The 57,671-nt window shown below is 38.2% G+C and carries 52 protein-coding genes and 1 tRNA gene (1 of these 53 running past the window's edge); 3 read left to right on the top strand and 50 right to left on the bottom strand.

Translation table 11 applies throughout. The features are described 5' to 3' along the window. From ACYQ35_RS03805 to ACYQ35_RS03795, 3 genes are all read right to left on the bottom strand, one after another. On the bottom strand, positions 1 to 544 hold the 5' portion of the coding sequence (locus tag ACYQ35_RS03805) for a TIGR03936 family radical SAM-associated protein (RefSeq protein WP_459830432.1). The gene continues 164 nt to the left of window position 1, outside the view; 544 of the gene's 708 nt are visible here — the first part of the coding sequence; its start codon is at positions 542 to 544; its stop codon lies off the left edge, out of view. Continuing rightward, positions 528 to 2,393 carry a TIGR03960 family B12-binding radical SAM protein gene (locus tag ACYQ35_RS03800; protein ID WP_009756998.1) on the bottom strand — a complete coding sequence of 622 codons (1,866 nt, stop codon included), beginning with the start codon at positions 2,391 to 2,393 and terminating at the stop codon, positions 528 to 530. Before ACYQ35_RS03800 ends, ACYQ35_RS03805 begins: the two co-directional genes overlap by 17 nt. Before the next feature lie 207 nt (positions 2,394 to 2,600). Continuing rightward, entirely contained in the window at positions 2,601 to 3,476 is an 876-nt protein-coding gene (locus ACYQ35_RS03795) for a LysR family transcriptional regulator (protein WP_009756997.1), read from the bottom strand. Between the two features lie 116 nt (positions 3,477 to 3,592). Between ACYQ35_RS03795 and ACYQ35_RS03790 the strand changes: the two genes are divergently transcribed. After that, positions 3,593 to 5,026, top strand: coding sequence for a pyridoxal phosphate-dependent decarboxylase family protein (locus tag ACYQ35_RS03790; protein ID WP_009756996.1), 1,434 nt, complete (start codon positions 3,593 to 3,595; stop codon positions 5,024 to 5,026). 56 nt (positions 5,027 to 5,082) lie between these two features. Here the strand turns inward: ACYQ35_RS03790 and ACYQ35_RS03785 are convergent, their stop codons facing one another. The 28 genes from ACYQ35_RS03785 to ACYQ35_RS03650 form a co-directional block, all read right to left on the bottom strand. Further along, positions 5,083 to 7,698 carry an NYN domain-containing protein gene (locus ACYQ35_RS03785; protein ID WP_459830428.1) on the bottom strand — a complete coding sequence of 872 codons (2,616 nt, stop codon included), beginning with the start codon at positions 7,696 to 7,698 and terminating at the stop codon, positions 5,083 to 5,085. Further along, positions 7,698 to 8,378 (bottom strand): SatD family protein, encoded by a 681-nt coding sequence (locus ACYQ35_RS03780; RefSeq protein WP_009756994.1) that lies wholly within the window; start codon positions 8,376 to 8,378, stop codon positions 7,698 to 7,700. The genes ACYQ35_RS03785 and ACYQ35_RS03780 overlap by 1 nt, the downstream gene beginning before the upstream one ends. Before the next feature lie 171 nt (positions 8,379 to 8,549). Further along, positions 8,550 to 9,260 (bottom strand): 3'-5' exonuclease, encoded by a 711-nt coding sequence (locus tag ACYQ35_RS03775; RefSeq protein WP_009756993.1) that lies wholly within the window; start codon positions 9,258 to 9,260, stop codon positions 8,550 to 8,552. A gap of 5 nt (positions 9,261 to 9,265) precedes the next feature. Further along, positions 9,266 to 10,210 carry a tRNA dihydrouridine synthase gene (locus ACYQ35_RS03770; protein ID WP_459830425.1) on the bottom strand — a complete coding sequence of 315 codons (945 nt, stop codon included), beginning with the start codon at positions 10,208 to 10,210 and terminating at the stop codon, positions 9,266 to 9,268. A gap of 3 nt (positions 10,211 to 10,213) precedes the next feature. Further along, positions 10,214 to 10,894: a YkgJ family cysteine cluster protein gene (locus ACYQ35_RS03765; RefSeq protein WP_009756991.1), complete on the bottom strand. Its 681-nt coding sequence runs from the start codon at positions 10,892 to 10,894 to the stop codon at positions 10,214 to 10,216. Positions 10,895 to 10,906: 12 nt separating this feature from the next. Further along, complete coding sequence (locus tag ACYQ35_RS03760) at positions 10,907 to 11,689, bottom strand: class I SAM-dependent methyltransferase (protein WP_459830422.1); 783 nt, start codon at positions 11,687 to 11,689, stop codon at positions 10,907 to 10,909. A 17-nt stretch (positions 11,690 to 11,706) separates the two neighbouring features. Continuing rightward, positions 11,707 to 12,552 (bottom strand): MerR family transcriptional regulator, encoded by an 846-nt coding sequence (locus ACYQ35_RS03755; protein ID WP_459830419.1) that lies wholly within the window; start codon positions 12,550 to 12,552, stop codon positions 11,707 to 11,709. Between the two features lie 76 nt (positions 12,553 to 12,628). After that, entirely contained in the window at positions 12,629 to 13,273 is a 645-nt protein-coding gene (locus ACYQ35_RS03750) for a GTP pyrophosphokinase (RefSeq protein WP_459830648.1), read from the bottom strand. A 41-nt stretch (positions 13,274 to 13,314) separates the two neighbouring features. Next, a complete protein-coding gene (gene rlmH / locus ACYQ35_RS03745) occupies positions 13,315 to 13,794 on the bottom strand; it encodes a 23S rRNA (pseudouridine(1915)-N(3))-methyltransferase RlmH (protein ID WP_459830417.1) in 480 nt (159 codons plus the stop codon). Positions 13,795 to 13,913: 119 nt separating this feature from the next. Beyond that, positions 13,914 to 14,834 (bottom strand): TDT family transporter, encoded by a 921-nt coding sequence (locus tag ACYQ35_RS03740; RefSeq protein WP_459830415.1) that lies wholly within the window; start codon positions 14,832 to 14,834, stop codon positions 13,914 to 13,916. Between the two features lie 19 nt (positions 14,835 to 14,853). Further along, positions 14,854 to 15,378 carry a C-GCAxxG-C-C family protein gene (locus ACYQ35_RS03735; RefSeq protein ID WP_009756985.1) on the bottom strand — a complete coding sequence of 175 codons (525 nt, stop codon included), beginning with the start codon at positions 15,376 to 15,378 and terminating at the stop codon, positions 14,854 to 14,856. A 110-nt stretch (positions 15,379 to 15,488) separates the two neighbouring features. After that, positions 15,489 to 16,388 (bottom strand): DMT family transporter, encoded by a 900-nt coding sequence (locus ACYQ35_RS03730; protein WP_459830412.1) that lies wholly within the window; start codon positions 16,386 to 16,388, stop codon positions 15,489 to 15,491. Between the two features lie 127 nt (positions 16,389 to 16,515). Next, positions 16,516 to 17,904, bottom strand: a complete 1,389-nt coding sequence (gene gltA, locus ACYQ35_RS03725; RefSeq protein WP_459830410.1) for an NADPH-dependent glutamate synthase — start codon at positions 17,902 to 17,904, stop codon at positions 16,516 to 16,518. Continuing rightward, entirely contained in the window at positions 17,904 to 18,794 is an 891-nt protein-coding gene (locus tag ACYQ35_RS03720) for a sulfide/dihydroorotate dehydrogenase-like FAD/NAD-binding protein (RefSeq protein WP_009756982.1), read from the bottom strand. Before ACYQ35_RS03720 ends, gltA begins: the two co-directional genes overlap by 1 nt. A gap of 138 nt (positions 18,795 to 18,932) precedes the next feature. Continuing rightward, positions 18,933 to 20,114: an iron-containing alcohol dehydrogenase gene (locus ACYQ35_RS03715; protein ID WP_009756981.1), complete on the bottom strand. Its 1,182-nt coding sequence runs from the start codon at positions 20,112 to 20,114 to the stop codon at positions 18,933 to 18,935. Between the two features lie 114 nt (positions 20,115 to 20,228). Next, complete coding sequence (locus ACYQ35_RS03710) at positions 20,229 to 21,359, bottom strand: chitobiase/beta-hexosaminidase C-terminal domain-containing protein (RefSeq protein WP_459830407.1); 1,131 nt, start codon at positions 21,357 to 21,359, stop codon at positions 20,229 to 20,231. Further along, positions 21,359 to 22,207: a bifunctional methylenetetrahydrofolate dehydrogenase/methenyltetrahydrofolate cyclohydrolase FolD gene (folD, locus tag ACYQ35_RS03705; RefSeq protein WP_009756979.1), complete on the bottom strand. Its 849-nt coding sequence runs from the start codon at positions 22,205 to 22,207 to the stop codon at positions 21,359 to 21,361. Before folD ends, ACYQ35_RS03710 begins: the two co-directional genes overlap by 1 nt. A gap of 17 nt (positions 22,208 to 22,224) precedes the next feature. Beyond that, positions 22,225 to 23,895: a formate--tetrahydrofolate ligase gene (locus tag ACYQ35_RS03700; protein WP_459830404.1), complete on the bottom strand. Its 1,671-nt coding sequence runs from the start codon at positions 23,893 to 23,895 to the stop codon at positions 22,225 to 22,227. A gap of 18 nt (positions 23,896 to 23,913) precedes the next feature. Continuing rightward, entirely contained in the window at positions 23,914 to 26,379 is a 2,466-nt protein-coding gene (locus tag ACYQ35_RS03695; RefSeq protein WP_459830402.1) for an FtsK/SpoIIIE family DNA translocase, read from the bottom strand. 64 nt (positions 26,380 to 26,443) lie between these two features. Then, positions 26,444 to 27,124 carry a ClpP family protease gene (locus ACYQ35_RS03690; protein ID WP_009756976.1) on the bottom strand — a complete coding sequence of 227 codons (681 nt, stop codon included), beginning with the start codon at positions 27,122 to 27,124 and terminating at the stop codon, positions 26,444 to 26,446. A 112-nt stretch (positions 27,125 to 27,236) separates the two neighbouring features. Then, complete coding sequence (locus ACYQ35_RS03685) at positions 27,237 to 28,520, bottom strand: O-acetylhomoserine aminocarboxypropyltransferase/cysteine synthase family protein (protein WP_459830396.1); 1,284 nt, start codon at positions 28,518 to 28,520, stop codon at positions 27,237 to 27,239. 12 nt (positions 28,521 to 28,532) lie between these two features. After that, positions 28,533 to 29,294 (bottom strand): CFI-box-CTERM domain-containing protein, encoded by a 762-nt coding sequence (locus ACYQ35_RS03680; protein WP_009756974.1) that lies wholly within the window; start codon positions 29,292 to 29,294, stop codon positions 28,533 to 28,535. A gap of 34 nt (positions 29,295 to 29,328) precedes the next feature. Then, positions 29,329 to 30,057: a YebC/PmpR family DNA-binding transcriptional regulator gene (locus ACYQ35_RS03675; protein WP_009756973.1), complete on the bottom strand. Its 729-nt coding sequence runs from the start codon at positions 30,055 to 30,057 to the stop codon at positions 29,329 to 29,331. A 70-nt stretch (positions 30,058 to 30,127) separates the two neighbouring features. Then, positions 30,128 to 30,967 carry a hemolysin family protein gene (locus ACYQ35_RS03670; RefSeq protein WP_459830391.1) on the bottom strand — a complete coding sequence of 280 codons (840 nt, stop codon included), beginning with the start codon at positions 30,965 to 30,967 and terminating at the stop codon, positions 30,128 to 30,130. 17 nt (positions 30,968 to 30,984) lie between these two features. Then, on the bottom strand, positions 30,985 to 31,332 hold the full coding sequence (locus ACYQ35_RS03665; protein ID WP_009756971.1) for a type II toxin-antitoxin system PemK/MazF family toxin: 348 nt from the start codon (positions 31,330 to 31,332) through the stop codon (positions 30,985 to 30,987). A gap of 84 nt (positions 31,333 to 31,416) precedes the next feature. Next, entirely contained in the window at positions 31,417 to 32,583 is a 1,167-nt protein-coding gene (alr, locus tag ACYQ35_RS03660) for an alanine racemase (RefSeq protein ID WP_009756970.1), read from the bottom strand. Further along, positions 32,580 to 34,079: an NAD(P)H-hydrate dehydratase gene (locus ACYQ35_RS03655; protein ID WP_459830388.1), complete on the bottom strand. Its 1,500-nt coding sequence runs from the start codon at positions 34,077 to 34,079 to the stop codon at positions 32,580 to 32,582. The genes alr and ACYQ35_RS03655 overlap by 4 nt, the downstream gene beginning before the upstream one ends. A gap of 96 nt (positions 34,080 to 34,175) precedes the next feature. Beyond that, positions 34,176 to 34,820: a redox-sensing transcriptional repressor Rex gene (locus ACYQ35_RS03650; protein ID WP_459830386.1), complete on the bottom strand. Its 645-nt coding sequence runs from the start codon at positions 34,818 to 34,820 to the stop codon at positions 34,176 to 34,178. Between the two features lie 129 nt (positions 34,821 to 34,949). Between ACYQ35_RS03650 and ACYQ35_RS03645 the strand changes: the two genes are divergently transcribed. Then, positions 34,950 to 36,866 carry an ABC-F family ATP-binding cassette domain-containing protein gene (locus tag ACYQ35_RS03645; protein ID WP_009756967.1) on the top strand — a complete coding sequence of 639 codons (1,917 nt, stop codon included), beginning with the start codon at positions 34,950 to 34,952 and terminating at the stop codon, positions 36,864 to 36,866. A gap of 39 nt (positions 36,867 to 36,905) precedes the next feature. Here the strand turns inward: ACYQ35_RS03645 and ACYQ35_RS03640 are convergent, their stop codons facing one another. The 13 genes from ACYQ35_RS03640 to mgtE form a co-directional block, all read right to left on the bottom strand. Continuing rightward, complete coding sequence (locus ACYQ35_RS03640) at positions 36,906 to 38,102, bottom strand: NADP-dependent isocitrate dehydrogenase (RefSeq protein ID WP_459830383.1); 1,197 nt, start codon at positions 38,100 to 38,102, stop codon at positions 36,906 to 36,908. Between the two features lie 19 nt (positions 38,103 to 38,121). Beyond that, a complete protein-coding gene (locus ACYQ35_RS03635) occupies positions 38,122 to 38,769 on the bottom strand; it encodes a GntR family transcriptional regulator (RefSeq protein WP_009756965.1) in 648 nt (215 codons plus the stop codon). 113 nt (positions 38,770 to 38,882) lie between these two features. Next, on the bottom strand, positions 38,883 to 39,296 hold the full coding sequence (locus ACYQ35_RS03630) for a DUF1653 domain-containing protein (protein ID WP_009756964.1): 414 nt from the start codon (positions 39,294 to 39,296) through the stop codon (positions 38,883 to 38,885). Positions 39,297 to 39,311: 15 nt separating this feature from the next. Then, on the bottom strand, positions 39,312 to 40,256 hold the full coding sequence (gene ftsY, locus ACYQ35_RS03625; protein ID WP_009756963.1) for a signal recognition particle-docking protein FtsY: 945 nt from the start codon (positions 40,254 to 40,256) through the stop codon (positions 39,312 to 39,314). Between the two features lie 10 nt (positions 40,257 to 40,266). Beyond that, positions 40,267 to 43,827 carry a chromosome segregation protein SMC gene (smc, locus tag ACYQ35_RS03620; RefSeq protein WP_459830377.1) on the bottom strand — a complete coding sequence of 1,187 codons (3,561 nt, stop codon included), beginning with the start codon at positions 43,825 to 43,827 and terminating at the stop codon, positions 40,267 to 40,269. Between the two features lie 7 nt (positions 43,828 to 43,834). Further along, positions 43,835 to 44,530, bottom strand: a complete 696-nt coding sequence (gene rnc, locus ACYQ35_RS03615; protein WP_009756961.1) for a ribonuclease III — start codon at positions 44,528 to 44,530, stop codon at positions 43,835 to 43,837. Between the two features lie 51 nt (positions 44,531 to 44,581). After that, entirely contained in the window at positions 44,582 to 44,812 is a 231-nt protein-coding gene (acpP, locus tag ACYQ35_RS03610) for an acyl carrier protein (protein ID WP_009756960.1), read from the bottom strand. Between the two features lie 25 nt (positions 44,813 to 44,837). Beyond that, positions 44,838 to 45,851: a phosphate acyltransferase PlsX gene (gene plsX, locus ACYQ35_RS03605; RefSeq protein ID WP_459830373.1), complete on the bottom strand. Its 1,014-nt coding sequence runs from the start codon at positions 45,849 to 45,851 to the stop codon at positions 44,838 to 44,840. A gap of 126 nt (positions 45,852 to 45,977) precedes the next feature. Beyond that, positions 45,978 to 46,157, bottom strand: coding sequence for a 50S ribosomal protein L32 (gene rpmF / locus ACYQ35_RS03600; RefSeq protein ID WP_004068723.1), 180 nt, complete (start codon positions 46,155 to 46,157; stop codon positions 45,978 to 45,980). A gap of 3 nt (positions 46,158 to 46,160) precedes the next feature. Beyond that, entirely contained in the window at positions 46,161 to 46,688 is a 528-nt protein-coding gene (locus ACYQ35_RS03595; RefSeq protein ID WP_009756958.1) for a YceD family protein, read from the bottom strand. 76 nt (positions 46,689 to 46,764) lie between these two features. Next, positions 46,765 to 47,955 (bottom strand): acetate kinase, encoded by a 1,191-nt coding sequence (locus ACYQ35_RS03590; RefSeq protein ID WP_009756957.1) that lies wholly within the window; start codon positions 47,953 to 47,955, stop codon positions 46,765 to 46,767. A gap of 54 nt (positions 47,956 to 48,009) precedes the next feature. Further along, entirely contained in the window at positions 48,010 to 49,005 is a 996-nt protein-coding gene (pta, locus tag ACYQ35_RS03585) for a phosphate acetyltransferase (protein ID WP_009756956.1), read from the bottom strand. Between the two features lie 101 nt (positions 49,006 to 49,106). Beyond that, positions 49,107 to 50,438 carry a magnesium transporter gene (gene mgtE, locus ACYQ35_RS03580; RefSeq protein WP_009756955.1) on the bottom strand — a complete coding sequence of 444 codons (1,332 nt, stop codon included), beginning with the start codon at positions 50,436 to 50,438 and terminating at the stop codon, positions 49,107 to 49,109. A 167-nt stretch (positions 50,439 to 50,605) separates the two neighbouring features. Here mgtE and ACYQ35_RS03575 point away from each other — a divergent pair, with 167 nt between their 5' ends. Then, positions 50,606 to 51,829, top strand: coding sequence for a nucleotidyltransferase (locus ACYQ35_RS03575; protein ID WP_459830368.1), 1,224 nt, complete (start codon positions 50,606 to 50,608; stop codon positions 51,827 to 51,829). 26 nt (positions 51,830 to 51,855) lie between these two features. Here ACYQ35_RS03575 and ACYQ35_RS03570 read toward each other — a convergent pair whose 3' ends face one another. The 6 genes from ACYQ35_RS03570 to ACYQ35_RS03545 all read right to left on the bottom strand — a co-directional run bounded on the left by ACYQ35_RS03570 (position 51,856) and on the right by ACYQ35_RS03545 (position 57,634). Next, a complete protein-coding gene (locus ACYQ35_RS03570; protein WP_459830366.1) occupies positions 51,856 to 52,710 on the bottom strand; it encodes a DegV family protein in 855 nt (284 codons plus the stop codon). A 19-nt stretch (positions 52,711 to 52,729) separates the two neighbouring features. Beyond that, a complete protein-coding gene (locus ACYQ35_RS03565) occupies positions 52,730 to 53,530 on the bottom strand; it encodes an MBL fold metallo-hydrolase (RefSeq protein ID WP_009756952.1) in 801 nt (266 codons plus the stop codon). Positions 53,531 to 53,534: 4 nt separating this feature from the next. Then, positions 53,535 to 54,125 carry a dephospho-CoA kinase gene (gene coaE / locus ACYQ35_RS03560; RefSeq protein ID WP_459830363.1) on the bottom strand — a complete coding sequence of 197 codons (591 nt, stop codon included), beginning with the start codon at positions 54,123 to 54,125 and terminating at the stop codon, positions 53,535 to 53,537. Then, on the bottom strand, positions 54,126 to 56,741 hold the full coding sequence (gene polA, locus ACYQ35_RS03555; protein ID WP_009756950.1) for a DNA polymerase I: 2,616 nt from the start codon (positions 56,739 to 56,741) through the stop codon (positions 54,126 to 54,128). A gap of 91 nt (positions 56,742 to 56,832) precedes the next feature. Then, positions 56,833 to 56,916 (bottom strand) — tRNA-Leu (locus ACYQ35_RS03550). Between the two features lie 76 nt (positions 56,917 to 56,992). Next, complete coding sequence (locus ACYQ35_RS03545) at positions 56,993 to 57,634, bottom strand: hypothetical protein (protein WP_009756949.1); 642 nt, start codon at positions 57,632 to 57,634, stop codon at positions 56,993 to 56,995. Positions 57,635 to 57,671 lie beyond the last annotated feature (37 nt).

Genomic DNA, 57,671 nt, shown 5'->3' with positions numbered 1-57,671 from the left:
AATTCTCTACGCTTCCGGTTGCCACGAAAGAGTACAGAGAATTTTCTCTCACCTCAAACTGATATATCATCGGCTTAATATTTACTTCTTTTTCGCTTTTCTTTGTCTTCTTTGTAATAATAATTTCGTCCTGAGCAAAAAAGTCTTTTGCCTTTTCTTTCCAATCTGCCGGCAATTCCCCATTTTTTACGGTGGAAACATAGTCGGCAGCGGCAACAATTGCCATTCCTGTTTTCTTCTTATCCTCAGAAATCTCCACGAAACTTACAATTTCCATTCCTTCAACCATAACGTCATTTAAACGTTTTACGGCAACATCGGAAGCAATCGGTTCTGTCAGTTCGATATCAAAATATTCTCCGTCGCTTGTCACACCCACTCCAAGAGGGTTAGCAAAGGACATAATCATATGTGGACTGTATCCGCCGGAAAAAGCGATTGGAATATCTGCTCTTCTCATTGCTTTTTGGAAATATCTCATAATGTCGAGATGTCCGATGAATTTCATCACTCCATATTTCTTAAATTTAATTCTTGCCTTCAATGCAGACACCTCCTCCGTAAATTGCAGCACCGCAGCCTGAACAGCCCATGCGACAGTTAGGCGTTACTTTTCCTTCCATTGCGCGAGTCCATTCACGTATAAGGAATTTCTTTGTCACACCGATGTCGATGAAATCCCACGGGAAAATTTCATCTAATTCACGTTCACGCAAATTATAAAATCCAATGTCAATTCCCGTATTTTCAAAAGCCTGCAGCCATAAATCATTTTTAAAATATTCGGACCATGAGTCATATAGACAGCCTAACTTATATGCTTCTAAAAGCGCCTTGCCGACTTTTCTGTCGCCTCTTGCAAATACACCTTCAAGTACTGTTACATCTGCTTCATGCCAGTTATATTTTAAACTTTTCTTATTTAATTGAGCCTTCATTTCATTATTAACGATATGTGCTTTCCCGATATATTCCTCGCTTGTACACATAGATGCCCACTGGAATGGAGTAAATGGTTTTGGAACGAAGAAAGAAGTACTTGCAACAATCTGACATTTACCGTTTCGATTTTCTTTCGGCACTTCATAATAGCGTTTGGCAACCTTTTCTGCCAAGTGTGCAATTTCTTTCATATCATCTTCGGTTTCTGTAGGAAGCCCCAGCATAAAGTATAATTTTACTCTCGACCAGCCACCCTCAAAAGCCTGTCCTGCTCCCTCTAAAATAATTTCTTCCGTAAGCCCTTTGTTAATGACATCACGAAGTCTTTGTGAGCCTGCTTCAGGGGCAAAAGTAAGACTGCTCTTTCTAATATCCTGCACTTTTCCCATGACATCTAATGAAAACGCATCAATTCGCAGTGACGGAAGAGAAATATTAATTCCTTTTCCTTTAAATTCTTCAATTAAAAATGTTACAAGTCCTTCCAGTTGCGTATAGTCACTTGAACTGAGGGAACTGAGGGAAATCTCCTCATGTCCTGTATTTTTAAGCATCTGATAAGCGTAGTCTTTCAACTTCTCCAAATTTTTCTCTCTTGTCGGACGGTAAATCATACCTGCCTGACAAAATCTGCAGCCACGGATACAGCCTCGCATAATTTCCAGTACCACTCTGTCCTGTGTTACTTTAATGAAAGGAACGACAGGTTTTACCGGATATGAACTTTCGCTTAAATCAGAGACCATTTGTTTGCGAATCTTTTCCTTTGCGTGAGTGTTATTCGGAGTAAAGGATAAAATAGTACCGTCCTCTTTATATTCCACGTCATAAAATGCCGGCACATACAGTCCTTCAATCTCTGCTGCCATCTCTAAAAACGTCTGTCTTGTACCGCCGTTTTTCTTATTTTCCTTATAGGCGTCAAGCAGTTCGTTGTAGACAGTTTCTCCTTCGCCGATATAGAAAATGTCGAAAAAATCTGCCAAAGGCTCAGGGTTATATGTACATGGGCCTCCGCCGATAACAATCGGATCCTCCTCTCCTCTGTCTTTTGCAAAAAGAGGAATCCGGCTTAGGTCAAGCACCTGTAAAATATTTGTATAACACATTTCATATTGGATTGTAATTCCTAAGAAATCAAAGTCTTTAACAGCGTCCTGCGACTCCAGTGCAAAGAGAGGAATATGTTCTTCTCTCATAATTTTATCCAAGTCTACCCATGGAGAATATACACGTTCACACCATACGTCGTCTCGTCGGTTAAACATATCATAAAGAATCTGAATACCTAAATGTGACATACCGATTTCATATACGTCCGGAAAACACATGGCGAAACGTATATCCACCTCATTTTTGTCTTTCATCACTGAGTTGACCTCATTCCCGATGTAGCGGGCGGGTTTTTCTATTTTTAATAATATTTCATCATCTAAAGCTAATTTTCTCATATATTTCCTTTCTGATTTTTTGTGTTTTTGCTCAAAAATTCGATTTGAGCAACTGGAGTATATGTCCATCACTAAAAACACTGCGCATAATTATACAACACGATTCAACATTGCATAATCATCTGATATGTGATTGAAATATTCCAATCTATATTATTATATACATTTTAGAGAGGAACTTCAAGCAAATCTCTTTTTCAAGATAAGTTATTCCTTCACCAACTCAATAAAATTCCTCATCTGTTTCGTAACCCATTTGTTTTTATGATAAAACAACTGGCTATACATTTTCACACCCGGTAAATTTGTCCGTACTTGTGAAAGTACATTTTTTTCCAGTTCCCTTTGCACCGTAAATTTAGGGAGAAACGAAACCCCCATTCCTCTTTTCAGCAGATTTATAATTGTCTCCGTATTTCCGATTTCCAAAATAGGATTGATTTCCAAATCCTTTTCAGAAAGCAGTCTTTCCAATTCATATTGATACGCGGCTCCCATTTCAGTCAAAATGAATGGTTTTTCAATCAACTTCTGAACAGGTACTTTATCTGAAAAGTTTTCTGTTCTATCCGCCAATGTGACAAAAACAATCTCCTCCTCCATGATAGTTGCACGGGTCCACTCTCTCCCTAATATTTTTTTATCTAACGTATAGATAAGGTCGAGTTCATTACTTTTTGCCATTTCCATCAGTTCATTGGTTGTCCCTGATTTAATTGTTACCTGTACGTTGGGACAGATCTGGTAAAATTTTAAGAGCAAATCAGGAAGGAGCGCCGTACAAATGGATTCCACACCGCCGATGCGCAGTGTCCCTTCCAAAATATCACTTTGTTTAGCGAAATCTCTTGCGTTATCAGTAACCCGCATAATGTCATTGGCATAAGAGACAAACTCCTGTCCCTTTTCTGTTAAATAAACCCGTTTCCCAATACGTTCAAACAGTTGGGTCTGCAATTCGTTTTCCAGTTGCTGTATCTGAACGGTCACGGCAGACTGCGAATATCCCAACTGTTCTGCTGCCTTAGAAAAATTTTGTGTTCCCGCCACCTTTAAAAAAGTATTAATATTTCGTAATTCCATAACTACCTCTCTATATTAAAAAAAATCATATATATTATAAAATATATAAATTTTACATATATGCAAGTTTAGTGTACACTACTGTACAGTGACAGTAAAGAGAGGAGTTTTGCAAAATGATAAATAGTGAAAATATTTTAAACAGCGCACAGTTGGAGGAAGCCATCGAAAATTTTGTACATGAGTTCTGTGCGGAAAAACATGATATACATTCCCAAAAAGTAACATGGTATACATCAGAAGGACAGATTGAAAAAATAAAACAGATTGGTATTTCTAAAGACGGACGTCCTGTAGATGAAGTGATTGCAGAAATGTCAAAAGAAGTTTACCGCTATCGCGGTGATGCAAATCACCCAAGATTTTTTGGATTTGTTCCGGGTCCCGCTTCTTCTGTTTCGTGGCTTGGAGATATTATGACATCTGCTTATAATATTCATGCAGGAGGAAGTAAACTTGCTCCTATGGTAAACTGTATTGAGCAGGAAGTTCTACGCTGGCTCTGTGAACAGGTGGGATTTACGAAAAATCCGGGTGGAGTTTTTGTCAGTGGCGGTTCTATGGCAAATATTACTGCACTTACGGCGGCACGCGACTGTAAATTAAATGATGAGAATCTGCATCTTGGTGTTGCCTATGTTTCAGACCAGACACACAGTTCCGTGGCAAAAGGGCTTCGCATTATCGGTATTCCAAACAGTCGTATTCGCAGTGTTGCAACGAACTCTGCATTTCAAATGGACACAGATATGTTGAAAGAAATGATTGCAAAAGATAAAGAAAACGGGTTGATTCCATTTGTGGTAATCGGAACAGCGGGAACAACAAATACGGGAAGTATCGATCCCCTCGAAGAAATTGCAGACATCTGTGCCAACAACAATATGTGGTTCCATATTGATGGTGCATATGGTGCTTCTGTTCTGCTCAGCCCAAAATACAAACATTTATTAAAAGGCACAGAACTGGCGGACAGTATCAGTTGGGACGCACATAAATGGCTTTTCCAGACATATGGCTGCGCAATGGTTTTAGTAAAAGATATTAAACATTTATTCCACAGTTTCCATGTAAACCCGGAATATTTAAAAGATGTAGAGGGAGACATGGAGCATATAAATACATGGGATATCGGAATGGAACTGACAAGACCTGCACGCGGATTAAAATTGTGGCTGACTTTACAGGTGCTTGGTACACGTTTAATCGGAAGTGCCATCGAACACGGTTTTCAACTTGCAGAATGGGCAGAGGAAGCATTAAATGAATTGGACAATTGGGAAGTTATCTCAAAGGCACAACTGGCAATGCTCAACTTCCGTTACGCAGCAGATGATTTGACAGATGAGCAAATGGATTTATTGAACGAAAAAGTTTCTGAAAAAATCGTAGAAAGCGGTTACGCTGCCGTATTTACAACGATTTTAAACGGAAAGAAAGTTCTCCGCATCTGTGCACTGCACCCTGAAACAACCAGAGATGATATGCGGACAACAATTCATCTGCTTGACACATATGCAAGAGAACTGCATGAAAAAATGAAAAAATAAAAAATAGTGATAGAAAAAGTTCTTCTATGGTAAAACAAAAACCATAGAAGAACTTTTTATTCCCCTTTTCGCACCTGCTCAATATATTCCGCCATATCCTCCGAAACATTATCAAACAAATATTGCTTATTCTTTACCGGCTGATTCAGATGTTCCTTTCTGATTTCCTCATTTGCAATAAGAATCTCTTCCAAAAGTCCTTTGGCAGACAAACGGTTTGCGCCCTGTCCCATAATAATCATCTGTTCCAATCCGTCAGAAGTTGCAACCGTCACTTTATAATGTTTTCCGAGTTCGTGAACAGTTTTTTCGATATACTGGTCGGCGGTTTCAGCCTCTTTTGTATAGACAACATGGATATTGTGATATTTTTGTACTTCACCTACATTTCCCGGAACTTTATATGCATCAAAAACAAGAATTAATGTACATTGACGATATCCCTGATAGTTACTTAAGATATCCATCAATTTATTTCTTGCCCCCTCTATGTTTACTTCGGACAGTTCTTTTAAATCTTCCCACGCAAAAATAATATTGTAGCCGTCAACAAGAAGATATTCTTTGTCATATTCTTTTTTCTTCTGAGTTCTTCCGGCGATGACAGGGGAAGAAATTTGCTTTTTGAAATTATTTTTCTTACGTTTAACCGGACCGTAAGTACGCTCGAAAATTTCCAGCAGTTCTTCCTCATCAATCACAGGAGGGAGATATGCACTTTGGTGAGAAATTTCCTTTTCAGTTTTCTTTTCCTGCGGGGAAGTGTGCATATATTCTTCTACGTTATCCCAACTTACATTAAATCCGGCGCCGTGTGAACAGAAAACAGAACCTGTTGGGTTTTCCAAATCAGACTCAGAGTCGTACTGTATTTTCTCAATTACTTCCTCGGCATTATGGCAAGGCTCATATCCCCTTAAAGAACAGAATAGGCGGCCATGTCCTTTTGTATAGGCAAGAACTTCTTTCTGATATTCCTGCATATGTACTACAGGGGCAGTTCCTGTTAAAACACTAATTTCTCCCTCTGATTCCGGGAGGGAAAAATCCGCCTGCATTCTCTGTAAATCAGACATTGCCCGACCGACCATTTCACTTGGAATTTCCAATCTGTACTCATATACAGGTTCAAGCAGAATGGATTCAGCACGCTTCAATCCCTGACGTACGGCGCGATAAGTTGCCTGACGGAAATCTCCGCCTTCCGTATGTTTTATATGCGCTTTACCGGTTGTAAGAATAATATTCATATCTGTAACCTCAGAACCGGTAAGAACTCCTCTATGCTGCTTCTCTTCCAGGTGTGTCAGAATAAGGCGCTGCCAGTTACGGTTTAAAATATCTTCACTGCACTCTGTAGAAAAGTGAAGACCGCTTCCTAGCTTGGCAGGTTCTAAGCGAAGTCTGACTTCCGCGTAATGTCTGAGAGGTTCAAAATGTCCTGCCCCCTCCACTGTTTCTTTAATCGTTTCTTTATAGATTATCTGTCCCTGCCCAAAGGAAACGTCTGTATGGAAACGCTCGGAAATTAAACTTTTTAAAATCTCCAACTGGATTTCTCCCATAACCTGCGCATGAATTTCGCCCGATTCTTTATTCCGGACAATATGTAACTCCGGTTCTTCCTCTTCCAACTGCTTTAAATTCAAAAACATTCCATGTATATCAGAACCTTCCGGAAATTGAATACGGTATGTTAAAACAGGTTCAAGCATCGGTTTTTCGGATTGAAGTTCTTTCCCAAGTCCCTCCCCTGCTTTTGAGGAAGTTAAACCCATGACGGCACAAATGGTACCTGCGGCTACTTCATTTACCGCCTGATAGGAGGTACCGGAATAAATACGAATTTGTTCTACTTTTTCGTCCTCTTTTATTTTTTCTTTTACTTTTAACGTTCCACCTGTGATTTTCAAATGACTCAAACGGTTTCCCTGTTGGTTACGGGAGATTTTATATACTTTTGCGCCAAATTCTTCGCCATAGTCTTTCTTGTCTGTATATTGATAAATACCTTCTAAGAAAGTCTCGATTCCCTCTAATTTCAGTGCTGAGCCAAAATAACATGGAAACAGTTTACGGTTTTCAATAAGTTTCTGTATATCGAACCGGGAAATGGACTCGGTTTCTAAATACTTTTCCAAAAGCAGTTCATCGCACATTGCCACGTTTTCCATAAAGCTTTCTTTTGCCTCTTCACCATCAAAGGCGATACAATGTTCATTCAACCGGTTTTGAAGTTCTTTTATTAAACGTTTTTTGTCTGTTCCCTGTTGATCCATTTTATTCACGAAGAGAAAAACAGGAATATTGTATTTTTTCAGTAATTTCCACAATGTCTGCACATGACTCTGCACACCGTCCGCACCGCTGATAACGAGAATGGCATAATCCAGCACCTGTAAAGTACGCTCCATTTCAGCGGAAAAGTCAATATGTCCGGGTGTATCCAAAAGAGTTATTTCTTTCTCTTTTAAAACAAAATTTGCCTGTTTTGAAAAAATGGTAATGCCTCGTGAGCGTTCAAGAGCATCTGTATCCAAAAAAGCATTTTTGTGGTCTACGCGTCCAAGTTTGCGAATGTGACCTGTCGTATACAGAATACTCTCGGCGAGAGTTGTTTTCCCGGCGTCCACATGGGCTAAAATACCAATAGTTAATTTGTTACTTTTCATTATTTATCTCCTATTTCGGAAAATATTGTCTCGAGTGTAGAGGACGCCTCCGCATAAGCATAATAATTTCCGGCTGTTAAACTTTTTTGTATAGTTGACTGTGTTACCCCGAGACGTCCGGCTGCAGACGTCTGGGTATCATCATATTTTATCATATTATAAATGATTTCCCGCTGCCTGTCACTCCATGATAATTCTAAAGTGGACAATAGAGAAAAAATTGTATTGATAAGATGGATTCTATCGTTTCGTTCTTCCGCCGTCAACAGATAAGTATCGGAAAAAGCCATCTGTTTCTTTTTTTCCCTGCTTTGCAAAAAGCGTAAAGCTTCTCTCGCTTTTTCATATCCGGGACCGGAAACGGTGATGGCATTGTCCGATTGAAAATCTGTTTCAATTTCACCTATTCCGATTCCAAAGCGTATTTTATCCGGGTGCATTGCATTTTTTATTTCTAACAACAGTTTTGTCAAATTACAACCTTTGCATATAAGCCCCTGAAATTCATTTTCAATAGTAGGCATAAATTTTGCGGAAATATCTTCATCGTGTTCCGTATTAATTTTTTCCAGAACAGTGATAAGTTTCCGATGCTGCTCTTTATTTTCTTCTGAATGTTTTGCCGGGAGAACTTCTCCGACAATCGAAATATATGGTTTAGAAAAAAAGAAGAAAAACATAAAAACACCTCCCTTTTATACGTGTATTATATTCCTAATTTTATCAATAATCAATAATCATTCATTAAAATAGGAATATTATTAAATATAGATAATATTAGGAATAATACCTCATTGTGTCTTATGTCAACTATATATTTGTAAAAAAATAAGGAAGTGTTCTGCACTCCCCTATCTCATATATCCATGTGTTAAAATAATTTTATCAATTAACTTAGATGCCTCACTCCGTGTTAATGTCTCTAAATCTGTTTCTTCGCTAAGAGAATGATATTCTAACAATGACGTTAAATAGATCAATTGTTTTTTGGTAATCTTCTGCACCTTTTTGGGTTTATAGCATAGTGTTTCCGGAGTAAAGAGTGACGGTTCGGAAACTTCAAAATCATGTGCAAGCATGTGATACAATTTTGCCGTTGCCAGAGCATCATGATAAGCACGATGGGCAGATGCGTTAACAATATTGTAGTATGTACACAGACTTTCCAAACTTTTCGATTCTAAATTTTTATGTACCTTCCGCGCAATTTTCAGCGTATCAATTCCTTCTTTTTCAAAATGAAGTCCAAACCGGGCTGCGTATGTTTTCATGAATTTATAGTCGAACATTATGTTATGTCCAAGCAAAAAGTAACCGTCACAAAACTTTATAAAGTCTTTAATAGTTTCTTGCGTATCTCCTGCATTTTTAACCATATCATCTGTAATTCCGGTCAGATTTGTAATTGTATTTGAAATGGATATAGGCGGTTTTAGAAACCGTGCAAATCGATCCACAACTTTCCCGTTATTTACCTTTACAGCGCCTATCTCTATAATGTAATCCTTTTCTTCACTTAATCCGGTTGTTTCCAAATCAAAGGAGATGTATGTTTTTCTCATGTAAATTAAATTCCTTTCTTAAGCGGACAGTTTGCAAATAAATCTGAAACTGCTTTTTCGTAAGCCAACAGTTTTTCAGATTTTTTTATTTTCTTCATATATTTTTCAGCGTGATCAAAAGACTGTATCAGATAAGACCAGAGTTCTTTCATTTTGAAAAGAACATTTCTTTCTCCTGAACTGATTTCCTGATAATCCATGTAAATGTCATCGTGAAATTTTTTTAAAGTATTTATGTCTAATTTCTTTCCATTTGCAATGGCATCAAACAGTGACGGATTGGCAACTGCCCCTCTTCCGCACATAATCTTTTCCACGGTAGGAAAGTGTTCGCTAAACTTCTGAAAATCTTCTACCGTATAAATATCTCCGTTATAACAGAGGGAATGTCTGCTCATTTCCACAGCCTCTTTGAAAATCTGCAGATTTGGCTTGTTCTTGTAAAAATCCGTCTGTAATCTTGGGTGGACGATCAACTCTTCCAAAGGATATTTATTATAAATCTCAATAAGGCGATGGAACTCGTCCGGAGAGGTTTTTCCGATACGTGTTTTTACGGAGATTTTCATGTCCAGTTTAGAGTAAATATTATCCAAAAACCGATCCAATTCTTCAGGATAGGCTAAAAAACCAGAACCTTTCCCTTTTGCGACAACCGTTCCTGACGGACACCCCAAATTCAGATTGATTTCCTTATAACCCATATTCTCTATTTCTTTTGCTGTCGTAATAAAATCTTCTGCCTTATTTGTTAAAAGTTGAGGGACAACGTATAGACCGTGATTATGTTCTGTAGAAAGTTCTTTTTTCTCCCTTGTATTAAATTTCTTGTTTGGGTGTGGAACAATAAACGGAGTAAAATACTTATCCAGCGGAAGAAAGTATCTGTGATAAGCGTTTCGGAAAATATAAGTGGTCACCGATTCAAGCGGTGCTAAATAGTAGTTCATAATCTATTCTCTCCTTGTCAGCAGTTGAAGTGAAGTTTTCAGTTTCTCTAACCGATCATAAAACTGTACGTAAAAATCTTCTTCCTGATGATATGGTTCTAAAAAGAAAGTCTGTAAAATAAGCATATTTATTTTTTTCACTTTCTCATCGTTTTGAAGTGTTGCCAGTGTTTTTTGCATATCCGTTAGAAAATAATGCCAGTCAGAAATATATTTTTCATTTTTCTTTAAATCAGGAGTATCAATCCATTTCTTCACTTTGACTTTCGTCCGATTTTCTTTTTTACATTCGTGAATCTGCAGAAAATATTGAAAAGATTTTCCGTCATAATATCTTCCCAACGGGAACAGACGGCAGATTCCCGGTCGGATTGCATGAACGCTGCATCTCCCTTCCGCATTTAGAAAGGCACATTTTTCCTCAGTTCCACTCATTTGTAAATTAGGCAAAATGATGCCTTCCACAACATTTAATTCCAGTTTATCCGCCAAAAGTTCCTCAAATTTTTGACGTAAACCGAAAGTCAGACGATATATATCTAAAGGATCAAGAACGATTGATTGTCCCATTTTCTGACAGCAGGCTGAACAGCCCCGACAATCATTGCAATCCGCTTTTACTAAGTCATTGGCAGTATATAATTTTCCGTCGGAAATTTCTTCCATACTTACTTCTCTTCTCACGTAAATTCTCCTTTATACTTCTGTTTTCTTTAAAATATCTAAAGTATGTGCGCCTGCTCCTAATAATTCAGGTCTTTCACATGTAGATAAATGATACTGTATAAATGTTTCAAATGTCTCCGGTGTCATGGCGTTTAAAACAGGCCGCATATAATTGGCAGGACCATCTGCGGAAATCAGTTTAATTCTTTCTAATCCCGCACCTTTCCGCACCTCATCTATATCCTCAATACGGACATAATCGTATAAATCTTCCGGTTGGGAAACAACATGAAATTCTTCGTTTACCTTGCCGGTTTTTATACTTTCTTCTATGTGGTTTTCTTTAAATCCGTAAGTTAGAATGCTGTATTCATTCATGCAATAAGCAACGAGAATGATTCCGTCTTTCTTCGCAACCCTTTTTGCTTCTTTGAGAGCTTGTATTTTATCTTCCATTGTATAGAGGTGGTACATGGGACCGAAGACAAGAACCATATCAAAAGTATTATCCTGAAAACGTGACAGATTTAACGCAGTCCCCTGATATGCCTTTACACTACTTCCTTTTGATTTTAAAATGCCGAGATTGTATTTTACAAGTTCAACTGCAGTTACATCATACCCTTCTTCAGCAAGGGATACGGAATATCGTCCCGTTCCGGCACCTACGTCAAGAATGCTCGCCTGTCCTTTTCCTTTTAAATATTCATGTATATATGTCATGGAAGTAATAAATTCCACCTGTCCATGTCTTCTTGTCAGTCTCTTTTCCTCACAAAATTTATTATAATATTTTTCTAATTCAACTGTCATCTATAACGTACCTTTCATTATTTTTTTAAGCGATTATATAAGACAAAGCCTCCTGCCAAAACAATTATATATATAAGTAGAAAAATCTCTGTTATCCCTGTTTTTGGCATAAACGCAAGATATATAGGCAGGGCTATAACCATAATCGGAAACAGTGTTTTGAAAATAGAATAGAGTATTTTTCTCTTTCCCGATACATCTTTCGGTTTTATTTTATCTGCCTCTTTTGTTTTGCAGACAATATTTGCTCCAAAGTGCCCAAACTCTCTGTATGCCGTGTATGCGATGCCATCCAGTTCAAATTCGGGATACATGCTCTCTTTTGTAATAAAAATAGACAAATGATTGTCCTCTGCATATTTAAGTAATTCTTCTGTAAATTCAGCCGGATTCATACACATTGTATCAGGGCGAAACGAAAACGTACATACTGCCTCCGCCTGTGCCATTTTTTTAAAGTCTTCAATAATATCAGCAAAAACAGAACCGTTTTTCTCTTCTCTCTCCATAGCAGCCAGATATTTATCTATATCCAAAGAACTTAATGTATTTGGTTCTACTTTATCACAAAAAGAAATGGCGTCCTGTAATTTTTCTCTTTCCTTTTCCAAATATTCTTTCTGTGTGTTGATTGCTTTTGAAAGAGAAATTTCTTCTGCAAGAACTTTTCGTATCTCTTCGATAGGCATATCCAACTTTCTTAATAATTTAATAATCTTTAATGTGCGTATGTCTTCATCGTCATATTCCCTGTAACAATTTTCTTCATTTCGCTTTACAGAGAGAAGTCCTTTCTTTTCATAATAACGAATATTTTGTTTTGTAATTCCTGTCTGTTCCTCAACGGATTTAATATTTAGCATTTTTATTGCCCCTTTTCTTATTTTCTGCCTAGAATATAAGGGATATAGCAGGTATAAGGTCAATATCTTTTTGATTTTATTGTTCGCTTTCTATCCATTGGCGCAATTCCTGCATTCTGATATCCGTGGAAGCGATGGTATCCGCACATTTTTTTAATTCTTCACATATTTCCTGCTGATTGGAAATATTTTTCTTATATCGTATCTGATGCTCCAAACTTGCCCAAAAGTTCATGGCTACTGTACGAATCTGAACTTCCACACGCATAGGTTGCTTACAATCCGAAAAGAATACAGGTATCTCCAAAATTAAATGATAACTGCGGTAACCGTTAGTTTTAGGATTTTTAATATAATCCTTTACTTTAACAACCGATATATCATCTTGTTTTGTAAGCATTTCCGAGACACGGTAAATATCTTCAATAAATGGACAGATAACACGTATTCCGGCAATATCATTTAGATTTTCCTGTATATCTTCAATATTAAATTTTTTACCTAAACGCTGTAATTTTCCTGCAATACTGATAGGTTTCTTTATCCGGCTTTGAATGCTTTCGATAGGATTTCTATCCCCCTCCAATGACAATTCATCGTTTAAAACCTCAAGTTTTGTTGTCACCTCGCGAATTGCCGAGCGATACTTCATCATTAATTTATTGAATTCCATTAAATTTTCTACAACATTCTCGCTGTTTTCTTTTAGAAAAAGAGTCATTAATTCTTCTTCTTCGTGTTTTAACATATTTTTCTTCCTTCCTATTTGTGATATGGTTCACCGTTTATGATGCGGTAACTGCGGTAAATCTGTTCCAACAGGATAACCCGCATTAACTGGTGCGGAAAAGTCATTTTAGAAAAACTGAGCGCATAATCAGAACGTTTCAACACTTCCTTTCCAAGTCCGATAGACCCTCCAATAATAAACGTAATATGGCTCGTACCCTGTACTCCTAATTTTTCAATCTTATCGGCAAATTCTTCCGAAGTAAGTTGTTTTCCCGCTATCTCCAAAGTTATCACATGCGTATCTTCTTTTACATATTTCATAATACGTTCTGCTTCTTTAGAACGTATCTGGTCTTCCACTATCCCGCTGGCCGTATCGGGAGTTTTTTCATCGGCCACTTCTATAATCTCTAATTTGCAATATTTACTTAAACGTTTTGCATATTCTGCAATGGCGTCCTTCAGATATTTTTCTTTTAATTTTCCAACGGTAATGACTGTAATTTTCATTTTTTTCATTCCTTCAACTAAAAATGTCTTTGTGCGAAACATCACACAAAGACATTTTATAATATTTCTCTATAGACGTAAAGAGACTCTCGGTTATTTATTTGATAAATAACCTGGATTTAATTATTACCTTTAAAAATAAACTGCATAAAACGAACGAATGTATATATTACAAACAAGGTGGCAATCACTGTTTCTATCAAAACAAGATACTGAAGAATTGGTAACGGCTGTTTCATATTCGCAAGACAAGCCATTGTCTGTTTCGTTGCGATTGCACTAATTACAAACGGGAATGTAAATGCCGCATAACTTGGATAGAATTTTAATTTTAAATAACCAATCGCTTTCACAAGTGCCAAAATATAAAGCACCGTTGCCACGAGCAGCAGCGCTAATAAAAATTCTTTTGATTTTGGTGTTACGGACTGTACATATCCGGCAATGCAAAGACTCGTAGGAGCCGCATAAATACAGAAAAGTGGTTTTGCAGGTTCAGGAACATCTGTATACTTCACATAACGTATTGTCACAAGAACTAATAACAAAAGCAATGTAATGAGTCCAAACCAAAATGCATATGTACCAATTTTAATTTCTTCAAAAACCGGTGCCGTAACCGCAGCAACGGCAATTCCGACATATACAATAAAATAACTGGCAAAAACTTTCGCCATTTGAATCTTCAACATGAATTTTAGTGTAAAATAAATAATCAATACAATATGTAAACCAATTGCAAAAAACCAAATAAGTTTTGCGCCTGTGCCAATAAATGGTTTGACGTAAGTGCTCAGCAGCATCAACGCCATCGGAAAAGTGCCGGACACACTCGCCATAATTGGATTCTGCATATCCTCTTTTATCATTCCCGGAAACATAACCAGTTTCAAAAGGATAAGTATAAGTAAAAATGCTGCTGCTATTCCACAGGCATATCGAACGCCCTCTCCATAACTTTGTAACAGATTCCCAAGAGCAGCAAATCCAAGCATAACTCCGCAAAGAGGAATCGGAACTTTTTGTATTAGTTTTTTCATCTTAATCTCTTCCTTTATCTTAAATTTCATCAAGCGTACGTCTTGGCGCCGGCTCATCAATCTCATCTAGATTCTTAATTCCTAATTCGCGGCAAATAATCTGAGCAACTTTCCATGTGCAAAGTCCTGTAAAAAAGATACATTGTTCTTTATGTTCTCCACGGCCTTTATCAAACTCTTTGGTAAGAACACGACAACAAATTGCATTTTTACCATTTGCCTCTTTAAACCAATCATGAAGTTCTTTTGTAAGTTCCATACACTTTATACTTTTAGGATTCGTTGGTCCGTCCTGTTCGGTTCGTCCAAAAAATAGTCCAAGTGCAAGAATCCCTCCGTTAAATGCTCCACAGACACAACCGGATTTTCCGGCACCTACCGCCATACCTGAAGCCATCGCGATAACTTCTTCAGGAATATCCAGTTTAAACTCATCTCTGATAGCGCTTACTAAAGCCTCACAACAGTAATATCCTTCCTTAAATTTCTTCTCAGCCACTTGTTGAACACTTCTTGGGCTGATTTCAGTCACTCCAATTTTCATTGTTATGTCCTCCTATGTATAAATTCTCTACCACCATAGTTTAACATATAATAAGGAGTTATTCTTATTGTTTATTTTAATACATCTATTGATATATTGTATAAATCATGTTACTTTTTCTTTTCCGGCAACTGAACGAGAACAACCGCCATAAAAACGATTACACAGCCGACAATCTCTTTAGCACTTAATGCTTCACCTAAAATAATCCAGCCCGCCAGTACAGAAATAACCGATTCAAGACTTAAAATCATTGAAGCGACAGTGGGACTTATATTTTTCTGCCCGATAACCTGCAGTGTATAAGCAACGCCACAGGACATGACTCCTGCATATAAAATCGGCACGATTGCATCTAACATTGCAGCAGGATTTGGATTTTCCACCAATATTGCACCGATAACGCTGATAAAACCGCTGACAAAGAACTGAATGGCAGACAAGACGACACCGTCTGCTTTCGGAGAAAAATGATCAATGATTAAAATATGTATTGCAAACAAAATGGCACAGACAAGTATAAGAAAATCTCCTTTTCCAATAGAAAAATTTTCATTTATGCAAAGCAGATATAATCCGATAACTGCCATAACGGCGCCCAGCCATATTTTCTTTGCAATCTTTTTGCCAAAAAATAATTCTATCAGCGGTACGATAATAATATATAAGGTTGTAATAAATCCCGCTTTTCCTACAGTGGTATGCTGAATTCCCATTTGCTGAAGCAGACTCGCACCGCAAAGAGCGATACCACAGCAAACGCCTCCTATCCATGCTGTTTTTTGATTCTTTCTCTTTTCTTCCAATGTTTGATTTTTTAAAAGGGGATTTTTCTTTGAGCGGTATACGATTAGCGGAATTAACACCGTTCCGCCGATCAAAAATCTGGCAGCATTAAAAGTAAACGGACCTATATAGTCCATTCCTACACTTTGTGCCACAAAAGCAGTCCCCCAAATGACTGCCGTCAATAAAAGTAATATACTGTTTCTTATTTTTTCTTTTTGCATAATTTCTGCCCCCTGCTAAAATTTCCTATAGATACTGTTACAATATGTATTGCAACATAAAAATATCTTTGGACAAAACGCCCAAAGATATTTTACAGTAGTTCTTCTAAATAATCTATATCACTCTCTATTTGTTTGAAAGATATTCGTGAATTCCTTTTGCACCTGCTTTTCCTGCACCCATCGCTAAAATAACAGTTGCTGCACCTGTTACGGCATCACCACCGGCATAAACACCTTCTTTTGTTGTTTTTCCTGTTTCTTCTTCCGCAACGATACATTTCCATTTATTAATTTCCAGTCCTTCTGTTGTTGAAGAAATTAATGGGTTTGGAGATGTACCGAGTGACATGATAACTGTATCCAAATCGATTGTAAATTCAGAGTCAGGTACTTCGATAGGACGTCTTCTTCCTGACGCATCAGGTTCTCCCAATTCCATTTTTACACAAACCATACCTTTTACATATCCGGCATCATCTACTAAAATTTCTTTTGGATTTGTCAATAAATCAAAGATGATTCCTTCCTCTTTTGCGTGGTGAATTTCTTCCACTCTGGCAGGAAGTTCTTCTTCACTTCGGCGATATACGATATGAACTTCTGCTCCAAGACGAAGTGCTGTTCTCGCAGCGTCCATGGCAACGTTACCACCACCGATAACGGCTACTTTGTGACCGGCAGCGATAGGAGTATCGTAAGATTCATCAAAAGCTTTCATCAGGTTGCTTCTTGTCAAGTATTCGTTTGCTGAGAATACTCCGTTTGCATTTTCTCCCGGAATACCCATGAATTTTGGAAGACCTGCACCAGAACCGATAAATACTGCCTCAAATCCTTCTTCTTCAATTAACTGGTCAATTGTTGTTGACTTACCGATAACAACGTTTGTTTCAAATTTAACGCCCAATTCTTTTACTTTTTCAATTTCTTTGGCTACTACAGCATGTTTTGGAAGACGGAACTCAGGGATACCGTATACCAATACACCACCCAATTCATGAAGCGCCTCAAATACAGTTACTTCATATCCTAATTTTGCTAAGTCTCCCGCACATGTAAGGCCGGCAGGACCCGAACCGATAACGGCTACTTTGTGACCGTTTGTTTTCTCTGCTCCGACCGGTTTGATATTATTTTCAAGAGCGTAATCTGCTACGAATCGCTCCAATTTACCTATAGATACAGGTTCACCTTTGATACCGCGAATACATTTTCCTTCACACTGTGACTCCTGTGGACATACACGACCGCAGACAGCAGGAAGTGCTGAAGATTGTCCGATTACTTTGTATGCTTCCTCAATGTTTCCTTCTTTAACTTCTTTGATAAATGCCGGAATATTGATAGAAACAGGACAGCCTTCGATACATTTTGCATTCTTACAGTTAATACATCTTGTAGCCTCTTCCATCGCTTCTTCTTTATTGTATCCTAAACATACTTCTTCAAAATTTTTAGCACGAACTTCCGGTTCCTGTTCTCTTACCGGAACTTTTTTTAATACATCAGCCATTAGTTGTCACCTCCACAATGACCACACCCACCGTGATGTGTATCACCTTCCTGTAATTTTAGCATTGCACGTCCTTCTTCAGTTTTGTACATCTGCTGTCTTTTCATTGCCTGATCAAAGTCAACTAAATGTCCGTCAAATTCAGGACCGTCTACACAGGCAAATTTGATTTCATCGCCAACCTGAAGACGACAGGCACCACACATACCCGTTCCGTCTACCATAATCGGATTCATACTTACGATTGTTGGAAGGTCTAACTGTTTTGTGAGCAGACAAACGAATTTCATCATAATCATTGGCCCGATTGCCACACATACATCGTATTTCTTACCTTCTTCTTTAACTAATTTTTCAATCATGCTTGTAACCATTCCTGCATGACCGTAAGAGCCGTCATCTGTACAGACATAGAGATTACCTGCAACCGCTTCCATCTCTTTCTCTAAAATAAGCATATTTTTCGTTTTGCAGCCGACGATAACATCTGCATCAATGCCCTTTTCACGAAGCCATTTTACCTGTGGATATACAGGTGCTGCTCCAACTCCACCTGCTACAAACAACATCTTCTTATTCTTCAATGCTTCTAAATCTTCTGAAACAAATTCAGACGCACAGCCTAAAGGTCCTGTAAAATCTCTGAAACTGTCTCCAACTTTCAATTCCGCCATCTTCTGAGTAGATGCGCCTACAATCTGGAATACAATTGTGATTGTTCCTTTTTCCCTGTCATAATCACAAATTGTCAGAGGTATTCTTTCTCCTTTATCATCGATTTTTACAATTACGAACTGACCTGGCTCACAATGTTTTGCAACTCTTGGTGCTTCCACGTCCATGAGATAAATTTTATCTGCAAGTTCTTCTGCTTTTAATATTTTATACATCACGTGCCTCCTTAAATTTTCTCTATCTATAATGATAAAACAACATTCATAAAATATCAAGTTTAATATTGGAAAGTATCTATCATTTTAGACGATAAAAAGGCGACTGAATCGCAGCCGCCTTTTAAAAATATTTTTTTAGAAATCAACTTCTGTTCCGTAGTAAATGCAAGTAAATAATCTTTCCATTGTTGCAGGATCGATTGCTCTAGGATTAGAACCTGTACAGGCATCTCCTACTGCATTTTCTGCGACTGCAGAAACTTTTTCTTTGAATTCATCTTCTTTGATTCCGAACTCTTTTAATGTAGCCGGAATTCCAAGAATAACATTAAATTCATTAATCTTTTCACATAAACTGTTGATCAAAGATTGTTCTGAACTTCCTTCAAGTCCTACTCTGCGTGCGATTTCAGCGTAACGTTTTGCTGCAACAGGGTCTTTTGCATTGTATTTAATAACATATGGAAGATACATTGCATTTGCAAGACCGTGTGTAATATGTCCTGTTGAGAAAGCAGCACCTGTTTTGTGTGCCATTGAATGTACAATTCCGAGCAAAGCATTGGAGAATGCCATACCTGCAAGACACTGTGCGTCATGCATTTTTGCTCTTGCTGTCATGTTTCCTCTAAATGATGCCGGTAAGTAATCAAATACCATTTCAATTGCCTGAATGGCAAGTGGATCTGTATATGCACAATTCAAAGTAGATACATATGCTTCGATGGCGTGTGTTAATGCGTCCATTCCCGTATATGCAACCTGGTGTGCCGGAAGTCCTTCTACAAGTTCTGAATCTACGATGGCAACATCTGGTGTAATGTTAAAGTCTGCCAAAGGATATTTGATTCCTTTTGCATAGTCTGTGATAACAGAGAATGCTGTTACTTCTGTTGCTGTTCCTGATGTAGATGGAATTGCAGCAAATTTTGCTTTCTGTCTTAATTCAGGGAAGTTAAATGGAATACATAAATCTTCAAATGTTACGTCCGGATACTCATAAAATGCCCACATTGCTTTAGCCGCATCAATCGGTGATCCGCCACCCATGGCAACAATCCAGTCCGGTTCAAAAGCACGCATTGCCTCAGCGCCTTTCATAACTGTTTCTACAGATGGGTCCGGTTCAACACCTTCGAATAACTGAACTTCCATACCTGCTTCTTTTAAGTAGTTAACTGCTTTGTCTAAGAAGCCCTGACGTTTCATGGAGCCACCGCCAACTACAAGAATTGCTCTTTTACCTTTTAAGTTTTTCAGTTCTTCCAAACAACCTTTTCCGTGATAAATATCTCTTGGTAATGTAAATCTGCTCATTATTCTGCATCTCCTTTGAATATATTCTTTGTCAAATTTTCAACAATAATATTATACATCTGTTAAATATTTAACGCAATACTTTTTGATAAATTTATATCAATAATTTAAGTTTTATTGCTGAATATTTTCTTCTGTTTGTGTATCTAATTCTAAGTCATAATTTCGCACGGTAATTGCACTTGCTTTTCCCGTGGAATTTTCCACAAGTACGGCACTGAAAATCAGGTTTCCCTGTGGCATCGGAATAGGTCCTATATATTTTTTCCAGTTTTCTTCAGTAGGCTCTGTTGTCCCAAAAGCATAGTATGCAGTAAATCCTTCTTTAACTTGAATCGTAATCTTTTCCTGCTGTTCATATAAGCCGCTTGAAGGAGAAACAATTGGCGCTTCCGTTATCGGAGTCTGAATTTTATACGTATGTTTTGTCAAAAGACTTGGAATTCCTTTCTTATTTACGGCAACCGCTCTTACAACCCACTCTCTTTCACCAAGAAGAATCGGAGTGTCTTTACGATATTTTGCACCGGAAGATTCAGTCGGTGTTGAACCGTCTAAAGTATAGTAAATATCATTTCCATTAGAATAGAGTTTCAACTCCTGTTCATTATCATAGGAATCTTTTGTCAGAGAAAAGGAAGGAGTTTCCACAATGTAGCCGGAAAGAGCTGATAAAACCGAATCGGATTTACATTCTTCTAATAGTTTTGGAATCTCTTCCTTTTTATCAGACTTCATATAAACACGAATCAACCCTTTATAAAGACCAACATTGCTTTCCTGTCTTTCTATTTCATCTAGGAAAATCTTTTCAGCCGAATAGAAATCTTTCTTAGCCAAATATACATCTGCCATTCCGCTATATCCGTCCGCTCTTTTTTCATCTTTTTCTATGGCTGATTCAAAACGTCTGATCGCCGTATCGTATTTCTTTTTATCAAGGGCATTATAGCCTCTCTTGATATAACCCGCATAAGATGTCTGGTAAAGTAATAAGCCGATTAGTATGATAAACAGTAAGGAAGATAAAATAAGTATCATTTTTTTATGATGTTTTCTGCTTTTTTTCTTCGGTCTGCCGGTTGTTTTTTTTGTTCGATTTCCGCTTTGTAATTCGTTTCTTACATGTTCAGCAAGAATTTCATCAAGTGAACTGTAATCGGGAACAATTCGTACTTCTTCTCCGCACATATCGCAATATAGTGAGCCTTCTCTTATTTCGGCACCGCATTTTCTACATCTCACTATAATGCCTCCCTGTAAACCGCACTGACACAATTATACATAAGCATGGCTCTTGTCATGACTCCTACGCCTCCCGGTACGGGAGTGATTGCACTTACTGTTTCCGCCACATCGTCAAAATCCACATCTCCGCATAAAGTATTATCTGCATTTCTATGGATACCAACATCAATTACAACAGCGCCCTGTTTTAAATATTCTTTTGTGATGAACTTAGGTTTTCCTATAGCCGCAACAACGATATCGGCACGTTTTGTTATTTCTTTTAGATTTTCCGTGTGGGAATGAGCGATGGTAACCGTTCCATTTTCACGCAGCAGCAAAAGTGCAGTCGGTTTTCCCACATTATTGCTTCGACCGATAACGACACATTCTTTTCCTGCTATCTCAATTCCCGAACGTTTTAAAAGTTGGATAATTCCTGCAGGTGTACAGCATTCAAAGCCATTTTCGCCTATGCACAATTTTCCTATGTTCATCTCATGGAAACCGTCCACATCTTTTTCCGGTGAAATCGCCTGTGTAATCATTTCTTCATTCATATGGGACGGAAGCGGCAACTGAACAAGAATACCGTGTACATTGATATCCCCGTTTAGTTTTCCTATTAAATCCAACAGTTCATTTTCGGTAGTTTCTTCCGGCAACTCATAAGATAACGATTTAATACCTATATATTCACAATCTTTTTTCTTACCATTTACATATACTGTCGATGCCGCATCGTTTCCAACCTGAATAACTGCAAGACATACATCTTTTTCCTGTTGTTTGAGTTCTTCTACTTTTACTTTTAATTCGTTTTTTATTTCTAATGCGATTTTTTTTCCATCAATTAATCTCGGCATCGTATCACCCCTTACATTTAAAATAATCCGGTAATTTTTCCTTCTTCATTTACGTCAATTCCGTTTGCAGCAGGAACTTTCGGAAGTCCCGGCATTGTCATGACAGCACCTGTTAAAGCCACAACAAAACCTGCTCCCGCATTTACATATACTTCTCTGATATGAATTGTAAAGTTTTCAGGACGTCCTAGCAATGTGGCATCATCAGACAGAGAATATTGATTTTTCGCCATACAAATTGGCAGATTTCCAAATCCCATACTTTCAATTTTGGCCAGTTGCTTTTCTGCTGCCGGAGCATATTCCACGGAACTTGCACCGTATATTTCTTTTGAAATCGTTTCAATTTTTTCTTTTAATGACAATTCATCGCTGTATAGTGTATGGAAATTACTTTCTTTCTTTTCAAGTGTTTCTAAAACTTTTTCTGCTAAAGCGATACCGCCTTCGCCACCCTTTTCCCATACTTCTGACAGAGCAAACTCACAGCCTCGCTCTTCGCAGAAGTTTTTGATGTATTCATTTTCTGCATCTGTATCTGTTACGAATGAATTCAATGTAACAACAACAGGCACTCCGAATTTCTGTACGTTTTCAATATGTTTTTCTAAGTTTACAATTCCTTTTTTCAGTGCGTCTAAATTTTCTTCCGCCAAATCTTTTTTTGCAACACCGCCATTATATTTCAATGCTCTTACCGTGGCAACCAAAACAACAGCGTCCGGTTTTAAGTTTGCGCTTCTGCATTTAATATCCATGAATTTTTCTGCACCCAAGTCAGCGCCGAATCCCGCCTCTGTGATGGCGATATCACATAATTTTAATGCTGTTTTTGTTGCACGGACACTGTTACAGCCGTGTGCAATGTTCGCAAAAGGTCCACCATGTACCAATGCAGGTGTATGTTCTAATGTCTGAATTAAATTTGGCTTAATTGCATCTTTAAGAAGAGCAGTCATTGCTCCTGTCGCTTCCAACTGATCTGCAGTCACCGGTTCTCCCGCAAAATTATAGGCAACAATAATCTTTCCTAATCTTTCTTTCAAATCCTGTAAATCATTTGCAAGGCATAAGATTGCCATAATTTCAGATGCTACCGTAATGACAAAATGGTCTTCGCGGACCATTCCGTCCATTTTATTTCCAAGTCCGACAACGATATTTCTCAGTACACGGTCATTCATGTCCAAGCATCGTTTCCACACAACCTGTCTTGGGTCAATCTGTAAAGCGTTTCCCTGTTGGATATGGTTATCAAGCATAGCCGCCAACAGGTTATTTGCTGATGTAATTGCATGGAAGTCGCCTGTGAAATGTAAGTTTAAATCTTCCATAGGAACAACCTGTGCGTATCCTCCGCCTGCCGCACCGCCTTTTATACCAAAACAAGGTCCGAGAGAAGGTTCGCGAAGGGCAATAATTGCCTTTTTATTTAATTTTGCAAATGCCTGTCCAAGACCTACGCTTGTGGTTGTCTTGCCCTCTCCTGCCGGCGTCGGATTGATGGCAGTTACCAATACTAATTTACCGTCTTTATTGTCTTTTGCTTTTTCCCATAATTCATCGGAAATTTTTGCTTTGTACTTTCCATAAAATTCTAAGTCGTCTTCCTGAATTCCTATGGAAGACGCCACCTCTTTAATGTGCTTCATCGTTGCTTCCTGTGCAATCTGAATATCTGTTTTCATCTTTTTTCCTCCTTTGTTTTATACATTTTCTTCTATATATTGTTCAAATTGTTCTGTAGACATTAATACTTTTCTCGGTTTCGTTCCTTCTTCCTCACCGACAACTCCTGCTTCAAAAAGTTGATCCATAATGCGCGCGGCACGATTGAAACCGATTTTAAATACTCTCTGTAACATTCCGATAGACGCCTTATCCTTCTCGATGATAAAACGTCCCGCATCAGCAAAATAAACGTCTCTTTCATTGCCGTTACCCGCTGCGGCAGATGAATTTGCTCCATTTATGGAAGCGCTGTTCACCTGTTTTGTGATTTCTTCATCATAGGAAACATTTCCGTTTTGGCTGACAAGAAAATCCACCACTGCCTGCACCTCTTTATCGGATACGAATGAACCCTGTACACGGGCCGGTTTTTGATAACCGGAAGGGTAAAATAACATATCTCCCTTTCCAAGCAGTTTCTCAGCGCCGTTCATATCAATGATAGTACGTGAGTCCACGCCTGAAGAAACAGAAAACGCAATTCGTGAGGGCATGTTTGCTTTAATTAATCCTGTGATAACGTTTACAGACGGACGCTGCGTCGCCAAGACTAAATGAATGCCTGCCGCTCTTGCCAACTGCGCCAGACGGCAGATTGCAGTTTCCACTTCGCCCGGGGCAACCATCATCAAATCAGCTAATTCGTCCACAATAATAACGATTTGCGGTAATTTTTCCGGTTTTGTTTCATCTTCTATATCCTTTATCTGCTCAACTTTGTCGTTGTATCCATTCAGATCCCGCACATTATATTCAGCAAATAACTGATAACGTTTTTCCATTTCCACAACAGCCCAGTTTAATGCGCCTGATGCTTTTTTCGGGTCTGTGACAACCGGGATCATCAGATGAGGAATTCCGTTATAAACACTTAATTCTACGACTTTAGGGTCGATCATAATCAGCTTTACTTCATCAGGTTTTGCTTTATAAAGAATACTCATAATCAGTGTGTTAATACATACGGATTTTCCTGAACCTGTTGCACCGGCAATCAGAACATGGGGCATCTTTTTAATGTCAGCGACAACAACTTTCCCTGCAATATCTTTCCCTGCAGCAAATGCAATATTAGACGGGTGAGACTTAAACTCTTTTGTCTCCAATAAATCTCTCAACATCACTGCCGTATTTTCACGGTTAGGAACTTCAATTCCCACTGCTGCCTTCCCGGGAATAGGGGCTTCTATACGGATATCTGCCGCTGCCAGATTTAATTTTATATCATCACTTAGCCCTACAATTTTACTTACTTTGACACCCTGTTCAGGCTGTAATTCAAATCGTGTCACGGAAGGACCGCAACTTACATTTGTTACAGTAACATTTACACCAAAATTTTTCAATGTCTGTTGCAATTTTAATGCGGTTTCTCTTAAATAATTGTCCGAATCTCCATTTCCCTGTTTCCCTTTATTCAGCAAATCAATTGGTGGGAAAGTATATGTAGAACTTGATTGCCGACTCTCTTTTGCAATGACTTCTTCAACTTCCTCTATCTGAGCGGAGACGTCGTTTTTTTCTTTTTTCTTTTTCGAAACGGATTCCTTCGGCGGTTCTTCCTCCGTCGCGCGATGGATTACCATGGTTTCCGGAACAACTTCCGGAACAATTTCTTCCGCTTCCGTATGAAACGGTGATTCCAAAGGTTCTTCGGCATATATTGGGGGCATCTCCTCCGGAAAGACTTCTTTTATATCTGTTTCTTTTGGAGTCAGGGTTGTATCAAAAGACACACCTTTTACCTGTTTATCTTTTCTCTTTAATTCTTTGTTCTGCCGTTTTTCTTCTTTTCGGATAACAGACTGCTCTTTGCGTTTCCGCACGTCCTCTTTTGCCGTCTGATATGCTTTCTCACTTCCCTTTTTAACGCCTCTTAAAAAAGATTTTTCCGTTATAATTACAAGACATATAATGCTTAATATAATGACAATGACATATGCGCCAATCACACCGACCAAATGACAGAGCATTTTTGAAAAGAGACCTCCGATAATTCCGCCGCCTTGTTTGTGCAATGCCGAAGTATCATAATAAGATAACAGTCCTGCCGTGCTGTCATATTCAAAAGTAATCAGTTGTGTAAGAGTACATACCATTATTGTCAGCACAATTCCCGCTCCAAGTTTTATGTAAGCAATGGAATTGCCCTTATTTGAAATAGTAAAAGCAATTCCGATAAAAAGAAGAATCGGTATAATATATGCCGGTAATCCGAAAGTTCCAAATAAAAAGGAGGATACAATGTTGCCCAGAAACCCCCCTATACCAAAATTACTGATGAGTAATAAAATACATATCGCAAGAGAAAGCAGAATGAAAATCTCATTTTTCAAAAATGTATTTTGCTGTGCTGTTTTTTTTCTCGTCTGTTTTTTGGCTGCTTTTTTTGCCGGTGTTCGTTTGGCTGCCTTTTTGCTTTTGTTTGATTTTGCTGCCATGAACTCTCCTCCTCTAACTTTAAACATACATATATTATTATAGCATTTTAAGAAACTTGTGTCATTACTTATTTTTCGCCTGTATTTCTATTAATTCGTGTAATTTTTGCAAAGCCTCTTTCATTCCTCCAACTTCGTCAATCAAGCCTTCTTTTACCGCTTCTTCCCCTTCAAGCATCGTACCCACGTCCTTTACTAATTGTGTCGGATCAAGCATCAACTCTTCAATTCTTTCTTGAGAGATATTCGCATGTTCAGAAATAAACTTCGTTATTCTGTTCTGCGTTCTCTCCATATTTCTGTAACTTTGCATAACACCGATAAACGTACCGCTTGACCGTACAGGGTGAATTACCATCGTTCCGCTTGGAACAATAAAAGAATAATCTGCTGATACAGCTAATGGTCCTCCGATAGAGTGACTTCCGCCAAGTACAAGAGACACGCTCGGTTTACTTAAAGATGCAATCATTTCTGCGATGGCAAGACCTGCCTCCACATCGCCACCGAGGGTATTTAGCAAAATCAATAGCCCTTCAATCTCTTCACTGTCCTCCACCTCTGCAAGTTTTGGAAGTAAATGTTCATACTTTGTCGCCTTTGTATTTCCTGAAACTGCCTCATGACCTTCAATTTCTCCGATAATTGTTAGAAGTTGAATATTATGTCTTTTTTTATTATGTGACAAAGACAACGTTCCCATTTCTTTTATTTCCTCATGTTGTTTTTCCGTGTTTTCACTCATATATCTTTCCTGCCTTTTTTCTTTTAGTATTTGCAGGTTATTATGATTTATGTAACAAAAAATAAAAGAAGAAAGAAAACTCCTCCTGAAATTCTCTTCCTTCTTTGTATTTTTATACTAACTCTAAAGCCTGTGCTAAATCGGCAATGATATCATCTGCGTTTTCAATGCCTACACTGAAACGGATCAAATCCGGCTGTACGCCCGCCTCGATTAATTCCTGTTCATTCATCTGACGATGTGTATGACTTGCAGGGTGTAGTACAGAAGTTCTTGAATCCGCTACATGTGTTACAATTGCAGCCAGTTTTAAATTATCCATTAATGTGACAGACGCGTCCCGTCCACCTTTGATTCCGAAAGTCAATACGCCGCAACTTCCGTTTGGAAGGTATTTCTGCGCAAGTGCATGATATTTATCGCCCTCCAAATCCGGATAACTAACCCATGCCACTTTTTCGTGATCTTTCAAAAATTCCGCCACTTTTTTTGCATTTTCACAGTGACGTGGAACTCTTAAATGCAATGTCTCCAATCCTACATTCAATAAAAAGGCGTTCTGTGGAGACTGGATAGAACCTAAATCACGCATAAGTTGAGCAGTTGCTTTTGTGATATATGCGCCTTTTCCGAATTTTTTCGTATACACGATACCATGGTAAGTTTCATCGGGTGCTGTCAGACAACTGAATTTGTCGCCATATGCTTCCCAGTCAAAATTACCGCTGTCCACGATACAACCGCCTACACTCATCGCATGTCCGTCCATATATTTTGTTGTGGAATGTGTGACAATATCAGCTCCCCATTCAAACGTACGACAGTTAATCGGTGTTGCAAATGTATTGTCAACAATAAACGGAACACCGTGTTCATGTGCTACTTTTGCAAATTTCTCCAAATCTAATACAACTAATGCAGGATTTGAAATCGTTTCTCCAAATAATGCTTTTGTATTGTCTCTGAATGCGCTGCTAATTTCCTCTTCGCTTGCATCTGGATCAACAAAAGTTGCCTCTACACCCATTTTTCTGATTGTATGTGCATATAGATTATATGTACCGCCATAAAGCGCTGAAGCACAGACAATATGATCGCCTGCCTCACAAATATTCATGATGGCATAGAAATTTGCTGCCTGACCTGATGAAGTAAGCATTGCTGCCACACCGCCCTCCAGATCGCAGATTTTATTTGCAACAACATCATTGGTAGGATTCTGTAATCTCGTGTAGAAATATCCCGAATCTTCCAAATCGAACAAACGTCCCATCTGTTCACTTGTGTCATACTTAAATGTTGTGCTTTGATAAATCGGAACAACTCTAGGTTCTCCCTGTTTTGGTTCCCAACCTGATTGGATACACTTCGTTTCTATTTTGTAGTTGTTGCTCATCTCTTTGCCCTCCTATGAATATATATATTTCTTTTGTAAATCGTATACCATATCGCTGTATACTTTTTTACAGGCTTCTTTCTCGTTCTCTTCAATAAGATGAATACATGGCGTTAAGTAATCTGTCCAGATTCTTTTATAAATTCCTTTTGCGTCATCTCTTTTATCGATTCGTTTTACGATAGTAGGTGCAATATTATAATATTGCTGGACAATATCCCTTCCGGCATTTTCTTCAATCAAATATTTGTCACGATAATTTCTCAACAATTCCAGTTCATAACAATCGTCCGGTTTTCCAAGACTTTCACACACGGCCGTTGTGATGTAGCACAATCGCTTTTTAAATCCCTCTGTAATCGTTTCATAAGTCGCATTCTTTATTGTAACTGATGAAATATTATTGTTCCACAATTCTACAATTTTTTCTGAAATAGCGTTTCCGTATTCTCCGACCCCATAATTGATTACCGGAAGAACGTAAGTAACTAAAGCCATGTTATAATCGAGGATAAGATTTTCGCGTTTTCTTTTCTGCCCAATTTTTTTCAATTTTCCGTCAATATAATTAGGAATAATTCCGGCAAGTTCTGAGATTACCGCTTCTTTTCCTTCCTCTTCTCTCAAAGATTCGTTTACATTCACAAAAAAGTCTTTATACTTATTGTAATGTGTTTCAAAATCACTCTTATAAACATCACGATTAAAACTTTTTACTAAAATTAAAGCATCTTCAAATAGATTGATTAAAGTTTCCTGTGCATCGGAATACATCTGATATTCCTCCTCTACTTATTTTCTCTCATTTCTATTCGTCCCAGTTGTGATACACTACCTGGACATCATCATCTTCATCTAACAAATCTAAAGTTTTCTGAAGATTTTTTAAATCTGTCTCATCAGTAAGTTCCACCCATGTCTGAGGAATCATCGTCACTTCAGCTGATGCCATCGGAACGCCTGCTTCTTCAAGCGCAAGACGCACGTCACTGAAATCTTCCGGTGCAGTTAAAATTTCATAACTGTCCTCTTCCTCTGCGAAATCTTCTGCCCCTGCATCTAATGCAATCATCATTAATTCGTCTGCATCTGTTTCATATTCTTCTTTTGCAACTATAATCTGTCCTTTTTTATCGAACATATAAGATACACAACCCTGTGTTCCTACACTTCCGCTTCCTTTTGTAAAAGCATTGCGGACATTAGATGCCGTTCTGTTTTTATTATCTGTAAGAGCGTCAACAATGATTGCCACTCCGCTTGGGCCGTACCCCTCATATGTAACAGATTCGTAGTTGACGGAATTGGCATCTCCCGCTGCTTTCTTAATTCCACGTTCGATTGTATCATTTGGCATGTTGTTTGATTTTGCTTTTGCAATGACGTCACGAAGTCTGCTGTTATTTGCCGGATCAGGTCCGCCTTCCTTTACTGCAACAGCGATTTCTCTTCCGATAATTGTAAAGATTTTCCCTTTTGCCGCATCATTTTTTTCTTTTTTATGTTTAATATTTGCGAACTTTGAATGTCCTGACATTTTCGTACCTCTTTTCTTTTTTATAAAATTGCTTTTCCTATTTTATCATTCTTTTTTGCCGTTTACAAGGTTAGATTTTTTCAATCCGTACTTTTTCAATCAGATTATTGCTGACGGAAATGATATAAAAACGATAACCTCCATACTCAACAGAGCATTCTTCCTCCTCTGTCGGTATATGCTCTAAGCAGTGAACAAGGTATCCGTTCAGTGTTCCAAAATCTTCGTTTTCAAATGAAATTCGGAGTATTTTTTCCAAATCTTCTAATTCTGTCATTCCGTCTGCAATATAAACGCCATTAGAAATTTTCTGTATGGATTCCTCATCGTCATCATACTCGTCCTGAATGTTTCCCACAATCTCCTCGATAATATCTTCCATTGCGATAATTCCTGCGGTCTGCCCATATTCGTCCAGTACGACAACCATATGGTTTTTCTTTAGTTTCATTTCTTTGAACAGTTTATCTATACTTTTCGCCTCCGGCACAAAACTTGCCGGGTGCATGTACTCTTTTAAATGTTTAATTGGAACATTTCTCAGATTTTCCTTGAAATAGCATTTCACCGCATCACGCAGATGGAAAATACCTATAATGGAATCAATATCTTCTTCGTAAACCGGAAATCTGGAATTTTTCTGTTCCAACATAAATTCCAGTGCTTCTTCAACTGTTTTCTCACTGTCCAGGGCGATAATATGTTTTCGGTGTACCATTATATCTTCCGCCTTTTTCTCATTATAAGAAAAAATATTACTGATCATTTCGCCTTCGCCCCCTGCGAAGAAGCCTCTTTCTCTCCCTTCCTGAATCAAAGATAAAATTTCGTGTTCTACATCTTCCTGCTCTTTATCTTCGCCAGAAAAATTGTACATCAGTCTGTCCCACAGACTACTGCCTTCCTCCATTGTTCTTTACTCCTTTTCTATGTATGAAGTTCAAAACTGATTTTGATTGCTTCATCAATTTTTAACATTAACTTTTTATCTACATGGCAAACAAGTTCACGTAATCTCTGCTTGTCAATTGTCCTGATCTGTTCCAACAGTACAACTGAATTTTTGACAATGTGATACTTGCCCGCATCAATTTCCACATGCGTTGGCAATTTTGCTTTATTCATTTTTGAAGTGATGGCGGCGCATATAACAGTAGGACTGTGTCTGTTTCCCACATCGTTTTGTATAATCAAAACCGGGCGTATCCCTCCCTGTTCTGAACCCACCACCGGACTTAAATCTGCATAATATATATCTCCGCGTCTAACCTGCACTCTATCTCACACTCCGATTTCTTTAAGATAACATTAGTGTTTCCATCTTTTTCGGAAGTATTCTATTAATAGAGTTTTCTTAATCTATGCGAAATAATCTACCTGCTCCGCAATCTTTCCGTTTTTCACATAAACTCTCGGGATTCTTTTCCCTAATGCGCAGATAAACTCATAATTAAATCTGCCTGACAATTCGCTTAATTTTTCAACGGAAATAGCCTCATTACCATCTCGCCCGATCAAAGTTACCTTGTCGCCAAAACTTACCCCTTCGATATCTGTTACGTCCACCATAAACTGATCCATACAAATGCGCCCTAAAATGTTCGCTTTTTTTCCGCGAATCAACACATATCCCTTTCCGGACAGACTTCTCGGATAACCGTCACCGTATCCTACGGGAATAGTGGCGATTTTCATTTTTTTCTCAGCGACAAACGTGCCACCATAACTTACGGGAGTTCCTTCCTCGATTTCTTTTACGAAAGCGACATGACTTTTTAATGCCAGTGCCGGTTTCAAGTGTACGGCGTTTTGATTTACTTCTTCAGACGGGTATAGTCCATAAGTAGAAATTCCTGCACGCACAATATCAAAGCGGGCATCTTCCACATCAATGATTGCCGCGCTGTTTGCGCAGTGCTCATACGGAAAGGTGACTCCCCGTTCTCTCAACTTTTCTGTCATAGACACAAATTGACTTATCTGATTTTTCGTAAATGTTTTGTCGGTTTCGTCCGCTTTTGCAAAGTGTGTAAATACCCCTTCCATATTTACGTTCGGCAATTTGCTTATTCGTGTAATGGCATCAACGCTTTCATTGTTAACTGCAAACCCAAGTCTTGCCATTCCCGTATCCAGTTTAATATGTAAATAAGCGGTTTTCCCTTCTCTTCTTGCCATATATGAAATTTCTTTTGCCATTTCTTCCGTATATACATTCATGCGGATATCGTTATCCAGCATTTCTAAATACTGATCAGGGAAAATGCACCCAAGCACAAGTATCGGTTTTTGAATTCCTTCTGTGCGGAGAACAACAGCCTCATCTAGTGTTGCCACCGCAAACCCCCAAATATAATCATATTTTTCAAGAACTTCCGCAACCTGAATTGCGCCGTGTCCATAGCCGTCACTTTTGATAACCGCCATGATTTTTGTGTCTCCGTCTATTCTCTGTTTCATTTGTTCCATATTATATGTCACTGCATCTAGATCAATTTTGGCATATACTCTGCTGTAAGTTTTCATCTTGTCTGCTCCTTCTCAAGTTTTCTCATTACATGGCTGATTGCATCAAGCAAATCATTTGCCAGTACACTGTAGCTTCCTTTTTCTTTCTGAGCGTAATCGCCACATAATCCATGTACATAAACGCCAATTTCACATGCATCTTTGCATTTCATTTTCTGTGCCAGAAATCCTACAATTATTCCGGCAAGCACATCTCCCGCTCCCGCTTTTGCCATTGCATGGTTCCCGGTTGTATTTATATAAATATCTTCTCCGTCAGCCGCCACAAATGTCCTTGCATCTTTCATTGCACAGACAATCGGATATTCTCTCACAAAATTCTTTAATACGGTGATTTTATTTTTCTGCACCTCTTCCACACTACACTGAAGCAGTCTTGACATCTCTTTTAAGTGTGGCGTAAGTATAACCTGCTTTTTATGTTCCAAAAGAGATAAATCTTCCGCCAAAAGAGTAAGTCCGTCCCCGTCAATCACAGATGGAATTTTCGCATACTGTATCGCATATGTAAATATTTTTTCAGACAGGTCACTTTTCCCGAGCCCCGAGCCGATTAAAAGGACATCACTCCGGTCAAACAATTGTTTCAACTGATTTTCATTAAATGTTTCGTAAGTGGAAATAATGGCTTCAGGAAGTGCCTGCTGCAAAATTACACGGTTATCCTCATGCGTATAAATCTGTACAAGTCCTGCACCTGCCGAGTAAGCCGCCTTTGCGTTCAAATAGGCTGCACCTGCCATTCCTTTGCTGCCCGCTATAATGAGTACTTTGCCAAATGTTCCTTTATTACCATTAGGGTTTCTCTTTGGCAGGGAAACGTCTTTATCTTCTCTGTCGTAAGTATAAAGTTTTTGTCCCGCAGGAAGTGCTTCCGATGAAATGCCGATGTCCGCGACGTAAATTTTTCCTGCATATTGCCGCCCTTTTTCAAACAACATTCCTATTTTTTCAAAAGCAAAACACACTGTAAAATCTGCACGGAAAGCACAGCCTTTTATTTCTCCGGTCGTATCGCATATTCCGGTTGGAATATCCACTGCGACTTTCGTTCCGTTCATCTCGTTTAACTGCTCGATTACCTCCTTATATTTTCCTGAGACATCTCTTTTCAATCCGATTCCCAAAAGGGCATCTATAATAACACTATATTCTTTTTTCTCCAATGTGTTTCCAATAGATATGCCGTAATTTTCTGCTATAGTGTATTGTCTTTTATTCTCCTCACTTGCGGTTTCTTTATTTCCCATATAACAAACATTCACATGTATGCCCTTTAAATAAAGAAGACGTGCAATGGCAAGACCATCGCCACCATTGTTTCCCGATCCGCAAACGATCAATGTCTTTGAACAGTCTACATTATTTTGTTCAAGTATTTCCACAACTTTAAGCGCTGCTCTCTCCATCAAAACGCAGGAAGGTACGCCCATCTGTTCAATGGTATACCGATCTGCATATTGCATCTCTTCACCTGTTAATACATATCTCATCTTACCCCTCCTGATTCTGACCGAATTTTTTCTCAGAAGAAAACAACGCATAGAAAAAGGCGGATTCCCACACTTCCACTATACGTTGTTTCGCTGTTATTCTGTATGTTCTTTGTTATAACGGCTGAGATTATATGATAATCTCATAAGACTTTCCGACAAATGTACGTTTTCCACAATGACATTCTTCGGTAAATCTAAATCTGTATGCGCAAAATTCCAAATTGCACGCACACCGTTATCTACCAAAAATTTCGCAACTTCAACCGCTTTTGCCTTCGGGATTGTGAGAACGGCTATATCAATATTGTGTTCATTGATAAAATCTTTCAATTCGTCCATCATGCGAATTGGGACTCCGCGAATAGATACACCCGAAAGTCTTGGATTCACATCAAAAATACCTTTAAAAATAAACCCTCTTCTCTCAAATGAAGTATAATTTGCCAGTGCCTGTCCAAGATTACCTGCACCGATTATAATCATATTATGATCTATATCCAATCCCAAAATCTTGCCGATTTCTGTATATAAATATTTTACATTATATCCATATCCCTGCTGTCCGAATCCGCCAAAATTGTTCAAATCCTGACGTATCTGGGAAGCGGTTACCTGCATTCTTCTGCTCAATTCATTTGAAGAAATACGCCCTACATTGTCTTCAAGTAGTTCTCCTAAGTATCTGTAGTATCTAGGCAATCTGCGTATTACTGCCTGAGAAATTTCTCTTTCTTCCACTGCACTTCACCTTCCAATCTGTTCTACGCAATATTATATAGAATAGTTCCGATAAAGTCAATTTTTTAGTTGTATTTTGCAGTATTTGAGTATAATATAAAGGATATGAGTTATTTTGGGAGGTTTATTATGATTTTAGCATGTCATAATCTTAATAAAGCATTTGGAGAACAGATCATCGTCAAAGATGGTTCTTTTCATATAGAGGAACATGAAAAAGCAGCCTTGATTGGCTTAAACGGAGCGGGAAAATCAACTATTTTGAAAATGATTATGGGCGAATTGCCTGTTGACAGCGGTGAGATTATTCTTGCAAAAGGTAAAACAATCGGTTACCTTTCACAACATCAGAAATTGGAAAGCGGAAATACTATTTACGAAGAAGTAAAAACAGCAAAATCTGATATTATCACTTTGGAAAATCAAATTCGCTCCATCGAACTGGAATTAAAGCATCTCACAGGGGAAGAACTTGAGAAACGTTTACAGACATATCATCATCTTACCGCTTCCTTTGAGCGTGCCAACGGATATGCTTATGAAAGTGAAATAACAGGTGTTTTAAAAGGTCTTGGTTTTTCGGAGGAAGACTTTGGGAAATCTGTGGATACGCTTTCTGGCGGACAGAAAACGAGGGTTTCTTTGGGTAAACTCCTTTTAACAAAACCGGATATTCTTCTTCTCGATGAGCCGACGAACCATTTGGACTTAAATTCAATCGCATGGCTGGAAACGTATCTTTCCAACTATCAGGGCGCCGTACTTATCGTGTCCCATGACCGTTACTTCTTAAATCGCGTCGTGACAAAAGTTATTGAAGTGGAACAGGGCAATATTATGATGTTTTTAGGCAACTATACTGCATTTGCCCAGAAGAAGAAACTTGTCCGCGAAGCAAAATTAAAAGAATATATGAAGCAGCAACAGGAAATCAAACATCAGGAAGCAGTTATTGAAAAACTTCGTTCTTTTAACCGGGAAAAGTCCATTCGCCGTGCGGAGAGCCGTGAGAAAATGTTGGACAAGATGACTTTGGTGGAAAAACCTACGGAGGTTACGTCAGAATTTCACATTTCCCTCGAACCTTCCTGTGTAAGCGGAAACGATGTGTTGACCGTAGAGCATTTAAGCAAGTCATTCGGAGCATTGAAACTGTTTCAGGATATTAGTTTTGAAATTAAACGCGGAGAACACGTTGCCGTTATCGGCGATAACGGAACGGGAAAGACAACTCTTTTAAAGATTTTAAACGAGGTACAGCCGGCAGACAGCGGTGTATTTACTTTAGGAACAAACGTACATATCGGATACTATGATCAGGAACATCACGTTTTGCATATGGAAAAAACAATTTTTGATGAAATTTCAGATGATTATCCGACTTTGACAAATACACAGATACGAAATACTCTCGCCGCTTTCCTTTTCACAGGCGATGATGTATATAAACAGATTAAAGATTTAAGTGGTGGGGAACGAGGACGTGTATCTCTTGCAAAATTAATGCTTTCCGAAGCAAACTTTTTGATTTTGGACGAACCTACAAACCATTTGGATATTACATCAAAAGAAATTTTGGAAAAAGCATTGAACGATTACAGCGGAACAATCTTATATGTATCCCACGACCGTTACTTTATCAATCAGACGGCAACCCGTATTCTCGACTTAGTGAATCATACATTTGTCAATTATATTGGAAACTATGATTACTATTTGGAGAAAAAAGAAGAATTAACCGCTGCTTACACAAATGTAAATACAGACACTCTTTCTGCTTCCGCACCGACGGAATCGGAAACAAAACTGGACTGGAAGGCACAGAAAGAACAGCAGGCAAAAGAACGTAAAAGACAAAATGATTTACGAAAAACAGAAGAACGTATTTCTGCTCTGGAGGAACGTGACGGTGAAATTGATGAACTGATGACACAGGAAGATGTGTATACCAATTCCGTTAAATGCCGTGAACTTTCCGAAGAGAAAGCAAACATTATGCAGGAGTTGGAACTTCTGTATGAGAAATGGGAAGAACTGGCGGAATAGGAAAAGGCAAACCTCTAAAATTGGGTTTGCCTTTTTCTCTTATAACAACTCAGCAATCGCCTGAATGAATTCCTCACTGTTTAGCACAGTCGGATTTGGAATAGATGTAATCAACGCCAAATCTTTCGTCATCTTACCACTCTCAATGGTATCAAGGGTTGCTTTTTCCAACTTATCTGCAAACTGCATTAATTCTTTATTATTATCCAATTCACCACGTTTACGCAATGCTCCCGTCCACGCAAAAATAGTTGCCACAGAATTTGTCGATGTTTCTTCCCCTTTTAAATGTTTGTAGTAATGTCTTTGTACTGTACCGTGAGCCGCCTCATATTCATAGTATCCTTCAGGGGAAACTAAAACAGAAGTCATCATTGCCAGTGAACCGAATGCTGAAGAAACCATATCACTCATTACATCACCATCATAATTTTTACAAGCCCATATAAATCCGCCTTCTGCTTTCATCACTCTTGCTACTGCATCATCAATCAATGTATAAAAATATTCTATACCGCATTCTTTAAATTTTGCATCATATTCTTTCTCATAAATTTCCTGAAAAATATCTTTAAATGTGTGGTCGTATTTTTTGGAAATAGTATCTTTTGTGGCAAACCATAAATCCTGTTTTGTTTCTAACGCATAATTAAAACAACTTCTCGCAAAACTCTCAATAGAATCATCGGTATTATGTATTCCCTGTGCGATTCCCGCTCCGTTAAACTGATGAATTAATTCTCTTTTTTCCGTTCCGTCCTCTGCTGTATAAACTAATTCTACTTTGCCCGGTGCGTCAATAATCATCTCTGTATTTTTATACACGTCTCCATAAGCATGTCTTGCCAGTGTGATTGGTTTCTTCCAATTTTTTACACATGGTTCAATTCCCTTTACAACAATCGGTGCACGAAAAACCGTTCCGTCTAACATAGCGCGAATAGTTCCGTTCGGGCTTTTCCACATTTCTTTTAAATTATACTCTGTCATACGTGCTGCATTTGGTGTGATAGTAGCGCATTTAACGGCAACACCGTATTTTTTTGTCGCATTTGCAGAATCAATGGTAACTTGGTCATTTGTTGCATTACGGTTTTCCAAACCTAAATCATAATACTCTGTTTTTAAATCAATGTACGGAAGTAATAAAGTGTCTTTGATCATCTTCCAAAGAATACGTGTCATTTCATCTCCGTCCATCTCAACGAGCGGGGTAGTCATTTTAATTTTTTCCATTTCAGTGTCCTCCTTTTTATTAAAACCCGTGCTTTTCTAAGTTCTCTAATACACATTTCATATGCTCGGTTATCAGCTCCCCTGCAAGCAGTTTATCTTTCTTTTTAATTGCTTCCAAAATTGCCTTATGCTCTGCGACTGATTTTTCTAACCGCCCTTCCGTCTTCACCGAATACACTCTCGCAAACTGCACATATTGATATAAATCAGATAAAATGTGTTTCAATATTTTACTGCCACATGCTTCATATAAAATACGATGAAATTTTCCGTCTAATATAGCCATTTTATCCGTACCGGATTTTTTCAGATGAAATTCCGATAATAAAATAATTTCTTCCAACTCATTCATATCTTCCTGTGTAATATTGTCAATCACCCATTCCGTACATAAATTTTCCAAAAGGGAGCGGATTATAAAAATATCATGTATATCTTTCTTGCTGATTCCCGTCACATAAGTTCCTTTATTCCGAATTGTTTTAACAAGTCCTTCCAGTTCTAGTTTTTTGAACGCCTCACGTACAGGAGTTCTGCTGACACCCAATTCTTTTCCAATTGTCATTTCTCTTAATTCATCATTTTCCTGATAAACACCGGATAAAATATCATTACGCAATTTGTGAAACACTTTTTCACTCAATGAATATCCTTTATCCTTTTCCATTTGTTTCACTCTCCACAACTCTATTTTTGTATAATTGTATACAATTATACAAAATCTGTCAAGAGAATAAAAAATCCCCCTTACCACTTTCGTGATAAAGAGGAATTTCATCTCTAGTGAAGTCTTCCGCCTTCATATTTCATTTTCATTCTGATAAAATGTAAAAGCTCCTGATATCGCATCTCCATGGAAGTTTCTTTCTCGGCAAAATCCATACTCTGTGCCGCGATACTCATAAACTTTTCTGTAATATCCTTCTTATGTTTCTGCAAAAAATATAATTTCTGCTCATTTTCAACTATATCAAGAAAATCTTCAATCAGACGCATATCTTCATCAGAAACTTTTTCCATTTCCTTTATAAAAGAAACAAGAGTTCTTACATACACTTTTTCTTCCTTGTCATTTTCTTTATAGACAACCATTTCTTCCCCTGTCTGAAAATCTGTTGCCAATTCCATAACCTGACATTGTTTTCCTTCCGGAAATCTGTAACATTCCCCTTTCGTTACCGTTTTATACTCCATGTCTATTTCCCCTTTCTATCTGTCAGATGATTCATCTGTATAAAACAGCGCATTAACAAATTCGTCGGAATCGAATTTCTGAAGGTCGTCTATAGATTCCCCTACACCGATATATTTTACCGGTATTTTTAATTCTGATTGAATGGCCACTGCAATACCGCCTTTAGCGCTTCCGTCCATCTTAGTCAATACAATTCCGGTAATATCCGCTACTTCATTAAATTCTCTTGCCTGTGCAAGGGCATTCTGTCCTGTTGTACCGTCCAAAACAACTAATGTTTCTCTGTACGCTTCAGGATACTCGCGTTCAAGGACGCGGTTGATTTTCTTTAATTCTTCCATAAGATTTTTCTTATTGTGAAGCCTTCCTGCCGTATCACAGAGAAGTACGTCAGCGTGACGCGCCTTCGCTGCGGCAACCGCATCATATACGATAGCTGCAGGGTCTGCACCGTCCTGTCCTCCAATCAATTCCGCATCTGCTCTTCTCGCCCACTCTACAAGTTGTTCGCCTGCTGCGGCACGGAATGTATCGGCAGCAGCCAATACGACCTTTTTATTGTTTGCACGAAGTTTCCCTGCAAGTTTTCCTATGGTAGTTGTCTTTCCTACCCCATTCACACCAATGACAAGAACGACAGATGTTCTGTCCTCAAATTCATATGCTGTTTCACCTACACGCATCTGTTCCTTAATACTGTCGATAAGAAGTTGCTTGCATTCCATTGGCTCTTTAATTCTCTGCTCTTTTACTTTTGCACGCAAATCATCTAAAACGGCATAGGTCGCCTGTACACCTAAATCGCCCATAATAAGCACTTCTTCCAGTTCCTCGTAAAATTCCTCATCAATTTTAGAAAATCCGTTAAAAATACTGTCCATACTTGAAACGATACTGTCTCTTGTCTTGGTCAGTCCGGAAACTAACCGTTTAAAAAATCCTTTTTTTTCTTCACCCATAATATTTCTCCTATTTTGTTAAGTCCTTTTCCAATAAATCTACGGAAACAAGGGTTGAAACTCCCTTCTCCTGCATAGTAATGCCGTACAGTCTGTCTGCGGCAGTCATTGTTCCCCGTCTGTGGGTAATGACAATAAACTGTGTGTTCTTTGTGAGTTTATGAAGATATTGCGCAAATCTTGTTACATTTGAATCATCAAGCGCTGCTTCAATCTCGTCCAAAAGACAGAACGGTGACGGTTTTAAATTTTGAATGGCGAATAACAGGGAAATTGCCGTCAACGCTTTTTCCCCACCGGATAACTGCATCATATTTTGCAGTTTCTTTCCCGGAGGCTGCGCAATAATCCGTATGCCTGCTTCCAATATATCTTCGTCTTCCATCAATTCAAGAGTGCCTTTTCCTCCGCCAAATAACTGCTTAAACACTTTATCAAATTCACTTGCAATCTCCTTGAAACGCTCTGCAAACTGTTTCCTCATGGCAGTGTCTAATTCTTCGATAATCTGAATGAGAGTTTCCTTTGCCTCCACCAAGTCATCATATTGTGTTTTTAAAAAGTCATATCTTTCGGATACGTTTTTGTAATCTTCTATCGCATTTACATTGACTGAACCTAAACCTCGAATTTCCGACTTCAAAAGTTGAATCTGACGTTTTATCTCGGATAAATCCGTAAAAGTCTCATTTCGCAGTTCTCTGGCCTTACTGTAGGTGATCTCATATTCTTCCCACATATAGTTAATCTGTTTTTCTAAAGTCTCTTCAAAAGTTTCTTTTTTACTGTTTAAGCGGAAACTTTCTTTATCCAAATCAGACATATGTTTGGAAAGTTCTTCCCTTTTTGTTAAAAAGTCCTTATTTTTCTGTGTTAAAATTTCTTTTTCCTGACTTAAATTTTGAATCTTCAATTCAATCTCTTCAAACAACTCTTTTGAATTGGTTATAGTTGTCCGGATTTCCTCAATCTGTTTCTCTTTCTCTCCAATTTCCAAAGAAGAATTTTCTTTATTCTGTCTCAACTGCTCCAGTTCTTCACCGAATTTAGCCATTTCTTCATGTATACGGGAAAGATTTTCAAGAATAAATTCATTTTTCTGCTCTAAATTTGCCAATGTCAGATGAATGCTCTCAGCCCTCTGCATTGTCTCGTTCTCTGAAACTTTTTCCTTCTCTAAAAGCAACTGTTGTTCCTCTATCTTTTTATTCAGTTCTCTTTCCAATTTTTCAGAAGTATCCAACTCAATCATGATAGATTCCTGATTTTCCAAAAGTTCTGCAGCCTGTTCTTCCAGTTCTTTTCCTTCCCGGTGCATATCTCCCGTCATCTTCAAAATATTTTCTTTTTTGGTATTTGCCTGGTTCAGATTCATCTTCAGTGTATTTTGAATGACGTATTTTTTTTGCAGTTTTTGATTGTTCTCTTCAATTTTTTCATAGCAGCCTGCCCGCTCCTGTTTTATCACTGCAATTTCTTTTTCCATGACAGTCATTTCTTTCTTTAACTGTACAACGGTTTTTTCAAATTCTTCAATTTCTCTTCGCCTGCTCAACAGATTACTTGTGTTTTTAAATGCACCACCTGTCATTGCACCGCCCGGATTAATTAATTCTCCTTCCACCGTAACGATACGAAGAGATTGCCTGTATTTGCGTGCAAGAGCAATTCCATCATCAATTTTCTCTACAACAATTGTTCTTCCAAGGAGACTGTCTGCAAGAACTTTAAACTTGTCTTCCACTGTGACAAGTGTATTTGCAAGACCGATTACTCCTTTTTCACGTAAAACTTCCGGCTGACGAATACCTCCGCCACCGGTTATGGCTGTAAGGGGAAGAAACGTTGCACGTCCAAATTTATTCTGTTTCAAATACTGAATCATTCTTTTGGCCGTGTTTTCGTTATCGGTTACAATATTTTGAATACTTCCGCCAAGAGCCGTTTCAATGGCTATCTCATAGGCTTTATCCACTTTGATTAAATCGGCAACGACACCGAGAAGCCCTTGCTCCTGTTCTTTTTTCTCCATCACTTTGCGGATACTGTTTCCATATCCGTCGTATCTCTCCGTAATGTTTTTTAAAGATTCTAAACGTGAAGCCTCTCTGTGGTATGCAGTCTGACCTGCGCGCAACTGTTCTGTTCGTTTTGCTAAAGTTCTCTGTAATTCCTGTATTTTTTCTTCCTGTGATTTTACCTCTGCTACATATGTTTGGATTTCTTCAGAAATTTCCTGTAAATCCTTTTCATATCCTCGAATGGATTCGTCCTGCACACTTACATCACTGCTGATTTCAATTAATTTTTTGTTCATCTCTGCTTTGCGGACTTTCATCTGCTCAAGCAAAGTATCAAAATGTTGGATTTTTGCTTTTGTCACTGCCCTGTGATTCAACATATCCATAATGTCCTGTTTCCATTGCTCAATATTGGCAGTTAATTCTGTTATGCGCAACTGTATTGCAGCAAGTTGGGAATTGACTTCGTTCTCTGCAGTTTTTTGTGTATCCAACTGTTGTTGAAGTATATTCTGTTCCTTAAGATATTCTTCTTCATTCTTCTTACGTTGAGTAATTTCTACATGGATATGTGTGGAGCGCTGTGCAAAATGTTCATCACTCATTTTGGCACTGTTGATTTGTTCTTTTAATAGTTCAATCTGTCCTTCCAACTGTTGTTTCAACAGATGCGTTTCATTTAATTGACTTTTTGTATGTTCCATCGTACCGTCAATTTCATCTAACTGACTTTCGATTTCTTCATATTCCACCTTTGTATCGTTATACTTTTTCTGTGCAGCATCAAACTCTTCCTGTGCGTTTGCCAGTTGCCTTTCCACTTCCCCGATTTGTTCACGTATCCGCACACTTTCCATTAAGAAAAGATTAATATCATATGATTTTAATTCTTCTTTTTTCTTTAAATATTCTTTTGCTTTTTCAGACTGCTTTTCCAGTGGGCCGATCTGCTTTTCTAACTCAGATAAAATATCCGTAACACGAAGAAGATTTTGTGTTTCTTCCTCCAGTTTTTTGACAGACATATTTTTTCTTCTTTTAAACTTAACAATTCCCGCAGCCTCATCAAACAGTTCACGGCGTTCTTCCGGTTTACCACTTAAAATTTTATCAATCTGCCCCTGTCCGATAATCGAATAACCTTCTTTTCCGATACCCGTGTCATAGAATAACTCATTGACATCTTTTAATCGGCATATGCTGCCGTTGATTAGATATTCACTTTCACCGGAGCGATATAGTTTTCTCGTCACGGTAACTTCCTGAAAATCAATGGCTAACTGATGGTCCGCATTGTCAAGCGTAATGGCAACGGAGGCGTAACTTAACGGTTTTCTGTTCTCTGTTCCCGAAAAAATAACGTCCTGCATAGAGCCGCCTCGCAGCTGCTTTGCCCTCTGTTCTCCAAGAACCCATCTGACAGCATCTGCAACATTACTTTTTCCACTTCCGTTTGGTCCGACAATTCCGGTAATCCCATTATGAAAATCAAACACGATTTTGTTGGCAAAAGACTTAAATCCCTGTACCTCAATACTTTTTAAATACATATAGCACCTATTTTAACTTTCTTTTATGTAATTCCAAAATTGCCTGATATGCAGCCTCCTGTTCCGCTGCTTTCTTTGTTCTTCCCTTTCCGTTACCATAAACTTCATTTCCAATGGAAACGGAAATAAAGAAAGACTTATTATGGTCCGGTCCTTCTTCCTTGAGAAGTGTGTATTCGATAGGTTCATTGAAATTCCCCTGTACTATCTCCTGCAGGATAGTCTTGCTATCAAAAAAGAGTTTTTTATGTTCCAAATCATTTAAAACAAAACGATGTATAAACTCTTTTGCACTAGCAAAACCACCGTCCAAATAAATTGCCCCTATCAATGCCTCCAACGCATCAGAAGTAAGAGACTCTCTGTATCGTCCCCCGGTATTTTCTTCACCCTTTCCTAACAGCAAATAAGAGCCTAAGTTCAATTCCCTTGCGCAAAACGCCAATGACGGTTCACAGACAATACTTGCTCTTGTTCTTGTCAGTTCTCCTTCCGGCATCTTTTTATTTTCAAAAAATAAAAATTCACTCGATACAAGTTCTAATACAGCATCTCCCAAAAATTCCAAACGTTCATTACACTCGTTCTTCTCCATATGTTTTTCATTGGCATAAGAACTGTGACGCATTGCCTGACAGAGCAAATCAAATCGTTGAAATTTATATCCTATCTTCTTTTCTAATTCTTTTAATTTTTGTCTCATATTTCTCCCTCATAAAATGAAAAAGCCCTCAAGGGCTTTTTCTGTTATTGACTAATTAATAGCGTTTTTAATTTGCTCTACTGCATCTCCTACAGTAACAATTTTTTCTGCGTCTTCATTCTCAATTTCAATATCAAAGGCTTCTTCAATTCCCATAATGATTTGGAAAATATCTAATGAATCTGCCCCTAAATCGTCTACGAAAGTAGTATCCATTGTAATTTCCTCCGGCCCTACATTTAATACATCTTCAATAATTGCTTTAATTTTTTCAAATTCCATAGTTAATCCTCTCTTTTCTTATATCTTATTCAGTTTTTTTCTGAATGGTTTCTTTAATCTTGTCATTAATATTCTGTTCCTTGAATGTGACACATTGAATAATGGAATTTGCCACTTCTTTTGCCGTGGAATTTCCATGTGTTTTTACAACTAATCCATTTAAGCCCAATAATGGAGCACCGCCATATTCACTAGCGTCGAATTTCTTCAAGGTTTCCTTCAAAGCCGGTTTTACTAATAAAGCGCCCATTTTACTGCGGGCATTTGTCATAAGCCCTTTTTTAATCTCGCTTATTAATGCCGAACCGACACCTTCAAATAATTTTAAAATAACATTTCCCACAAATGCTTCGCAGACAATGACATCAGCCTTCCCATATGGAATCTCTCTCGCCTCTATGCTGCCGATGAAGTTAATGTCTTCACACTCTTTTAATAAAGGAAACGTCTCTTTCACTAAAGCATTGCCTTTCTCCTCCTCAGCTCCTATGTTGACAATGGCTACTTTCGGATTCTCAATTCCAATAACATTTCTCATGTAAATAGAGCCCATCTTAGCAAACTGAACAAGGTGCGATGGTCTGGCATCTACATTTGCCCCGCAATCAATCAATAAAGAAACTCCTTTTTGTGTTGGAATAAGCGGTGCCAACGGTGGTCTTTCTACGCCTTTGATGCGGCCTACAAGAACCTGTCCGCCCACAAGAATAGCTCCTGAACTTCCGGCAGAAACAAACGCGTCTGCTTTCCCATTCTTTACCATATTCATCGCTACCACAATAGAAGAATCTTTCTTTCTGCGAATCGCCATCACCGGTGGTTCTGCCGTTTCAATAATCTCTGTTGCATTGACAATAGAAATCTGTTCTTTTGGATATTCATACTTATTCAGTTCTTCTTCAATAACATTTTCCTGACCTACAAGAAATATATGCATATCCTGTCTTTTCGCTACGACATCTATCGCTCCCTGAACAATCGCTCCGGGTGCATTGTCACCGCCCATAGCATCTAATGCAACTTTTGTAATTTCAGACATGATTCTACCTCCTAATTGCTAATGCTAATTTTACTAAACATTACCTTAAAAAGCAATACCTAATTTTCAGACAGAAAAAGCGTGAGTTCACAGTATAAACTCACGCTTTTCAGGCATAAATACCTATTAGTCAACTGAAATAATTTCTTTTTTGTTGTATGATCCACATGCTTTACATACGCGATGAGGCATCATTAATTCTCCACATTTGCTACATTTTACTAAATTTGGAGCACTCATTTTCCAGTTTGCTCTTCTTTTGTCTCTTCTTGCTTTAGAAGATTTATTCTTTGGACAAATTGACATAGATTACACCTCCTTAAAATTCTTAAACACATCGCGGATAACTGACATTCTAGGGTCAAGACTCGTATCTTCACAGTCACAAGTTCCCTCATTTAGATTTTGACCACATACGTTGCAAATGCCTTTACAGTCATCGCTGCATAGAATTTTCATTGGCCATTCTATCAAAATCTCATTATAGAGTAATTTGTCTACGTCTAAATGATATCCGTCAATATAATTCTTTTCATCTAATTCGTCTTTCTGTGCATCAGTTGATTCACACAAATCAACAGTCTTCTCAAAATCCAGTCTAAATTCCGTTGGAACGTCTTTCAAACAACGGTCACATGGAATTGCAATAGTCAGTTCCACATTTCCTTTTATGAAAAGTTCTCTTCCCTTTATATGTTCAATTACAATATGAAGGTTCCCCTTCTTTGTAATAGGAAAAGTACCTAATTCACTTCGAAAATCTTCCATCTCAACAAGACAGTCTTTCTCGATAGTCTTATGATACTCAGACAAAACATCTGATAGGTTAATTAACATAGTGTTACTCCTATTCATACCTAAACTATTATATCATGTAAAATAGATTTGTCAATTCATTCTTAAAATTTTTTTCTTAAATCAACGCAACTGTTTCGCGTGCAATTGCAAGTTCTTCATTTGTAGGTACAACCAATACTTTTACTTTTGAATCCGGTGTAGAAATCATAATTTCTTCTCCACGTTTTGCATTTGCATCTTCATCTACAGTAATACCTAAAAACTCAAGATATTCGCACACTTTCGAACGAACGATACAAACGTTTTCACCAATTCCTGCTGTAAACGCGATTGCATCTACTCCATTCATTGCCGCTGCATAACTTCCAACATATTTTGCCACACGATAGCAGAATACGTCGAGAGCAATCTGTGCAGGTTTATTTCCACTTGCTGCGCCTGCCGTCAAATCACGGAAATCACTTGATAAGTTGTCAGATAAACCAAATACACCTGATTTCTTATTCAATACATTCATTAATCCTGCGATATCTAAATCTTCTTTCTTTGCAATGAACTCAAGAATTGCAGGGTCAATATCCCCTGAACGTGTTCCCATTACAAGTCCTTCAAGAGGAGTAAGTCCCATGGAAGTATCTACTGATTTTCCATTTTTAACAGCACATACGCTTGCACCATTTCCTAAATGGCATACAACTGTTTTCGATTCTTCGTATGGTTTGTCTAATAATTCTGCTACTCTCTTAGAAACAAAACTGTGGCTTGTTCCGTGGAAACCATAACGTCTTACTTTATATTTATCATAATATTCATATGGAAGTCCATACATATAAGCAGCCTCAGGCATTGTTTGATGGAACGCTGTATCAAATACGGCAACCATTGGAGTGTTTGGCATTAATTTCGCACATGCGTTAATACCGATTAAGTTTGCCGGATTATGTAATGGTGCTAAATCATTACACTCCTCAATTGCTGAGATAACTTCATCTGTAATCACTACAGAATTGGCGAATTTCTCCCCGCCATGTACAACACGGTGTCCTACCGCGTTGATTTCTTCCAAACTTTTTACTACTCCTGTTTCAGCATCTGTGAGGGCGTCAATAACAAATTGAATCGCTTCAGTATGTGTAGGCATTGGTTTTTCTGTTGTCACTTTGTCTTTTCCTGCCGGCTGGTATGTCAGACTGCCGTCAATACCGATTCTCTCACAAAGACCTTTTGCAAGCACACCTTCTGTTTCAGAGTTAATTAACTGAAATTTCAATGATGAACTTCCGCAATTAATAACTAATACATTCATTTTCTTTTCCTCCATCTTATTTTATATCATAATCATTCCTATCAGATGATTAGATTATTCTGCCTGAGCCTGTACTGCTGTAATGGCAACTACACCTTCGATGTCTTTTGCACTGCAGCCGCGTGATAAATCATTAACCGGTTTTGCAATTCCCTGTGTCAATGGTCCGTACGCTTCTGCTTTTGCCAATCTCTGTACAAGTTTATATCCGATATTTCCTGCATCTAAGTCAGGGAAAATAAGAACATTTGCATGACCTGCAACAGCGCTTCCCGGTGCTTTAGATTCTCCAATTTCAGGAACAATCGCAGCATCTAACTGTAATTCACCGTCTAACATTAAGTCAGGTGCAAGTTCTTTTGCGATACGTGTTGCTTCTACTACTTTGTCAACATCAGCATGTTTAGCGCTTCCTTTTGTAGAATGTGAAAGCATTGCTACTTTTGGCTCTTCCCCTACGAGCAGTTTGAACGATTCTGCTGAAGAAAGTGCGATTGCTGCCAGTTTTTCAGGATCAGGATTCTGTTCAAGTCCTGAATCGCCAAAGATAAATGTTCCGTTTGCACCCATTTCACAATCAGGCACAACCATAACAAAGAATGCAGACACTAATTTTGTTCCCGGTTTTGTTTTTAAAATCTGTAAACAAGGTCTCAATGTATCTGCTGTTGAATGACATGCTCCCGATACCATTCCGTCTGCATCACCCATTTTTACCATCATAACACCGTAGTATAAATAATTGCTCAAAAGAAGTTCTTTTGCTTTTTCCTCCGTCATTCCTTTTGCCTGACGAAGTTCTACCAATTTCGCAATGTAACCTGCTGTTCTCTCATCTGTTGCAGGATCTACGATTGTCGCTCCGCTAATATCAAATCCTGCGCGGTTTTTCTCAATCTCTTCTTTGCTTCCGACTAATACTAAGTCTGCAGTACCTTCTCTTAATACTGCTTCTGCTGCTTCGTATGTTCTGATATCTTCCGTTTCAGGAAGTACAATTGTTTTTTTATTGGCTTTCGCCTTTGCTTTAATTACATCAATAAATCCCATGATTTAAAGCCCCTTTCATTTGTTCTCATATATTCTTTATTATAACGCAAACGTTTTTTGTATACAAGGCATATAATGTCTATTTTCAAGTACAATGTGAATTAAATTCCAAAAATTCTTGTTACAATTGTAAAATAAACTAAAATTGTTCCCGTATCTACTAAAGTGGTAATCAAAGGTGCCGCCATAATAGCAGGATCCAATCCGCATTTTTTTGCCACAAGCGGAAGCATACAACCGATTGTTTTGGCAAGAAGAACGGTACACATCAGTGTGATTCCAACCGCGAATGCAAGCATCGGATTCTGATACATTAAAATAATTCGGATTCCATTTACAACCGCCAACAGGAATCCCACTATGAGCGCAATCCTCACTTCTTTAAAAACAACTTTAAAAATATCTTTAAATTCAATTTCATCAACTGCCAGACCACGAATAATCAGAGTGGAACTTTGGGAACCGCAGTTTCCGCCTGTACCCGTCAGCATTGGAACAAATGTATTCAGTACCGGCATCACGGCGAGCGCACCCTCAAAATGCCCTAAAATCAGACCGGTAACCGTCGCTGATAACATAAGAAATAACAGCCACGGAAAGCGGCTTTTAGCATGCTGCCAGACTGACGTCTCAAAATAAGGTTCTTCATTAGGCGCAATACCTGCCATCACACTCATATCTTCCGTCGTCTCTTCCTGCAATACGGACATAGCGTCGTCTACCGTTACAATTCCAACCATACACATCTCATGATCCACAACCGGAATGGCAATCAGACCATATTTATTAATCATGGAAACAACTTCTTCCTGATCATCGTGGGTGTTGACATAGAGCATATTTGTCTCCATGATCTCTTCTATCAGACGATTTTCCCCTGTCGTCAGCAAATCTTTTACGTCCACAACTCCTATCAGTTTTCGTTTTTCCGTAACATAACAGGTATAAATGGTTTCTTTATTAATTCCGACCTGACGAATTTTCAAAATGGCATCGGCGACCGTCATTTCTTTTCTAAGCCCGATGTACTCTACATTCATAATGCTTCCGGCACTGTCCTCAGGATACTGGAGAAGTGTATTAATCTGTTTTCTTGTCTCCTCATCAGTAGCCATAAGCAGTCTGTCTACAACATTCGCCGGCATCTCTTCCAAAACGTCAACCATATCATCAAGATACATTTCTTCCATGAATTCTTCAATTTCGGCGTCTGTCAGTCCGTTAACCAAATCTTCCTGCATCTCACTGCTCATATAGGTAAATGTCTCAGCCGCCTCTTCTTTTGTCAAAAGACGAAAAACGATAATTCTCTGTTTTTCATTAAATTCTTCAAGGATTTGTGCAATATCGACGGGGTATAAATTTTCCAATTCTGTCTTTAATTCTTTGTATTTTCTTTCTTCCAACAATTCAAGCATCTGTTCTTCCGTCATATATGCCCTCCTTTCTCATTCACAAAGTAAGCGTACCACTCATGTGCGGTACGCAATATATTATCTTAATTCTATACCGTAACCCTGTTTTTTGTCAATAATTGCTTTTGCACTCTATTTGTCTTTATTGTATAATACATTTTATAAAAAAGATAGGGAGGACACTTATGAAAATTGTAGGTCTGATTACTGAATATAATCCATTTCATAACGGACATAAACATCATTTAAACGAAGCACTGAAAAGAACGGGCGCAGATTATGCCATTGTTGTGATGAGCGGTAATTTTGTTCAGCGCGGTGCTCCTGCAATTATCCCAAAACATTTGCGGACACAGATTGCATTGGAGGCAGGTGCGGCTGTCGTTATTGAACTGCCGGTTTTTTTCGCAACCGGGAGCGCCGAACTTTTTGCTGCCGGAGCCGTTTCTCTGCTGCATTCTTTAAATTGTGTTGATTCTATTTGTTTTGGAACGGAATCAGGAGATATTGTCTCGCTGTCGAAGATTGCGCGTATTCTCTGTGACGAGCCTGATGATTATAAGTTTTTCCTGCAAAACCACTTAAAAAACGGAGATTCTTTTCCGTTGGCGCGTCAGAAAGCATTCGGAGAAGTTACAGGGGATACTTCTCTTTCCGCAATTTTAGAATCACCTAACAATATATTAGGCATTGAATATATAAAGGCTCTCTGTCGACTGAACAGTTCCATTACCCCTGTTGCCATTCAAAGAGAAGAGTCCCATTATCACGATATGGAATTAAAGACCGTGTACAGTTCGGCGTCTGCCATCAGAAATGTATTTGCACAGGCGGAAAACAGTTTCTCTGACATTTCTGAGATTTTAAAAGACCAAATACCTCGGGCTTGTATTTCTTTCCTGCAAAATACGTTTCAAAGGCGGTATCCGATTTATACCAATGATTTTTCATTATTATTGAAATATAAACTTTTAACAGAAACAAAAGAAACACTTCTCACTTATATGGATATAAATGAAACTCTCGCAAACCGCATATATAAAAATAAAAATAACTTTCTTACTTTTGAACAGTTTTGCGAAGAAATAAAAACCCGCGACTTAACATACACACGGGTGAGCCGTGCTCTGCTCCACATTTTGCTTCATGTGAAAAAAGCGGACTGTGCCGCTCCCGCCTATGCACGTATTTTAGGATTTCGTCAGGACAGTTCCACTGTCTTATCCGTGATGAAACGGCAAAGCAGGATTCCTCTTATCACAAAACTTTCTTCTGCGTCATTAGAGGAAAAAGAAAGTTTCTATTTAAAACAGGATATTTTCGCTTCCGACTTATATGAATCTGTCGTTACGGACAAATTTCAGACTCCTTTTATCAATGAACACAAACAGGAGATTGTGCGCTGTTAGACGTACAATCTCCTGTTTATTAGTTGTTATCTCATTTTCTTTGTGCAGGTTACAGCTAACGCTCCCGGTCCAATGTGACACGCCACGCTTAGAGAAAGCGGTCTCATTTCTATCGTAACATTCGGAAATCTGTTCTCAATCTCTTCTTTCCACTGTTCAGCCTCTTCTTTTGAGGAAGTATATGCCCCCTGAATATATACCTCTTCCCCGTTAAATCTTTCCTGCCAGTCTCTTTCAACGGCTTCCAACATCGTTTTTTTCGCCTGTTTCCAGCCTCTCACTTTTGCAAAGGCGTCCAATTTGCCGCCTTGAATCTGTAAAACCGGCTTCAAATTCAATACAGTTCCGATCGTTGCAGCTGCCGATGTTATTCTTCCGCCTTTTTTTAAATATTTTAATGTATCCACCGTTATATAGATACTGGATTCTTTCTTTTCCGTTTCAAGAATTTCTTTGATTTCTTTCGCATTTTTACCCTGTTCGGCCAATTTCATTGCATCTTCCACTGATTTTGACTGTGTTACGGAAATACGCTGATTATCCACCACTTGTACTTTACCATCGTATTCTCTCGAAAGTGAAATTGCCGTCTCGCATGAACTGCTCAATCCGCTGGACATTGGAATGTAGACAATTTCATCGTATTCTTTCAATACCTCGTCCCACAAATCCAAAACATCTGCCGGTGAAGGCTGTGAAGTAGAAATATCTGCATCATTTTTTAATTCTTCATAGAACTCTTCCTGTGTGAGTGTAATATCTTCAAAATATAATTTTTCATTTATATAAAAAGGCATTGGCAATACGCGAATTCCCAGTTCTCTTGCACGTTCCTGTGTAATGCCGCTGTTACTGTCTGTCACAATCGCTGTTCTTCCCATATTTTCTTCTCCGTTCTTTTTATTCTACTGTTATCAGTTCCGATACCGTGTCTCTTTTTGCCACCACAATATGTATGTCGTCACCCTTATATTTATTATCTCCGAGTGTCACTTCCAGTTTTACGGTTTCATAAGCAAGACTCTCGTAATTATTTTCTTTGCTCAAATGTCCTAACATAACACACTGTAAGTCATCATGTAGTATATCACAAAGAAGCCTTCCCGACAATTCATTTGACAAATGTCCCTGTTCTCCCAACACTCTTCTCTTCAGAGGATATGGGTAAGGCCCTACTTCTACCATATGAACATCGTGGTTCGCCTCTAAAACAAGTGCGTTTACATCTTTTAATTTTTCCACAATATATTTGTCATAATTTCCCAAGTCAGTTGCCACAGCAACAGATTTTTGATTTTTTTCAATACGGTATCCTGTCGGTTCTATAGCATCATGGGAGATGGCAAAAGGTTTTATTGTCAGTTCCCCTAAAGAAAATTCTTCATCAGCCTTAATGGAATGGAACAATCCTTCCGGCATTTTCCCAAGACTTTTATAGTTTTCGATACCGCATATCGTTCCCGCCGTTGCATAAATAGGCACTTTATATTTTCGGCTGAACACGCCTAATCCCTGAATATGGTCTGAATGTTCGTGAGTTACTAAAATTCCGTCTAATTCTTCTCCCGAAATTCCAATCTTCCCCAAACCTTCCTCTATTTTCTTTTTACTGATTCCGGCATCTATAATTATGTGTGTATGGTCACTTCCGACATATATACAATTTCCACTGCTGCCACTGGCAATACTGCATAATTTCATTTTCTTATCTCCTGTTGACTGCCTGCTCTATCTGCTCTTTTGTATTCTCTATTGTTCCACTGTTATCAATTGTTATATGGCAGTATTTTCTAAATGTTTCTTCTGTTGCCTGTGCTTTTATAATTAAATCGATTTTTTCTTCGTTCATTAAACGAGAAGTTTTCAATCGGTCTCTCCGAACTCTCTCATCGGCATAGATATACCATAGTTCGTCACACAGTTCCTCGTAATGATCCTCCATTAAAAGTGCAGATTCAATCAAAAAGAATTCTTTCTGTTTGCGACGTGCCTCTTCTATTTCCAGTTTAACCTGCTTTTTCACTGCGGGGTGAACAATCTGATTTAACTTCTTCAATTTATCGTTATCATTAAAAACAATTGCCCCTAATTTTTTCCTGTCGATTTCTTTGTTTTCGGTCAAAATATTTACACCGAACACATTAACAATTTCTTTGTAGCATGTCTCTCCTTTTTTCTGCAGTTGATGTGCCACCACATCTGTCTGACAGAGAACCGCGCCATAGATTTCCTCCATTATATTTAAGACACAGCTCTTCCCCGAGCCTATGCCGCCTGTAATTCCAATTATTCTCATCTACTTCGCCTCATACCAACTATTTCCTGTATGCATATCAATATCTAACGGCACACTTAACGAAGCCGCCTCTTCCATTTCTCTTTTCAAAATCGACTTCACTTCTTCTACTTCATCTTTATATGCCTCAATCAAAAGTTCATCATGTACCTGCAGGACAAGTTTTGATTTCATCTGTTTTTCTTTTAAAGTACGATTGACACCTATCATGGCGATTTTCATAATATCTGCGGCAGTCCCCTGAATCGGAGCGTTCATCGCAACCCTCTCTCCGAAGGACCTTTGCATAAAATTTCCTGATTCCAGTTCCGGAACAGGTCTCCTTCTTCCGAACAATGTCACAACATACCCCTGTTCTTTAGCATGTGCCACAGTGTCATCTAAAAACGTTTTGATTCCCGGATAGGTTTTGAAATAATTGTCTATATATTCACCTGCTTCTTTTCTTGTAATACTCAAGTCCTGACTCAATCCAAACGAACTGATTCCATATACAATCCCAAAATTTACAGCCTTTGCATTTCGCCTCTCCAAATCCGTCACTTCATCAAAAGGAATGTGGAATACTTGAGATGCTGTTATTCGATGAATATCTCTCGCTTCCTTATAAGCGCTGATAAGGGATTCGTCTCCTGAGCAATGTGCCAAAATACGAAGTTCAATCTGTGAATAATCCGCATCGACAAACACATAGTCTTCTTCCGGAACAAAAACTTTACGGATCAATCGGCCTAATTCCATTCTGACCGGAATATTTTGCAAGTTAGGCTCAGTACTGCTGATTCTTCCCGTAGCCGTAACCGTCTGATTAAATTTTCCGTGAATCCTTCCATCTTCCTGAATAAAATTTGCAAGCCCGTCAGCGTATGTTGACTTTAATTTTGCCAACTGGCGATATTCAAGAATTTTGGATACAATCGGATAGTCTGGAGCAAGTTTTTCCAACACATCTGCGGCTGTGGAATATCCTGTCTTTGTTTTCTTTCCGTTAGGCAGATTCAAGTGTTCAAACAAAACAACTCCAAGTTGTTTTGGAGAATTAATATTGAAAGTTTCTCCTGCAATCTCATAGATTTCCGTTTCTAATTCATTGATTTTTCCGCCCAACTGCTGTCCGTAAACTTTCAACTCTTCCGCTTTTACCTTTACGCCCGCCTGTTCCATATCAAAAAGTGTAAATGCAAGAGGCATCTCTATATCGGTAAATAAATGTTCCATTTTCTTTTCTTTTAATCGGTCGCTGAGGAAAAAAACAGATTTATATGCTGTATATGCCGTATAACAACTTTTTCTCGCCTCTTCCATCTTATCATCAATCAAAATGTTTAACTGTTCTCTTGCCACATCTTCAAATGCGTAATCACTTTTTAAAGGATTTAATAAATAAGAAGCAATAATAGGATCAAAAGCAGAGGTCTCATTTGCAAATGTAATCCATTTTAACGCCTCTTTTATATTACAAATAGAAACCGTTTTTACACAGGCAGTAAGTTCTTCTATTTTTTTCTTCAAATAAGAAAATGTTATTTCTTCCCCCGTGTAGATTGTATATATTTTTTCATCATCAAAAGATACACCGATATGATTTATCTCCGCTGCGTCTGCAAAGAGAGGAAGTACGTTTTCCATGTTTTTGCCAAACGAAATCCCCACCACTTCAGCATGCATGGCATTTTCAAAAACTGCGTCCGCATCTTCTTTTGCATAAATTATCTTAAAAGAATCTTCAATACTATTTTCCGGAGCGGACATATCAAATCGTGACAATAAGTTTTTAAATTCTAATTTTTGGAAATATACATAGGCTTCTTCCGTGTACAGGTTTCCCAGTTTCGCTTCTTCAAAATCATATGAAACAGGAACATGCACATGAATTGTCGCTAACTCTTTACTCATCTGAGCCTTATCATACTGTTCCTGCAAAGCCTTGCCCGCTCTAGGCGGCTTTAACTCATCTAAGTGTGCATACGCATTTTCAATAGAATGAAATTGCGTAATAATTTTTGTCGCCGTCTTTTCGCCAATACTTGCCACTCCCGGAATGTTGTCGGAAGTATCTCCCATAAGCGCTTTTAAATCAATAAATTCTTTCGGTGTAACAAAATATTTTTCCTCAACATCTTTGGCATAATAATTCTCTATCTCCGTCTTGCCTTTTTTTGTTTTCGGAATACGAATCTTAACTTTTTCTGTTGCCAGTTGCAATAAATCTCTGTCTCCCGAAATAATGGACACGTCCATTCCTTTTTCTTCGGCGAGCACGGAAAGTGTTCCAAGCAAATCATCTGCCTCGTAGCCCGCCTGCTCAATCAGTTTGACTCCCATTGCCTGAAGAACTTCTTTCATTACCGGAACCTGCTGACGCAGTTCTTCCAACATTGGTTTTCTCGTCCCCTTATATTCATCATACATTTCGTGCCTGAATGTAGGCGCATGTACGTCAAATGCAACAGTCAAATACTCCGGCTTTTCTTCTTCTAAAATTTTAAATAGAATATTTAAAAAACCATAGATTGCATTTGTATGCAGTCCTTCTGAGTTGGTCAAGTCAGGAACTCCGTAGAATGCTCTATTTAAAATACTATGTCCATCAATTAATACAATTTTTTCATTCATACTATTTCTCCATTTATATTTTCTGTTACATATTATACACTATATTTAGAAAAAGCGACAGTATCAAAGATACTATCGCTTTTTATCTTACTGCCGATGACCGGACTCGAACCGGTACATAGTCACCTACGTCAGATTTTGAGTCTGATGCGTCTGCCAATTCCGCCACATCGGCATATACTCGACTTTCTCAAGCCGAGTATTATAATATCATATGCCTGATTAAATTGCAAGCACTTTTTTAATATTTTTTACACTCCTAATGCTTTCTGTGCTACTTTTCCCAAATCCGTTTCATTTGCAGTGTATTTTTTGTTGCTGTCTTTTTTCACTTTTACATCGACTGTCACTTCTTTATCGTATTCACATTTAGAAATACGTTCTTCCAAGTCATTGTAAACAATTTCTGCCATCTGCTCCATAATTTCCTGCTGTGAAGGCATTTTACCGTCTTTCGCTATCTTCTCCTGCATATCAGCCAGAAATTCCTGCTGAAGTTTCTGTAAATCAGCCTCATAGTTCTCAAAACATTTCATTGGTTTTACCGCAACTGTTACTACAAATCCATCATCTGTTTCTTTAGATTCCTTTATAGAATACTTTGCAGATTTTAACATCTTTTTATAAGCATCACGGAATTTTCCTTCCAATTCATCTGGAAGCGACAGTGATTCATACCCCTTCATAAATGTATCGATACCGTCATTATACAGTTTTTCAGAATCTTTCTTTGACGATTCAGTCAATTTCATATATTCGTCATATTCCCCTTTAAACTGTACGTCCAAACATGATTCGATATATGCTTTCGCGTCAAATTTCGTTCCACACGCACTGAGCATACACATTACAATCACCATCATTAGCGCCAAAATACTTTTCTTTTTCTTCATACCTTTTTTCCTCCTAGTAAAAAACCTCAATTGTAAA

This window comes from Faecalimonas hominis (genome assembly GCF_054660755.1).
This window is presented reverse-complemented; position numbering and strand designations above follow the sequence as displayed.

What these genes read in the sequence shown, in the direction of transcription:
- ACYQ35_RS03635 (WP_009756965.1), bottom strand. Translation starts at nt 38,769, where the DNA reads ATGGAAAAGGATAAAGGATATTCATTGAGTGAAAAAGTGTTTCACAAA.
- ACYQ35_RS03800 (WP_009756998.1), bottom strand. Translation starts at nt 2,393, where the DNA reads ATGAGAAAATTAGCTTTAGATGATGAAATATTATTAAAAATAGAAAAA.
- ACYQ35_RS03565 (WP_009756952.1), bottom strand. Translation starts at nt 53,530, where the DNA reads ATGAAATTATGCAGTATTGCCAGTGGCAGCAGTGGAAATTGTATATAT.
- ACYQ35_RS03780 (WP_009756994.1), bottom strand. Translation starts at nt 8,378, where the DNA reads ATGTTTTTCTTCTTTTTTTCTAAACCATATATTTCGATTGTCGGAGAA.
- alr (WP_009756970.1), bottom strand. Translation starts at nt 32,583, where the DNA reads ATGAAAACTTACAGCAGAGTATATGCCAAAATTGATCTAGATGCAGTG.
- polA (WP_009756950.1), bottom strand. Translation starts at nt 56,741, where the DNA reads ATGAATGAAAAAATTGTATTAATTGATGGACATAGTATTTTAAATAGA.
- ftsY (WP_009756963.1), bottom strand. Translation starts at nt 40,256, where the DNA reads ATGGGTGAAGAAAAAAAAGGATTTTTTAAACGGTTAGTTTCCGGACTG.
- ACYQ35_RS03575 (WP_459830368.1), top strand. Translation starts at nt 50,606, where the DNA reads ATGAAAATTGTAGGTCTGATTACTGAATATAATCCATTTCATAACGGA.
- ACYQ35_RS03590 (WP_009756957.1), bottom strand. Translation starts at nt 47,955, where the DNA reads ATGAATGTATTAGTTATTAATTGCGGAAGTTCATCATTGAAATTTCAG.
- plsX (WP_459830373.1), bottom strand. Translation starts at nt 45,851, where the DNA reads ATGTCTGAAATTACAAAAGTTGCATTAGATGCTATGGGCGGTGACAAT.
- rpmF (WP_004068723.1), bottom strand. Translation starts at nt 46,157, where the DNA reads ATGTCAATTTGTCCAAAGAATAAATCTTCTAAAGCAAGAAGAGACAAA.
- ACYQ35_RS03720 (WP_009756982.1), bottom strand. Translation starts at nt 18,794, where the DNA reads ATGTATAAAATATTAAAAGCAGAAGAACTTGCAGATAAAATTTATCTC.
- ACYQ35_RS03755 (WP_459830419.1), bottom strand. Translation starts at nt 12,552, where the DNA reads ATGCTAAATATTAAATCCGTTGAGGAACAGACAGGAATTACAAAACAA.
- rnc (WP_009756961.1), bottom strand. Translation starts at nt 44,530, where the DNA reads ATGAGACAAAAATTAAAAGAATTAGAAAAGAAGATAGGATATAAATTT.
- ACYQ35_RS03700 (WP_459830404.1), bottom strand. Translation starts at nt 23,895, where the DNA reads ATGAAAACAGATATTCAGATTGCACAGGAAGCAACGATGAAGCACATT.
- ACYQ35_RS03570 (WP_459830366.1), bottom strand. Translation starts at nt 52,710, where the DNA reads ATGGGAAGAACAGCGATTGTGACAGACAGTAACAGCGGCATTACACAG.
- coaE (WP_459830363.1), bottom strand. Translation starts at nt 54,125, where the DNA reads ATGAGAATAATTGGAATTACAGGCGGCATAGGCTCGGGGAAGAGCTGT.
- ACYQ35_RS03675 (WP_009756973.1), bottom strand. Translation starts at nt 30,057, where the DNA reads ATGTCAGGACATTCAAAGTTCGCAAATATTAAACATAAAAAAGAAAAA.
- ACYQ35_RS03740 (WP_459830415.1), bottom strand. Translation starts at nt 14,834, where the DNA reads ATGAAAAAACTAATACAAAAAGTTCCGATTCCTCTTTGCGGAGTTATG.
- rlmH (WP_459830417.1), bottom strand. Translation starts at nt 13,794, where the DNA reads ATGAAAATTACAGTCATTACCGTTGGAAAATTAAAAGAAAAATATCTG.
- pta (WP_009756956.1), bottom strand. Translation starts at nt 49,005, where the DNA reads ATGGGATTTATTGATGTAATTAAAGCAAAGGCGAAAGCCAATAAAAAA.
- ACYQ35_RS03715 (WP_009756981.1), bottom strand. Translation starts at nt 20,114, where the DNA reads ATGAGCAGATTTACATTACCAAGAGATATTTATCACGGAAAAGGTTGT.
- ACYQ35_RS03630 (WP_009756964.1), bottom strand. Translation starts at nt 39,296, where the DNA reads ATGGAGTATAAAACGGTAACGAAAGGGGAATGTTACAGATTTCCGGAA.
- ACYQ35_RS03690 (WP_009756976.1), bottom strand. Translation starts at nt 27,124, where the DNA reads ATGAGTGAAAACACGGAAAAACAACATGAGGAAATAAAAGAAATGGGA.
- ACYQ35_RS03640 (WP_459830383.1), bottom strand. Translation starts at nt 38,102, where the DNA reads ATGGAAAAAATTAAAATGACTACCCCGCTCGTTGAGATGGACGGAGAT.
- ACYQ35_RS03695 (WP_459830402.1), bottom strand. Translation starts at nt 26,379, where the DNA reads ATGGCAGCAAAATCAAACAAAAGCAAAAAGGCAGCCAAACGAACACCG.
- ACYQ35_RS03735 (WP_009756985.1), bottom strand. Translation starts at nt 15,378, where the DNA reads ATGAAAATTGGAGTGACTGAAATCAGCCCAAGAAGTGTTCAACAAGTG.
- acpP (WP_009756960.1), bottom strand. Translation starts at nt 44,812, where the DNA reads ATGGAATTTGAAAAAATTAAAGCAATTATTGAAGATGTATTAAATGTA.
- gltA (WP_459830410.1), bottom strand. Translation starts at nt 17,904, where the DNA reads ATGGCTGATGTATTAAAAAAAGTTCCGGTAAGAGAACAGGAACCGGAA.
- ACYQ35_RS03680 (WP_009756974.1), bottom strand. Translation starts at nt 29,294, where the DNA reads ATGTATTCCGATGCACAGGAAACTTTAATCAATCTATTTGAAGATGCT.
- ACYQ35_RS03790 (WP_009756996.1), top strand. Translation starts at nt 3,593, where the DNA reads ATGATAAATAGTGAAAATATTTTAAACAGCGCACAGTTGGAGGAAGCC.
- mgtE (WP_009756955.1), bottom strand. Translation starts at nt 50,438, where the DNA reads ATGACGGAAGAACAGATGCTTGAATTGTTGGAAGAAAGAAAATACAAA.
- ACYQ35_RS03545 (WP_009756949.1), bottom strand. Translation starts at nt 57,634, where the DNA reads ATGAAGAAAAAGAAAAGTATTTTGGCGCTAATGATGGTGATTGTAATG.
- smc (WP_459830377.1), bottom strand. Translation starts at nt 43,827, where the DNA reads ATGTATTTAAAAAGTATTGAGGTACAGGGATTTAAGTCTTTTGCCAAC.
- ACYQ35_RS03670 (WP_459830391.1), bottom strand. Translation starts at nt 30,967, where the DNA reads ATGGAGGAAGGCAGTAGTCTGTGGGACAGACTGATGTACAATTTTTCT.
- ACYQ35_RS03795 (WP_009756997.1), bottom strand. Translation starts at nt 3,476, where the DNA reads ATGGAATTACGAAATATTAATACTTTTTTAAAGGTGGCGGGAACACAA.
- ACYQ35_RS03685 (WP_459830396.1), bottom strand. Translation starts at nt 28,520, where the DNA reads ATGAGCAACAACTACAAAATAGAAACGAAGTGTATCCAATCAGGTTGG.
- ACYQ35_RS03595 (WP_009756958.1), bottom strand. Translation starts at nt 46,688, where the DNA reads ATGTTAATTAACCTATCAGATGTTTTGTCTGAGTATCATAAGACTATC.
- ACYQ35_RS03730 (WP_459830412.1), bottom strand. Translation starts at nt 16,388, where the DNA reads ATGCAAAAAGAAAAAATAAGAAACAGTATATTACTTTTATTGACGGCA.
- ACYQ35_RS03770 (WP_459830425.1), bottom strand. Translation starts at nt 10,210, where the DNA reads ATGAACTACTATTTAGCACCGCTTGAATCGGTGACCACTTATATTTTC.
- ACYQ35_RS03760 (WP_459830422.1), bottom strand. Translation starts at nt 11,689, where the DNA reads ATGACAGTTGAATTAGAAAAATATTATAATAAATTTTGTGAGGAAAAG.
- ACYQ35_RS03645 (WP_009756967.1), top strand. Translation starts at nt 34,950, where the DNA reads ATGATTTTAGCATGTCATAATCTTAATAAAGCATTTGGAGAACAGATC.
- ACYQ35_RS03775 (WP_009756993.1), bottom strand. Translation starts at nt 9,260, where the DNA reads ATGAGAAAAACATACATCTCCTTTGATTTGGAAACAACCGGATTAAGT.
- ACYQ35_RS03655 (WP_459830388.1), bottom strand. Translation starts at nt 34,079, where the DNA reads ATGAGATATGTATTAACAGGTGAAGAGATGCAATATGCAGATCGGTAT.
- folD (WP_009756979.1), bottom strand. Translation starts at nt 22,207, where the DNA reads ATGCCGAGATTAATTGATGGAAAAAAAATCGCATTAGAAATAAAAAAC.
- ACYQ35_RS03750 (WP_459830648.1), bottom strand. Translation starts at nt 13,273, where the DNA reads ATGACTCTTTTTCTAAAAGAAAACAGCGAGAATGTTGTAGAAAATTTA.
- ACYQ35_RS03785 (WP_459830428.1), bottom strand. Translation starts at nt 7,698, where the DNA reads ATGAAAAGTAACAAATTAACTATTGGTATTTTAGCCCATGTGGACGCC.